We start from the raw sequence: 53208 nt of genomic DNA, 5'->3' as shown, positions 1-53208 counted from the left end.
AATCACGGTTAAGCCGAGGTTGAAGCCCGTGGGAGAAACCCCGATGTTCGATCAGCTCGAGATCCTTTCAATGGCGCGTGGCCTTGCCGCGCATTCCGCCGCCCGCCAGCAAGTGGTGGCGCAAAACCTCGCCCAGTCCGATACGGCTGGCTACAAAGCCCGCGATATCGCCAGTTTCGGCGAAGTCTATCAAACCGGCCCCGGCCTCGACCTGCGCCAGACGCGGGCAGGCCACCTCTCCAGCGATGTGCCCCCCGAGGCGCTGCGCCCTTTCGTGGAGCGCGGCATAGATGGCGATCCGAACGGCAACACCGTTTCCATCGAAAGCCAGATGGTGAAATCCGCCGAAATCCAGACGCGCCACGAGATGGCCCTGTCGATCTACCGCACCACGCTGGGCCTCATGCGCGCCACGCTGGGCCGCGGGTAAGGGGGCGTCATGAGCGATCTGTTCCAAAGCTTCTCGGTTTCCGCCTCGGGGATGGCTGCGCAAAGCTCGCGCCTGCGCCATGTGTCGGAAAACATCGCCAACGCCGATACCCCCGGCTACCACCGCAAGCTCACCCCGTTCCGCGAGGTGATGCAGGGCGGCCGGATGACCGGCGCGGTCGAGGCGGCACCCGTGCAGCTTGATGACACCGAGCTGCCCGAGGTCTTCGACCCCTCCCACCCCATGGCCGACGAAGCCGGCTTCTACCTCGGCTCCAACGTCGATCTGGTGATCGAAATCGCCGACGCGCGCGAGGCCCAGCGCAGCTACGAAGCCAACCTCAAGATGTTCGACCAGGCCCGGCAGATGACCAGGAGCCTGTTGGAAATACTGCGGAAATAGCAGGTTTAAGGAGATCCAGAATGGATATCAAACTGTCCCAGGTGGCCCGGCTCTACGAAGGGGCCAGGCCGGCCACCGCCCCGAACGAGGGCACCCAGACGGGCGGCGAAGGCTTCGCCCGCGTGGCCGAGGACTTTGCCTCCATGCTCTCGAACGCGGAGCAGGTGGCGATGGACGCGATGGTCGGCAAAGCCGATCCTCACGCCCTCGTGCAGGCATTGGCCGAAACCGAGCTGGCGGTCGAAACCGCCGTCACGGTGCGCGACAAGGTCGTGGAGGCCTACCAGGAAATCCTGCGGATGCCTGTGTAAGCGATGGAGGCGGCGGGCTTTTACGACACGCTCCGCGAGGGGCTCTGGGTGGGCGTCATCATCGCCCTGCCCATCCTCACCGTGGCGCTTGTCGCGGGCGTGGCCATCGGCCTCGTCCAGGCACTGACGTCGGTTCAGGAAATGACCCTCACCTTCGTGCCCAAGCTCGCCGCCATCCTCGCCGTCTTCTGGCTGACAATGGGCTTCATGACAGAGAGCCTCGTCAGCTTCTTCCAATCCACCCTCGTCCCGCTGATCGCCGGAGGATGAACCCATGAGTACCGGATACGTGACCCTCGCCCGCCAGACCGGGCTGATGAACGAGATGCGCGCGGTGGCCAACAACCTCGCCAACCTCTCCACCACCGGCTTCCGCCGCGAGGGGGTGATCTTCTCCGAATGGGTTCGCGCCGCCGATGGCCCGTCGGGCTCGGTCTCGATGGGCACCGCCCGGGTGCGCAACACCGACCTTTCCCAAGGCGTCCTCAGCCAGACCGGCGGCACCTTCGATTTCGCCATCGAGGGCGAGGGCTTCTTTCAGGTCGAAACGCCCGAGGGCCCGCGCCTCACCCGCGCCGGCAGCTACACCCCCGGCCCCGCCGGCGAGCTGGTGAACGGTGATGGCCACTTCCTGCTCGATGCCGGCGGCGCGCCGGTGTTCGCCCCGCCCGGCGTGCAGAGCATCAGCCTCTCGCCCGACGGCACGCTCTCCGCTGATGGCACCCCGCTGACCCAGATCGGCGTGGTGGTGCCCGAGGACTACACCGCCATGACCCGGCAGGGCGGCACCCTCTTCGATCCCGGCGGCGCGGTGCTTCCGGCAGAGAACGCCCGCGTGCTGCAAGGCTTCGTCGAAGAGAGCAACGTCGACCCGATCCTCGAGATCGCCCGGATGATCGAGGTCCAGCGCACCTATGAGCTGGGCCAGAAATTTCTGGAGAAGGAGTCCGAGCGCAAGGACTCCGTCATCCAGACCCTGACACGATAAGGAGGCAAGCCCATGCAGGCCCTGAAAATCGCCGCCACCGGCATGAGCGCGCAGCAGATGCGCGTCGATGTCATCTCCAACAACCTCGCGAACATGAGCACCACGGGCTACAACGCCCGCCGCGCCGACTTCGCCGATCTGCACTACCGCCAGCTTGCACGGCCCGGCGCGATCAACGCCAACGATGGCACCGTCCTGCCCACCGGCGTGCAGATCGGCCTCGGCGTCCGGCCCTCCGCCGTCTCGATGAACGTGCAGCAGGGCTCGCTCGGCGCCACCGGGGGCGACCTTGACGTGGCGATCGAGGGTAACGGCTATTTCGAGGTCACCCTTCCTTCCGGCATCTCCGCCTACACCCGGGACGGCGCGCTGAAGCGCTCGGCGGATGGGCTGATTGTCACGGCTGACGGTTACGGCGTGGTGCCCGATATCACCATCCCGGAGGATGCGCGCGCAATTTCCATCAACGCCGATGGCGAGGTCTATGCCTATTTCAACGATCAGGTCGCACCGCAGCTTCTCGGCCAATTCACCCTCGCCGATTTCTCCAACGTGAAGGGGCTGGAGGCGATGGGCTCCAACCTCTTCCTTGAAACCGAGGCCTCCGGCCCGCCGCTGGTCGCCACCCCTGGCGAGCAGGGGCTGGGCACGCTGCGGCAGGGCTATCTCGAAGATAGCTCGGTGGATGCGGTGAAGGAGATCACCGACCTGATCACCGCCCAGCGTGGCTATGAGCTGAACGCCAAGGTCATCACCGCCGCCGATCAGATGCTCGGCGCCACCACCCAGATCCGCTGATGATGTTCCGCCTCGCCGCCCTTCTCTGCCTCCTCGCCGCGCCACTTCGGGCCGATATGCTCGTGGCCGCCCGGATGATCCCGGCCGGCACCGTGCTGGAGCCGCGCGATGTGCTGCTGCGCGAGGGCAGCGCCGCCGGGGCTGTGGAGGCTGTGAGTGCGGCGGCGGGGCTGGAAGCACGTGTCGTGCTCTACCCCGGGCGCCCGATCCGCGCCGCCGATCTCGGCCCGCCCGCGCTGATCGAGCGCAACCAGATCGTCACCCTCGTCTACCGCCGCTCCGGCCTCCTGATCGCCACCGAGGCGCGGGCGCTGGGGCGCGGCGGCGTCGGCGACATGCTGAAAGTCATGAACCTCGCATCCCGCAGCACCGTCACCGGACAGGTCGACGAGGCGGGGCGCGTCATCGTGGGCCCGAGCGCCCGTTTGCTGAAAGACCTGGAGGACTTCTGATGACCCGCACCGCCCTCATCCTCGCCGCCGCCCTGCTGGCGCTTACCGGCTGCTCCCGGCTCCAGAACGTGGGCAAGGCGCCCGCCTTCGAGCCCACCGAAGAGACCTACGAATATCGCGCCATGGCCACCGTGTCCCTGCCCGACGTGCTCGATAGGAAGCGCGGCGCCGAGCAGGCCTCGCTCTGGAGCCGCAACCGAAAGTCGCTGCTGGGCGACCGGCGGGCCGTGCGGCGCGGCGATATCCTCACCGTGGTGATCGAGATCGACGACAGCGCCAGCATCTCCAACGCCACAGGTCGAAGCCGCAACGGCTCCGAGAGCATGGGCGTGCCCTCGCTCTTCGGCATCCCACAGCGGATCGACGAGCGCCTGCCCGAAGGCGCCAGCACCGCCGATGCCGTCTCCACCAATTCGTCCTCCACCTTCAACGGCAACGGCTCCGTCAGCCGCAACGAACAGCTCGAGTTGCGGATTGCGGCGACCATCGTGGAGGAAATGTCCAACGGCATCCTGCGCATTCAGGGCAGCCAGGAGGTGCGGGTGAACTTCGAGCTGCGCGAACTTCTGGTCACTGGCTACGTCCGCCCCGAGGATATCACCCGCCAGAACGAGATCACCTATGACAAGATCGCCGGAGCGCGCATCTCTTACGGCGGGCGCGGCCAGATCACCGATGTGCAGCAGCCCCGCTACGGCCAGCAGGTGGCCGACATCGTCCTGCCCTTCTGACCGGACCCGCCAGCGGAGACCCTCGCCATGAAGTCCATCCTCCTCATCCTGATCCTTGCCGCCCTCGGCATCGGCGCGGGCGCGGGCGCGGGCATGATGCTCCGCCCGCCACCGCCCGAAGTGGTGATGAACCCCTGCGGCGAAGAGGGCGGCGAGATGGTGGAAAGCCACCCCGAGGCCGCGCCCGAGGCCGAAGACACCACAGGCGACGAGGCCGATCCGACGCGGGAATACGTGAAGCTGAACAACCAGTTCATCGTCCCCATCGTCGAGGAGGGGCGGGTGGTGTCGATGGTGGTCCTCAGCCTCAGCCTCGAGGTCGACATCGGCCAGCGTGAAACCGTCTATGCCCGCGAGCCCAAGTTGCGCGACAGCTTCCTGCAAGTGCTATTCGACCACGCCAACTCGGGCGGATTTTCGGGCAACTTCACCACCGGCACCAAGATGCGGCACCTCTCGGAGGCGCTCGAAGAGGTGGGGCGCAAGGTGCTGGGCGCGACGCTGACGGATGTGCTGATCATCGACATCGTCCGGCAGGACAGCTGAGGCCAAAAGCTGTGCCACAGGCGCAATGCGACTGCGGAAAGGACCGAGCACGCGCGCCGGAAAATCTCGTCGCAGGCGCGGCCACCGGCACCCGGCGCGGGCGCGTCAGCGCTTCTCGCCAACCTCGCGGGTTTCGCTCAGGGTCATCCCGGCAGAGAGCGCTTCGGGGTCCACCACCAGCTCCAGCACGGCGAGCCTCCCGCTGGCCTGGGCACGCACGAAGGCCCCGGCAAAGTCTTCCGTCCGCTCCACCCGTTCGCCGAAGCCGCCATAGGCGCGGGCCAGCGCGGTGAAATCGGGGTTGGCGAGATCGGTGCCCGAGACCCGGCCGGGGAATGTCTTTTCCTGGTGCATCCGGATGGTGCCATAGCGCCCGTTGTTCACCACCAGAACGATCGGCGCGGCACCGTGCTGCGCCGCCGTTGACAGCTCGTTGCAGGTCATCTGAAAGCAGCCGTCCCCGGCCATAGCCACCACCACCCGCTCGGGGTGGCGCAGCTTGGCGGCGATGGCTGCGGGCAGGCCGTAGCCCATGGAGCCGCTGGTGGGCGCAAGCTGGGTGCCGTACCGCTTGAACCGGTAGTAGCGGTGCAGCCAGGCCGCGTAATTGCCCGCACCATTGGTGAGGATTGCATCCTCGGGCAGATTGTCCGACAGCCAGCGGATCACCTGCTCAAGCTTCAAAGCGCCCGGTGTTTCCTTTGGACGGGTCCACTTCTCATAGGCAGCGCGGTAGTCGGCGGTCCACTGGCGCTTGTCGTTGCGGGGGCGCACCGAGCGGGCCAGCTTGGCCAGCACCACCGGCGCCTCGGCGACGAAGGGCAGCTGCACCGGGTAGACCTTGCCGATTTCGTCCGGGTCTGGGTGCACGTGGATGATCCGCTTGCCCGGCGCGGCCACATCGAGCAGCCTGTAGCCACCCATCGTCACATCGCCCAGCCGGGTGCCCAACGCCACGATCAGGTCGGCCTGGCGCACCGCGTCCCCCAACGCGGGGTTCATCCCCACGCCGAGATCACCGATGTAATTGGGGTGCCGGTTGTCCATGTAGTCCTGACGCCGGAAGGGCACCGCCACCGGCAGGTCCAGCGCCTCGGCGAAACGGGCGAGGTTGGTGGAGGCCTCCGCGCTCCAGCCCGGCCCGCCTGCGATCACAAGCGGGCGGTGAGAGCGCTCGATCTGATGGGTCACCAGCTCGGCGAAGTTTGAGCCTTCGGGCGAGGTGAAAAAGGCGTCATCCGCGCGGTCGGCCACATCCACCTTGTCATGCAGCATGTCTTCGGGGAGCGAGAGCACCACCGGCCCGGGCCGCCCGGCGCAGGCCAGGCGGAAGGCACGGTCGATGTATTCCGGCAGGCGCGCGGCGTCATCCACCTCCGCCGTCCACTTGGCGACGGGGGCCAGGAAGGCCCGCATGTCCACCTCCTGAAAGGCGTCGCGGTCGCGCTGCTCGCGCGGCACCTGGCCGACGAAGACCACCATCGGCGTGCTATCATGCTTGGCCACATGCAGGCCCGCCGAGGCATTGGCCGCCCCCGGCCCGCGCGTGACGAAGAGCACGCCGGGCTCGCCTGTCATCTTGCCCTCCGCCTCCGCCATCATCGCCGCACCGCCCTCCTGGCGGCAGACGATGTTGGTGATGCCAGAGTCCACCAGCCCGTCGAGCACCGGCAAAAAGCTCTCGCCCGGCACCGAAAACACCCGCTCCACGCCGCGAATGCGCAGCTGGTCAACAAGCACCTGCCCGCCATGGCGCAGGTCAGCGGAACGAGGTTTCGCGGCAGGTCTAGGTGTTTTCAGCGGCACGACGGTCTTCATTACGGGGCCCCGGAGATTCGCCCCAGCCTGTGCCATTCGCTCCGCACGGGCAAGCCTTGCGCGCGGCAAAGAGGCAATTCTCGATCAGTGCCGCACCCCGGCACGGCCTTCGGCAACCTCCGGGCGATATCCTCCGCCGTGATACTCCACCATCGCCGCCAGGTCGTCGACTGGCGTGCCGGTGCGCAGGAAGGCGCAGGCATTGGGGGCGAGTGCAAAGATGGACCCATCGGAGAAGAAGGTGGTATCGGTCACGAAGATCACCTTGGTGTCCGGATGGCGATAGGAGGCAAAATCGGCCACCGCCAGCGCGCTGCCTTCCCGCAGTATCAGGTTGAGCACGATCACCTGAACCTCGCCGTGGCGCAGCGCATCGACGGCTTCGGCCTGGCCGCGTGCCACCGTCACCTGGCAGCCTTGCCGCTCCAGATGCCGAGCCCAGACTGTTCCGAGCTCCTCGTCGCTCTCCACGATGAGAACTTTCACACCACGCCTCGCCGTCCGGATGAAACCGGTCTCAACTCCCCCGCGACTCCTTATGAGCCAAAGGAGCCTTTTGTGCATTAACACATTGGCCACAACGGTTAACGCGCTTTGTGTCACCGGAAGCCGAAGTGGGCGAAAATCCCCGATTTCACAGCGATTTGCTCGAAAACTCAGCGAATTGTAATGATTAACCGTTTAACCTTTTAGTCGCGCTTCCTGGGATGAGGAGGTCGAAGAAGCGAGCCTGGGAACAGCCGCCCAATTACCCGCACCAACGCTTGCCTGCTCATGGGGAATGAAGGTGAGTTCCTTCTTGGCCCCTTTAACGACGTCACGCCTTGCAACGTCCGCTAACTCGCCACCTGAGGCGGGCTCGACGCGCGCGGAAGGCTGCTGAAGAGCGCTTGGAACCGGAACGTCTGAAAGAGGCGATACCTCCGTTGACCATGTGAACGACACTTGCGGTGATGATGGACGGCATCGAGGCGTTTAAGTTGCATCCTTCAGGTTCACCCGCGCCGAGAGCTCTTCGCGGGTTTCCACCCGCTCCGAGTAGCGATCCACGAGGTGATCTTTGATGTCGCGGGTCAGCAGTGTGAAGCGGGCCAGTTCCTCCATCACGTCGACCATCCTGTTATAGAACGGCGAGGGCTTCATGCGCCCGTCCTCGAATTCGTTCCACGCCCGCGCCACCGAGCTTTGATTGGGGATGGTCAGCAGCCGCATCCAGCGGCCCAGAATCCGCATCTGGTTCACCGAGTTGAAGCTCTGGCTGCCGCCCGACACCTGCATCAGCGCCAGCGTCTTGCCCTGCGTCGGGCGCACGCCGCCGATGGGTGAGAGCGGGATCCAGTCGATCTGCGTTTTCATGATGCCAGTCATCGCGCCGTGCCGCTCTGGCGACGACCACACCATGCCTTCGCACCACATCACCAGGTCGCGCAGCTCGGCCACCTTGGGATGGTCGGCGGGCGCGTCGTCGGGCAGCGGCAGGCCGGAGGGGTCATAGATGCGGGCCTCGCAGCCCAGTTTCTCCAGCACCCGCGCCGCCTCTTCCACCATCAGGCGCGAATAGGCCACCTCCCTCAACGAGCCGTAGAGCAGCAGAATACGCGCCGGATGGGTGCTCTGCCGCGTCGGGAACAGTTGCTCAGGATCGGGCGCGCGAAAGCTGGCCTCGTCAATCTGGGGCGTATCGGTCATGGGGCCTCTTCGGCGGTGTTAAAAGCTCGGTGCTGCCCTACCTAGGGCGCACGGCTCAGTCCACCACCACGCCCGCGCCGCGCATCCCTTCCATCGCCGCCTTCAGCGACCCGTCAAGGTCGATCGCGCGGCACAGGTCGGTGCGCACGGTCACGGTGAAGCCCAGCTTGGCGGCGTCCACGGCGGAGAAGTTCACGCAGTAGTCCGTCGCCAGCCCCACCAGGGTGAGCTTCTCGATGCCGCGCGTGCGCAGGTAACCCTCCAGCCCGGTGGGCGTTTCGTGGTCGTTCTCGAAGAAGGCCGAATAGCTGTCGATCCGCGGGTTGTAACCCTTACGTACGATCAGGTCGGCGCGCGTGGTGTCGAGATCGGCATGAAACTCGGCCCCCGCGCTGCCCTGAATGCAGTGATCCGGCCACAGCACCTGCGGGCCGTAGGGCATGTCGATCATGGAGAAAGGCTCGGCCTCCGGGTGGCCCGACGCGAAGGACGAATGCCCCTCCGGGTGCCAATCCTGCGTCAGCACCACGGCAGGGAAATCACTCATCAGGTCGTTGATCCCGCGCACGATCTGGTCGCCGCCTTCGACCGCCAGCGCTCCTCCGGGGCAGAAGTCATTCTGCACGTCGATGACGATCAGGGCGCTGTCGGGCATGGGCGATCTCCTTGTTTTTCGGGGAGAAGGTAACACTCGCAGTCAGAGGGTCAATCTTGCCCGGCGGCGCAGGTGCAGGTATGCCGCACCCCATGTTCACCGTCGCAGCGCTCTACAAGTTCGCTCCCTTCCCCGACCCTGCCGCCTTGCGGGAGCCGTTGAAGGCACTGTGCGAGGCCGAGGGGCTTTGCGGCTCGCTGCTGCTGGCCCCCGAGGGAATCAACGGCACCGTCGCAGGGCCGCGCGCGGGCATCGACCGGCTGATCGCCCACATCAAGGGCCTGCCCGGCTGCGCCGATCTGGAGTGGAAGGAAAGCGAGGCCGCCGAAAGGCCCTTCCGCCGCATGAAGGTGCGCCTCAAGCGCGAGATCGTCACCCTCGGCGTCGAAGGGGTGGACCCGAGGGCTTCGGTCGGCACCTACGTGCCCCCCGCCGAATGGAACGCGCTGATCGAGGCCCCCGACGTGGCGGTGATCGACACCCGGAATGATTACGAGGTCGCCATCGGCACATTCGAGGGCGCGGTGAACCCGGGAACGGCGAGCTTCGGCGAGTTTCCGGCCTGGTGGGAGGCCAACAAGGACCGGTTTCACAACAAGCGGGTGGCGATGTTCTGCACCGGGGGCATTCGCTGCGAGAAGTCGACCAACTACCTGAAATCGCAGGGCGTTGAGGAAGTGTATCACCTACAGGGCGGTATTCTGAAGTATCTGGAGGAGGTGCCGGAATCGACAAGCCGCTGGGAGGGCGAGTGCTATGTGTTCGACCAGCGCGTGTCGGTTGGCCATGGGCTGAAGCCTGGCGACTACCAGCTTTGCCACGCCTGCGGGCGGCCGGTGTCTGCCGCAGATCGCGCCGCGCCGGACTATGAGGAAGGCGTGCAATGCCCCGCCTGCGTGGGCGAGTATTCCGAGGAAGACCGCGCCCGCTTCCGCGAACGCCAGCGCCAGCTTGCACTGGCCCGCGCACGGGCTAGCTCAGCCGAATGAACGGGTTGGATCTTCAAACCCGCGCCGCGCTGCCCGACGCCCTCCGCGTCCTGCTGGCCGACTACCCGCGCGAAACATGGGAGGCGCACCCGCATTTTGCCGGGCTGGTGGAGTTCTGGCTTGACCGGCACCTGATGTTCCGCCGCCTGCTGGACCTGCTGAACCAGGAAACCGAGAGCCTGCTCGATGGTGGCGACCCAGCCCGCTTCGGCTCGACCTTGCCACGCTACGGCGGGATGCTGCTTCAGCAGCTCCATGGGCACCACCAGATCGAGGATGCACATTACTTCCCAATCCTTGAGGCCAAGGCCCCCGAGATCGCCCGCGGCTTTCAGCTGATGGAGGCCGACCACCAGCAGCTCGACCCGGCCCTTTCGGGCTTTGCCGATGCCGCCAACCTCACGCTCGGCAAATTGGCGGAGGGCGGGAATGCAAAGGATGCCGCCGCCCCCTTCGCCGCGTCGCTCGAAAGCCTCGGCGGCCTGCTCGACCGGCACCTGACCGACGAGGAAGAGCTTGTGGTGCCCGTGGTCCTCAAACTCGGCCCGGATACCATCGGCTGAGGGCCGCTCTTCAGGGGCTTCGCCCGCTCATGGCAGCCGCGAAGACGCCTCGAAGGGCCGATGAGCTGCCCGGCCTAACCGGCAAAGCGCTCCCGCGCCGCAATCGCACCCGCGCGCAGGATCGAAGCATCCAGCGTCACCGCGACAAACACCGCGCCGGCCTCCTCGGCTTCCTTCTGGAAGGTCGGGTCCAGCGTCAGGATGCCCGGTGCCTTGCCCGCGGCCTTGATCCGGCGAATGCCATCAAGGATGGCCGCCTTCACCTCCGGATGGGTCGGCTGGCCCGGGTAGCCCATCGACGCGGCAAAATCCGCCGGTCCGATGAAGATGCCGTCCACGCCATCCACCGCCGCAATCTCCTCGGCCTGCGCCATCGCTTCCACGGTCTCGATCTGCACCAGCAGGCAAATCTCCTGCTCGGCAGTCTGGATGTAATCCTTCACCGCGCCATAGCGGCTGGCCCGCGTTGTGCCGCCCACGCCGCGCACGCCGCGTGGCGGGTAGCGCACGTGCCGCACCGCCAGTTCGGCCTCCTCGACGCTCTGGACATAGGGAATGAGCAGCGTCTGCGCGCCCTGATCCAGCAGGCGCTTGATTTCGATCATGTCGTTCCAGCCGGGCCGCGCGATCGTGGTCACCGGGTAGCCCCCGGCGGCTTGCATCAGCGGCATCAGCCCCGGAATGGTCACGGGAGTGTGCTCGCTGTCGAGCAGGATCCAGTCATATCCGGTGCCCGCCAGCAGCTCCACCACGCCCGGATCGGGGATCGTGTTCCAGATCCCCACCTGCAACCGCCCCTCGGCAATCGCGGCCTTGAAGGCATTCTTCGGCATGTCCATGGCGCTCTCCCTCTCTCGCTCGGGCGCGACTATCTGCCATTAGCCGGAAGAAGCCAAGCCGATGGACTTGCGAGACAAAATTGCCGACCTGGCGCCACATTCCCGCCCGGTCCGGCTGCTAGGTAGGTGGCCTGTTGATGAGGTTCTGCGATGTCTGACGAAAGCTTCTGGTCCTACCACCTGCCCTATCGCCTGTCGCGCCTGCGGCGCCGTATCGTGGCGTTCTCGGCCCTGCCGCTGCTTGGGGCTGCGCTCTCCATCGCGCTTCACCCGGGCGATGCGCCGCTCGCCGACCCGGCCACGCTGATCGCCGTCATGGCGCTCTGGACGGGCTTCATGGTCTGGCACCATGCGACCTTTCCCGGCGGATGGACCGAGGCGCTGCCCATGGCAGTCATGTTCACAGGCCTGCTCGCCACCACCGGCGAGATGACCCTTCACGCCACCGCCCCTGCGCTCACCGACCAGCAGGTACAATGGCAGATCATCCGCCTGTTCCTGACCTTCGTCATGGGCACCTTCCTGCTCGTCTGGCTCCTGCCCACCGCCCTCATGTCGCTGCCCACGCGCACCTACCGGACGCGCGGAAGCACCTGGGTTCCGGTCGCGCCCGAGGTGCTGGAGGAGGCGATGATCATGCAGCCCGGCGAAACCAAGGGTCACCACCGCTGTGGCCAGCCCGACGATGAAGGCTTTTTCCCCGTCTGGTTCACCGCCAACATCCCCGATCAGGAAACCTTCGAGCCCTGCGCGCGCGAGATGGGCTACAAGATGCGGGTCTTGGAGGCCGAGGATGGCGAGATCACCTGCCATGCCATCGTGCCCGAAAGCGGCGCAAGCTCCATGGCGCGGCAGCGCTTCATCCCCGAGGCAGGCGGCACCCGCTACGAGATCGACGAGGTGCACGACAACTTCAACCCCTTCACCCGGCTGATGTTCTGGCTGGATGACGCCCATGCCGATTACGTCACATCCTTTGTCGACGAGATCGAAGGCCGATTACCCCGCGCCATCAAGCAGCAGGTGCAGGACATCATGATCTCCCGTCTCGCAGGCTGGATGGTGAAGAACGACCTCGCCGGGCCTCAGCCGTAGGATCAAGATGCATTGAGTTCGTCAGACTGGCGTGATTCATTGGTCCGAAAAAAGAGTGACCTCTTGGGAACGTCCCAGCAAGTTCTCAAAGTCGAAACCATGGATCATGATGTCATGAAAGATCAAACAGGGTATTCCGCGCCGACTTCGCATCATGTGAGGGTGCGGCTGACTTTTGCTATTTCTATCTTTCTCGCTGCATTCTGCAGTTCGAGAGCTTGGTCCGAAGAAAAAACGGAGAGTCTTTCAGATCAGTATGATATTGTCCTGCATTGCGGAAGTGAGCCGGATGTAGAAGGTGCATTTGCCTCATATCCCAGACCAAGCAACCTAAGTGGATTTGCCACGCACTTCGAGGGCTTCAACCCGGTATGGCTCGACCGATATCCTGAGCTTTTCAGAGAAGACGATGTCTTGCAAAGCTCTTTTGAAGATGGTCGCGAAGTGCTCTCAAACTTGGGTTCTGGATGCTGGATCGACTTAAACGAGTCTTCTGCACTTACTTTCAGTTCACACCTTCTTCGAGATGGCTTTGATTATGGAGGTTATTCAAATTCCGTTCGGCACTTAATACGGCAGAGGTCCTGCGACCTGGAGTCTGGTAGTCATCAACCCTTCAACGGTCAAATTGTTATTGATGCAGAACTGGTTTCTTACGAAGAAGCGGGCCGACTATCTGAGTACCATCCCTTTAGGTATAACCCATTGAATCTGTCAGATTGCGAGAATTTAGCTGTCGCATCTGACTTTCAGTCGGCAATATACCTTTCGGCTGAAATAGGTAAGGTGGAAGCTGTTCTGATCGGCAAGAAATACATAATTCGCTTTCGAGATTAGTCAGCTGATGAAGCGTTCGGCATGTTTCAACGCGGCATGGAATACTGCGCCTAAAGTAGGCGACGATACTGACTCGACTGTCGCAAACCGCGACTTCAAGAAGGCCGTTAACAGAACAATCAATTAGTCTTCGGCACCCTGGCCCTGGACGGGTCGATCGAACGACTTGCTTCAATTTGGAGATTTTTCGGACCAACGGGGCGCAGAGCGGCAAACCCGCGCTCCAGCGCGATCAGCCGCTCCTTGCGCCAGAGCCCGCCGCCGTAGCCCGTGAGGCTGCCATCGGCGCCGATCACCCGGTGGCAGGGGATCACCAGCGCAATCTGGTTGGCGCCGTTGGCCCGCGCCACCGCGCGCACCGCCTGCGGCTTGCCTATGGCCTGCGCCACCTCGCTGTAACTGCGCGTCTCGCCCGCCGGTATCTCCTGCAACGCTGCCCAGACGGCCCGTGTAAACTCCGAGCCGTGCAGCGCCAGCGGCGTGCCGAAGTCGGCGCTTTCGCCGCGAAAGAACCGGCCCAGCTCAGCTGCGACCTGCTCAGTCGGCGCAGGCCGCCCAAAGCCCAGCGCACCCTTCGCACCAGCGTGCAACCGCTGCAACTCGCGCGGCAGAGCCTTGCGGCCCACGAATTCCAGCAGGTGCAGGGCGCGCGCATCGCTCACCGCCACCATCGGGCCCAGCGGCGTGTCGATCCAGTCGGCCATGAGCAGCGGCTTGCGATCAAACGCGCCGGGCACCATGCCCAGCATCCGCCCAAAGGCGGCGCGGAAGGCCGAGGCGCTCTCGAATCCCGCATCCACCTGCGCCTCGATCACCTTGCCCCCCTCACCAAGCACATCCAGCCCCGCGAGCAGCCGCCGCTGCCGAGCCATCTCAAGGAAGGTCGTTCCGAAGGCCCGCTTGAAGGCGCGGCGCACCGTGGACGGGTCATACCCCTCCGCCGTCACATCCGCCTCGCTCCAGCGCCGCGCAGGGTCGGCGGCGAGCGCCTCCAGCAGCGCCGCGACTGTGGGGTCATCGGTCAGAGCATCGAGCGGCCTGCACCTCTTGCACGCCCGAAAGCCTGCCTCGATACAAGCCTGCGCCGTTTCCCTGAATTCGCAATTCTCCCGCAGCGGCTTTCGCGCCGGGCAGGTCAACCGGCAGAAAATGCCGGTCGAGCGCACACACACCAGCGCCCGCCCCTCATAGCTCGCATCCCGCGCCATCAGCGCGGCATAGAGCGTGTCATCATCTGGCAATCTGAACAGCATGGCCCAAGCCTAGCGCCATGGCGCAAACCGCGCAGCCGGAAATCGGGCGCCTATTTTCCCACCTGCGGCAAAGCGGCACCTCGGCTCGACGCGCACAACCCTTAGGCTAACTCAGGGAGGCAACGACACAGAGACGATGATTCCGATGTTCGAAACCTTCGACGCCACTTTCCTCGCCCGCCTCCAATTCGCCTTCACGGTCTCGTTCCACTTTCTCTTCCCGGCCTTCACCATCGGCCTGGCCTCCTACCTCGCCGTGCTCAACGCGCTCTGGCTGGCCACAAAGCAGGAACGCTTCCTCAACCTCTTCCGTTACTGGGTGAAGATCTTCGCGTTGGCCTTCGCCATGGGCGTGGTTTCGGGCATCGTCATGTCGTACCAGTTCGGCACCAACTGGTCAGTCTTCTCCGACAAGGCCGGCCCGGTGATCGGCGCGCCCATGGCCTATGAGGTGCTCTCGGCCTTCTTTCTCGAAGCTGGGTTCCTCGGCATCATGCTCTTCGGGCGGGATCGCGTGGGGCCCGGCCTGCACATGGCCGCCACCGCGATGGTCGCCGTGGGCACCTTCATCTCGGCCTTCTGGATTCTCTCGGTGAACTCCTGGATGCACACACCGGCAGGCTTCAGCATCGACCCGGAGACAGGCCAGTTTCTCCCCGAGGACTTCTGGCAAATCATCTTCAACCCCTCCTTCCCCTACCGGTTGATGCACACCGTCACCGCGGCCTACCTCACCACCGCCTTCATCGTTGGCGGAGTCGCCGCCTGGCATCTGCTGCGCCACCGCAGGCGCGGCGAGCTGGCCAGCGCCGAGAGCCGCACGATGTTCTCCATGGCAATGTGGATGGCGGCCATTGTGGCGCCCATCCAGATTTTCCTTGGCGACGCCCACGGGCTGAACACGCTGGAGCACCAGCCGGTGAAAGTGATGGCGATGGAAGGCCATTACGAGAGCCACCCCGACGGCGCGCCGCTCTACCTCTTCGGCTGGCCCAACGACGAAACGCAAACGCTCGACTATGCGGTGGGTATTCCCAAGCTGTCGTCGCTGATCCTCAAGCATGATCTGAACGCCCCGCTCGACGGGCTCGATACCGTGCCGGACGAGGACCAGCCCCCGGTGTTCATAGTGTTCTGGGCCTTCCGCATCATGGTGATGATCGGCTTCGCCATGCTGGGCCTTGGCCTCTGGTCGCTCGCCGCCCGTGCCAAGGGCCGCCTCTATGACTGGCCCATGCTCCACCGCGCCGCCGTGCTGATGGGGCCTTCCGGCCTCGTCGCGGTGCTCGCGGGCTGGGTGACGACGGAGGTGGGCCGCCAGCCCTTCACCGTCTATGGCCTCCTGCGCACCGCCGACAGTGCCGCGCCGCTCGACGCGCCGGCCGTGGGCGCCTCACTGATGGCCTTCATCGTCGTCTACTTCGCCGTCTTCGGGGCCGGCACATGGTATATCCTGCGGCTGATGGGCCATGAGCCGAGCCCGGCTGAGCCGCGCCTGAAAGATGTCACCACCGGCCCAACCCGCGCCGCTGGCCGCTCGCCGGTGCCCGACGCCCCCAAGGAGGACTGAGCCATGCCCCTCGCTGAAGGCATCTCCTTCGACCTCACCGTGATCTGGGCTTTCCTGATCGCCTTTTCCGTTCTCGTCTACGTCGTCCTCGACGGCTTCGACCTTGGCCTCGGCATGCTCTTCGCGCTCGAGCGCAAGCGGGAGGACCGCGACGTGATGATGAACTCCGTCGCCCCGGTCTGGGATGGTAACGAAACCTGGCTCGTTCTGGGTGGCGGCGGCCTCTTCGCGGCCTTCCCGCTTGCCTATGCCCTGATCCTTCCGGCGGTCTACGTGCCCGTGATCGCCATGCTCTTGGCCCTGATCTTCCGCGGCGTCGCCTTCGAATTCCGCTGGCGTACCGAACGCTGGAAGCCGCTCTGGGACGTAGCCTTCATCGGCGGCTCCGCCCTGGCGGCGCTGTCGCAAGGCATCATCCTCGGCGCGCTGCTTCAGGGAATCGAGATCGACAAGGCGGCCCGCGCCTACTCTGGCGGCTGGTGGGATTGGCTCACCCCCTTTACCTTCGCCGTCGGCCTCGGCGTCATGGCGGGTTACATGCTCCTCGGTGCCTGCTGGCTGGTGCTCAAGACCACCGGCGAGCTGCAAAACCGAATGCGCCGCTGGGCCATGCTCTTCGCGCCGCTCACCGTGGCATTCATCGCCGTGGTCTCGCTCTGGACGCCGTTCTTGCAGGAAGGCTACTACAGCCGCTGGTTCACCGGATGGGGCTGGGGCCTGGCGGGCGTTGTGGGCGTACTCACCGCCGCCGCCTTCTTTGGCCTGCTTACCCGCCTGCGCATGGCCTCTGCCGAGCTCTCGCCCTTCCTGCTCGCGCTCGCCCTCTTCATCCTCTGCTTCGGCGGCCTCGGCGTGTCGATGTTCCCCTACATCGTGCCCACCGAAGTCACGATCTGGGAGGCCGCCGCACCCGAGAAATCCCAACTCTTCATGCTGGTCGGCGCAGGCATCCTGATCCCGATCATCCTCGCATACACGGCCTTCGCCTATTGGGTGTTCCGTGGCAAGATCGACGCAGACACGGGCTATCACTGATGCGCCGGGCCCTCTGGTTCCTCGCGCTCTACGGTGGGTCGGTTTTGGCTTTGGGGCTGGTGGCCCTTGCCATCCGGGCGGCTCTCGGGCTCTGATCGGGGCCATGAAAACCCCGCCCGGCACCCGAGCCGACTATTCCGTGCTCAGCACGCATGACACCCGCTGGAAGGATATGGACCCCTACGGCCACCTGAACAATGTGGCCTATTACGAGCTCTTCGACACCGCGGTGAACGCCTGGCTGGTGAACGAACGCCTGCTCGACATCCTCCACGGCGACCAGATCGGCGTGATGGTCGAGTCAGGTTGCCGCTTCCTCTCCGAAATCCGTTTCCCCGCGCCAGTCACGGCCGGAATCCGCGTGGCAAGGATCGGCACCAGCTCCGTCCGCTACGAGGTTGGCCTCTTCGCCGGAGAAAGCGACGTGGCCGCCGCCGAGGGCTTCTTCACCCACGTCTACGTCGATGCCGAAACCCGCCGTCCCAAGCCTCTGAGCGACAGGCTGCGCAGAGGCCTCGCGCAACTGCTGTAGGGTGGGCAATTTGCCCACCACCCTTACCGGTCGTGCATGCCTTTGCCGCCGAAGATCGCATCCCGCGCCTTCTCGATCCGCCGCTCCCGCGTCTCCGCCCGCTTCGCCCCGCCAAAATGCAGCGCCCAGCCCCGCCGCCGCCCCGGCGTCAGCGCCTCCCAGGCCTCCCGCAGCGCATCATCAGCCGCCAGCGCCTCTTCCAACTCCTCCGGCAGATCGAAGTCATCCGGCGGCAAGTCCACCTCCCGCCCGTCCTCCACAAGCCGCACGGCCTGCGCCACGAACGCCTCGATCGCCTCCCGCGCCGCCTCGACCTCCTCCACAGACCGAAACTCCATCACCCTCGCCGCCCGTGAGTTCGGCCCCGGCGGCACTAGCAGCCCCTCCGGATCGTCCAGCAGAACCCCTCGGAAAAACGACAACCGGACCCGCCCGCCATAGCCACCCGGCATGCACACATTCGTCCCCTTCCAGGTGTAACAGGCCTGCCGCCACTTGAATGTCTCCTCCAGCGGCCCGGCGAGCAGCACCGCCCGCACCGCCTCCATCTCGGCCTTCCAGTCCCCGAGCTTGCCATAAAACACCCCGGCCCGCCGATCTTCGCTGCCCATGCCAACCTCCCTCCGGTCCTCGGCACGACCAAACCGCAACGCCCCTCAAATGTCAGCAACCGGATTGCAACTCCCGCGCCCCCGGCCCAATCCTGACGCCATGACCGCGCTCACCATCACCAACACCCAGGCCCGCGCCCTCTGGCTTTCCACCCACGGCCTCGCCACACCGCCCACGGGCACGCTCGACGCGCCGAAGATCATTCACGACCTCGGCTTCGTCCAACTCGACTCGATACAGGTCGTCAGCCGGGCCCATCACCACATCATGTGGTCGCGCAACGCCAATTACCGCGAGCCGGTGATGGACAAGCTCCTGGGCAAGCAGCGCGCCGTCTTCGAGCACTTTACCCATGACGCCTCGGTCCTGCCGATGGAGTTCCTCCCCATGTGGCAACGCCAGTTCCGCCGCATGCGCGAGAAGATCTCGCGCTCCGCATGGTGGGGCCGGATGGACCCAGAGTTGCTCGCCTCCGTAAAGGCCCGCGTCGCCGATGAAGGCCCGCTCTGCACCCGCGACTTCGAGCACGTCCATGAAGGCCCAAAGGAGATGTGGCATCGCCCACCGCACAAGAAGGCCCTTGATTTCTTGTGGTTTTCCGGCGAGCTCGCCACCTGCCACCGAGACGGCTTCACCAAGCACTACGACCTCGCCGAGCGCATCTTCCCGGCCCGCCTCCGCGAACAAAACCTCCCCGACGCGGCCCAAATCGACTGGCTCAGCCACGCCGCCCTGCACCGTCTCGGCTTCGGCACGCCGGGAGAAATTCGCAAGTTCTGGGACGCCACCACCGTGGCCGAAACCGCACAATGGGCCGATCAAGCGGCCGACCTGATCCCCGTCGAGGTCCAAACCGCCGACGGCGGCACGCTCAAGGCGCTGGCCTGCCCCGACATCGAGGCCCGCATCGCGGCCCTGCAGGCCCCCACCTCTCGCCTGCGCATCCTCAACCCCTTCGACCCGGCCATCCGCGACCGCATCCGCCTCAAACGCCTCTTCGGCTTCGACTACACGGTAGAAATGTTCGTCCCCGCCGAGAAACGGCAGTGGGGCTACTACGTCTTCCCCCTGCTCGAAGGGTCACGCTTCGTGGGCCGGCTCGAAGCTAAGGCCGACCGCAAGGCAGGCACCCTCACCGTCCTCAACCGCTGGACAGAGAAGGGCGTGCGCCCTTCAAAGGCGCGCGACGAGAAACTGGCAGCCGAACTTGCCCGCCTCTGCCGCCTTGCAGGGCTCGACACCGTGAGATGGGCTCTCAGCCCTGATGCACCATGAAAGCCACCGTCGCCCTCTCGGCGAAATCGCCGTAATGCGCGGCCTCCTTGAGATCGGCCTGCACCTGCGCCCTTGCGCCCTGCGGCAGCTCCGCAAGCAGTGCCGCCGTCACCGGTCCCTCGAACCGCTCCGCCCGCATTGCAACCTCATGCTCGCTGATCCACGCCTTGACCGCTGCCCGCCGTTTTCCATAGGCAACGTTTTCGAGCCCGGTGGCCACGCCGTGGACAGGCAACAAGAGCGGATTGCCCAGATGGTTCGCTTCAGCACAAGCCGCGAGCCCGACCGCCAAGGCACCCAATATGCCCCGGCGCAATGTAGCCGGAGTCCAACCGGACTCCGCCATGGCGCCAACCGTCATGCGGTCCTCAGAAATCCAGGTTCTCCACGCTCAGCGCGTTCTGCTGGATGAACTCGCGGCGGGGTTCCACCACGTCGCCCATCAGCTTGGTGAAGAGATCGTCGGCCTCGGCGAGGTCTTCCACCTTCACCTGCAACAGCGTGCGCGCCTCCGGGTCCAGCGTGGTTTCCCACAGCTGATCGGGGTTCATCTCGCCCAGCCCCTTGTAGCGCTGCAGCGTCAGCCCGCGCTCGCCCTCTTCGAGGATTGCCTCCAGCAGGTCGAGCGGGCCGTGGATGGCTGTCTCCCGGTCGCGCCGCGCGAGTGTGCCGGTCTGCTTGTAGATGTCGCCGCTCTCGCGAGACACCTGCGCCAGCCGCCGGGCCTCGCCCGAACGCAGCACCGCGCCGTCGAGCGTGCGGATCTCTTCGACACCACGCAGAACGCGGGCCAGCCGGATGCCATGATCCTGCGTGATCCGCCCCTGCCAGCCGCGCTCGTATTCCACCGCCACCTGGTCCAGCCGGGCGGCAATGGCGTCGGCCACAGCCTGAAGGTCGCTGTCCGCCGCGCCCGGCTCGAAGGCCCCGGCCAGCGCGGCCTGTTCGAGGATGCGCGTGGGGTAATGCGTCGGAAAGGCCTGAAGAATACGGCGGAAGCTCCGCGCCGCCTCGGCCACGCGCGCCAGATCCTGCCCGGCAATCTCCTCGCCCGAGGGCAGCCGCAGCACCGCGCCCTCGACGCCCTGCGCGATCAGGTAATCTTCCAGCGCCGGCACATCCTTGAGGTAAACCTCTGACCTCCCACGCGAAACCTTGTAGAGAGGCGGCTGCGCGATATAGAGATAGCCGCCCTCAATGATCTCCGGCATCTGCCGGTAGAAGAAGGTCAGCAGCAGGGTGCGGATGTGCGCACCGTCCACATCGGCATCGGTCATGATGATGATCTTGTGGTAGCGCAGCTTCTCGATGTTGAACTCGTCGCGCCCGATCCCGGTGCCAAGCGCGGTGATGAGCGTGCCCACCGTCTCGGAAGACAGCATGCGGTCAAACCGCGCCCGCTCGACGTTGAGGATCTTGCCCCGCAGCGGCAGCACCGCCTGATTGCCCCGCGCCCGGCCCTGCTTGGCCGAGCCACCGGCGGAGTCACCCTCGACGATGAAGAGCTCCGACTTGCTCGGATCCTTCTCCTGGCAATCCGCCAGCTTGCCCGGCAGGCTCGCCACGTCCATCGCCGTCTTGCGGCGGGTCAACTCGCGCGCCTTGCGGGCAGCCTCACGCGCCAGCGCGGCTTCCACGATCTTGCCAACGATCTGGCGCGCCTCGTTCGGGTGTTCCTCGAACCACTCTTGCAGCTTCTCGTTCACCAGCCCTTCCACCGCGGGCCGCACCTCGGACGACACAAGCTTGTCCTTGGTCTGGCTCGAGAACTTCGGGTCGGGCACCTTGACCGAGAGCACGCAGGTCAGCCCCTCGCGGGCGTCGTCGCCGGTAAAGCTCACCTTCTCCTTCTTGGCGATGCCGGAGGAGGAGGCATAAAGGTTGATCGTGCGCGTCAGCGCGCCCCGGAAGCCCGCCATATGGGTGCCGCCGTCGCGCTGTGGGATGTTGTTGGTGAAGGGCAGCACCGTCTCGTGGTAGCTGTCGTTCCACCACATCGCCACTTCCACGCCGATGCCGTCCTTCTCGCCGGTCATGAAGATCGGCTCTTCCATCACCGAGGCCTTGTGGCGGTCGAGATACTTGACGAACTCGCGCACGCCGCCCTCGTAGTAGAGCTCGCTTTCCAGCGCCTCTGCGGGCCGCTCGTCGCGCAGCACGATGCGCACGCCCGAGTTGAGGAAGGCCAGCTCGCGCAGCCGGGTTTCCAGCGTCTTGAAGCTGTAGTCGAGATTCGAGAAAGTGTCGGTCGAGGCCAGAAAGCGCACCTCGGTGCCTTTGCGGCCCTCGGCATCGCCCACCACCTTCAGGTGCTCCGCCGTCTCGCCGCGCTCAAACCGCGCCGTGTGCTCCTTGCCGTTGCGCCAGATGCGCAGCTCCAGCCAGTCGGAGAGCGCATTCACCACCGAAACGCCCACGCCGTGAAGGCCGCCCGACACTTTGTAGCTGTTCTGGTCGAACTTTCCGCCCGCGTGGAGCTGGGTCATGATGACTTCAGCCGCGCTGACACCCTCTTCGGCGTGCATATCCACCGGAATCCCGCGCCCGTTGTCGCTGACCGAAACCGAGTTGTCGGCATGCAGCGTCACCGTCACCCGGTCGGCATGGCCCGCCAGCGCCTCATCGATCCCGTTGTCGACGACCTCATAGACCATGTGGTGCAGGCCCGAGCCATCGTCGGTGTCGCCGATATACATGCCGGGGCGTTTTCGCACCGCCTCCAAGCCCTTGAGAACCTTGATGGAATCCGCGCCGTATTCTTCGGGTGCCTGTTCGTTTTCGGCCATGCCGCCTGTCCGTTGTTGTTGTGCCGGATTTATAGTCGTTCGGGGCCGGGATGTCACGCGGATGACATGATTTTAGGCGCCTTTTCAGGGGCTTTCTGCCGCGCCCGTATCTGTCTGATTTTCCTCGCCGATTTGGGCAATCCGGTCACGGGTCACGGCAAGATATTCAGCCTGCTCCGCAGTCAGCCAGTTCTTCGCCTCCATCTGCTCCAGAACATCCAGCGCTAGGGCAAAATTCTGCTCGGGTTCCACGCCCAGATCGGCAAGCTGATAATAGCTGACGAAAAGCCCCCATGTGATGGCATAATCCATCTTTGCCTCTTTCAGCAGGGCCAGGCGCATGTCTCGGGCGGTCTCGTGCTCGGCAATCGCCTCGTCGCGTTCCCCCTGCGCCGCCAGCGCGTTGCCCAGTTGCTCATGGCTGACCGAGAGCAGCCAGCGGCGGCTCAGGGAGTCCGGTGCATTCTCCACCCGTTCGGCCCGCAGATCCACCGCAATACGATGCCACGCCACGGCGTTCTCGACGCTGCCATAGGTCAACTCCAACTCACCCAGCGTTGCCACTGCCTCTGCCCGTTGAGCCTTGGCGCTCGGCAAGTTAGGGTCCAATGGGTCCATCTTGGTGGCAGCAACGGTCAGCCAGTCATAGGCGTTGCGCAGGCTCTCATCCGACTCCGCCGCCTCGCCCAAAGCAAACAGCGTCTGGCCCCTTCGCAACTCGCCGAGCCCCAGCAGCCAGGCCGCTTCGGTAAGTTCCGTGTCACGCAGCAGAAACCACATGCGGGTGAGCACGATGTGGCTGCGGGTGACAAGCAGCGACTTCAGCGCGCTCTCGTCCCCGCCCGCCGCCATCTCGTGTTGCTCGATGGCAAGGTTCAGGTCCAGCTCCAACTGGCGCCAGCGCAGGTTGTCTTCCTGCTGGTCCACCAGAATGCCGATAAGGTCGCGTGCCGCCAGAAGTCGCTTCAGCGCCGTCTCCCGGTCACCCGCCTGCGACAGATGATGCGCGATGCGCTTGTCGAGCCGGACGCTTTCATAGATCCACCCGGTATTGGTCGGATTGGTCTCGCGCAGCACGTCCATCACCTCGCGGGCCTGCTCCAGCCAGTCCAGCGCCTCGGCTTGGCGCCCCTTGAAGGAGAGCGTGAGGCCCAGCTGAAATAGCCCCTCGTAGCGCGCATACTGCACGTCCGAATCCGAGGCCGCCCCGGCAAGAACCTCCAGCGCCTCACCCGCCGCCGCCTCGGCGGGCTCCACCGCGAAGACACGGTTGTGCGCCATCGCCTGCCCGGCCAGCGTCTGGCCCAGGGCCAGGCGCAGAGCGGCGCGTTGCGGGTCGGCCTCGAACTTCTCGCGCAGATATTTCTCGGCCCGTTCCAAATATTTCAGCCCCGACTCCGGCTCTCCGGCCTCGACGAGAGCCTTGCCCGCCTTCATCGCCGCGCGCCCCACCGCCAGGTCGTCGCGCCCGCCCGCGCCGCGCGGCAGCCTGCCGTAGATCTCGAGCCCCTTCCAGTAGGTGTCGAAGGCGCGCATCGGCTCGCCCAGAGCCACCTGCGCATCTCCCTGCCGCTCGTAGGACTCCGCCAGCCGGTGCTGCACCTCCACATCCGCGCCATTGGCCTCTGCATGGGGCTGCATCCGCTCCGTGGCCGACTCGAAATCGGCCAGCGCATCCCCATAGAGGCCGAGCAGCATCGAGATGTCGCCTGTCAGCATGACGACCTCCCAGAAATCGAGATCATACTGCCGCTCCGCCTCGGGGCCCTCGCCCTTGCGCAGCGCCCGCCCGGCCAGCTCGGCGGCCTCGCGCACCGCCCCCGTGTCGCCCAGCACCTTCTGCGCCTTGGCGATCCCGACGAAGGCGAGGTAGAGGCGACGGCGGGCGGGCACGTCCTCGGGGTTGGCCGAAAACTCCGCGCCCGCGAGGTTTCGCATCCCCTGATAGGCGCCCAAGGCGGCGGCATGATCGCCCAGCAGGGTAAACAGCTCGCCCGCCTCGGCAAACAGCTCGATCCGAGCAATCCGCGCCTCTTCCGGCGGGTCCAGCGCCACCAGTTCCTCATGGATCGCCCCGGCCTGCGCCAACACCTGCATCGCCAGCGCATAATCCAGCCGGGTGCGCGCCACACCGGCCTTCAGCCGCAACGTCTCGGCCTCCGACATCCGCCGCGCCACGAGGTTTTCCATCAGCGCATCGCCCGAGGCCCGGTCGAGCGCGATGGCTTCGTCGAGCGCCCCCAATGCGCCGGTGAAGTCGCCCAACTCCAGCCGCGCCTCCGCCGCCTGTCGCGCCTCGGCCACCGCGCCATCCTGCGCCGAAAGCTGCCGCAACTGCGCCCGGGTCGCCACGAAGGCCGCCGCCGCCTCGGCCAGCTTGGTGCCGCGCTCGCTCGGGGAGGCATCGGAGAGATCGTTGGCCAGAAGCGCTCCGAAGATCGGCGCCAGCGGCACCTCCGCCTCGCTGGCCACCCGCTCCACCTCGGCGCGCACCTCTGGCGTGAGATCGGCCATCGCCAGCAGCAAACGCTCCCGCTCTGGCAGAGCGTCACTCTGCCCGGCGGCAAAGAACAACCGCGGCAGCGCGCTCTCCACGTAAGGAAGCTGCGCCCCCCGCGTCCGGTCGTAAACCTCCTGCTGCACCAGCGTCAGCACCGAGCGCACCTCCAGCCCCGGCGTCTCCAGATGCCGGGCGAGCGCCGCGGCGAAGGGAGAGTTCTCGCCCTCCCCGTCCAGCGCCACCGCCCCCGGCGCGGTGGAAAAGCCGATGAGCGTGCCCTCGGCCCGTGGCACGGCCGCAAAGCCCGGCGCCTCGCCCGCCTTCAGCGCCACCGCCGCGCGGCCCTCTTCGGCGCCCTCGAAGGGGTCCACCCGGCAGGCATCCACAAGCACCACCGCCACCGGCGCGATCCTCGCCACCCGCGCGCGGATGTCGCCCAGGCTCAGGCTCGTTTCCATCAGCGTCTCAAGGCTCTCGCCGTCGCCATCCACCGGCAGCAAGCGGTTGTCGCCTCCCACCTCGAAGCCATGCCCGGCGAAGTAGACCACCGCCACATCGGCGCCCTCGCCGTCATACTCGAGGTCTTCCAGCGCCCGCTCCATCCGCCGCCTGTCGCGGTCGCGCTCGTAGAACACTTCGAAGCCCAGCTTCTCCAGCGCCTCGCCCACCGTGTCGGCATCGTTCGCGGCATTCCTGAGCGGGCGCATCGTCTCGTAGCGATCATTTCCGATCACCAGCGCCACCCGCTTTTCAGCGAGGGCCGGCAGGGCGACAAGGCAGAGAAAGACAACGTAGATCAAGCGCATCACCGGCAGGATACCCGGCGATCCCACAAGCGCCAGTGACGATTTCGCTCAGGAGAAGGGGATGATGAGCCCGACGAGGATCAGCAGGCTCCCGGCCACGATGTTCGTCCGCTTGAGCGCGCGCGGCGAGGCTAGAAGCCGCCGCGCCCGGTCGATCATCAGGGCAAAGAAGAGATTGCCGAACAGTGGCACCACCGCGGAGATCGCCGTGATGGTGGCAATGTCGGCCCAGGTCACCTGGGTCAGGTCGAAGAAGCCGGGCAACACACCCATGTAGAAGAGGATCGCCTTGGGATTGGCGAGGATCACCGCCACCCCGGCGGCAAATCCGGCCCACATGCCCGGGCGGGTGAGGCGGCTGTCGGTCGCGATGCTCTTGCCCGCGTTCCGCAGGATCAACGCGCCCATCACGAGGAAGATCCCCGCCGCCACCCACTTCAGCACGGTCATGAAACCGGCGAACACCGTCGTCACCCAGGTGATCCCGTAGATCGCGAGGAAGGGCCAGAGCACATCGCCCACCACCACGCCGAAAGCCAGCGGCCAGGCGGCGTGGAACCCGCCCGAGAGCGCCCGCGCGGTGAGTGCCATCCACACCGGGCCGGGGGTGAGGAAGAGGATCATCAGCGCGAATGCATAAAGGCCGATATCGGCTGGGGTAATCGTCATATAGCGTCCAGCATCTCGCGCAGCTTCGCCACGGTGTTAAGGTTGCGCGCCGTGGCCGACACGCCCAGATGGCTCTCCGCCCGCGCCCCGAACTTCGAGCGCCCCATCCCGTCCGGCGCGTGGAAATACATCACCTTGCCAATGATCTCATAGCGCTCTGCCCCACTGAGCAGCGCGTCCAGCTTCTGCCGGTTCGGATGCGGCTCATCGGCGCAAAAGAAGTAGTGCAGCAGCTTCGGCGTCTCGCGGGCTTCTTTGAACGGATCGTTCGCCAGTCCTTCTGCAAAGGCCTCCGCCCCGATCAGCATGCAGGTGGGCCGAAAGCCGAACTGCTCTTCAATCGCATCCGCGATGTCATCGCTTCGGGGCGCGCCCCGCATCACCACATTGCCCGACTGGATGTAGGTGGCCACATCCTCCGCCCCGAGCCCCTCCAGCAACGCCCGAAGCTCCGCCATCGGCAGCTTGCCATGACCACCCACGTTGATGCCCCGCAATAGCAGAACCGATTTCATGCCCCCACCTCACGCACCGTCGACACGCCCGCCGCCTCGGTCACCTCGAAATGCTGCGCCTTGCTGCCCAGTTCCTCGAACAGCTCCGCGCCGGTGCCGGTCATGAAGGCCTGCGCGCCGAGCCGCTCGATCTCGGCATAAAGCGCCGCGCGGCGGTCGGCGTCCAGATGGGCGGCCACCTCGTCGAGCAAAAGCAGTGGCGGCGCGCCGAAATCCTCCGCCAGAGCGCGGGCATTGGCGAGGATCAGCGACAGCAGAAGAGCCTTCTGCTCGCCAGTCGAGCACAGCCGCGCAGGCGTGTCCTTGGCGATATAGGTCGCCTCCAGGTCGGCACGGTGCGGCCCGGTCAGCGTTCGTGTCGCCGCCAGGTCGCGCGCGCGCCCCTCCGAGAGCGCGGCCACCAGCGCCGCCGCATCCCCGGGATCGTCGCAGGCAGGCTCTGGATGGGTCAGCACCAGCGCCGCCGCCGGGAAGGCACCGTCCGCCTCACCCTGCGCATCGGCCAGCCGCATCAGCGCCTCTTCCCGGTGGCGATGAATCCGCGCGCCCTCCTCGCCCATCCGCGCCTCCAGCGCCGCGTACCAATGGGCATCGCGCACCATGTCCTTCAGCAGCCGGTTGCGCTCGCGCATCGCCTTTTCATAGGCCAGCACCGCCTCGCCATGGGCTGGCTCAAAGCTCAGCACGATCCGGTCCAGAAATCGCCGCCGCCCCTCCGCCCCCTCGATCCAGAGCCTGTCCATCGCGGGCACCAGCCAGACAACCCGCGCCAGCCGCCCCAGCGCCACCTGCGCGGCAGCTTTCCCGTCGATCTTCACCGCCCGGCCCGAAGCCCCCGCCTCGGCCCATGTTTCCAGCTCATGGGAATGCCCCAGCGAGGCCAGCTCGGCTTTCACCTTCCAGCCCAGCCGCTCCGGCGCCCGCGCCATCTCTTCCGCCGCAGCCCGCCGCAGCCCGCGACCGGGTGACAGCAGCGAAACCGCCTCCAGCACGTTGGTCTTGCCCGCCCCGTTCGGCCCCCAAAGGGCAACCGGGCGGCCATCCAAAGCCAACTCCGCCCGGCGATGCGAGCGGAAATGTGAGAGCGTCAGGGAGGTGAGGGCAAGGCGGGGCATGGCTGTTGCGCAGGCTAAAGCCCGCGCTCCGTCAAACCCGCATCGGCATCACGACATAAAGCGCCGAGGTGTCGGAGCCTTCGCGCATCAGCGTCGGATCACCGGCGGAGTTGAACATGAACACCGCATTCTCGCGGTCCACCTGGCTGGCAATCTCGGTGAGATACTTGGCGTTGAAGCCGATCTCCAGATGCTCGTCGCCATAGGCCACCGCCAGCTCCGCGGTGCCCGCGCCGCTGTCGGGGGAGTTGACAGATAGCACCAGCCGGTCCTCGTCGAGCGAGAGCTTCACCGCGCGGGAGCGCTCGGAAGACACGGTGGAGACCAGATCGACCGCCTTGGCGAACTCCGCGGCATCCACCTCCAGTTTCTTGGTGTTCCCGGTCGGGATGACACGCGTGTAATCGGGGAAGGTGCCGTCGATCACCTTGCTCGTCAGGGTGATCTCCGGCGTTGCAAAGCGCACCTTGGTCTCGCTGACCGACACGGCGATCTTGGCCTCGTCGTCATCCAGCAGCTTGCGCAGTTCACCCACCGTCTTGCGCGGCACGATCACCCCCGGCATCGTTTCCGCGCCCTCGGGCAGCGGGGCATCGACACGGGCCAGCCGGTGGCCATCGGTGGCCACGCAGCGCAGCGCCTGCCCATCCTCGCCGGTGGCCACGTGCATGTACACGCCGTTCAGGTAATACCTTGTTTCCTCGGTGGAAATCGCAAACTTGCTCTTGTCAAAAAGCCGCCGCAGCGTGGGTGCATCGGCGCTGAAATTCGCGCCGTATTCGCTCGACGCCATCACCGGAAAATCTTCCTTCGGCAGCGTTGCAAGCTGGAAGTTGGAGCGCCCGGCCTCCACCGTCAGCCGCCCAGCGGCCACGTCATCCGAAAGCTGAACCTGCGCCCCATCCGGCAGCTTGCGGACGATCTCGTGCAACGTCACCGCGCTTACCGTCGTCGCGCCCGCCTTCTCGACCATCGCCGGTGCCTTGTCGACAACCTCGATATCGAGGTCGGTCGCGCGAAACTGCACGCCGTCCCCCTCGGCCTCGATCAGCACATTGGCCAAAATCGGGATCGTGTTGCGCCGCTCCACAACCGATTGCGCCTGCGCGATGGCCTTCAGCAGAACGGCCCGCTCGATCGAGAATTTCATTGCTCTGTCCCCCATGGTGCCGGGAGGCGCAGACTATGCAAATCCCCCCCGCAGGCAAGTTGTTTCTCGCAGTTTCGTGAGTTTTGCAGGGGCGTCAAGGGCACCCCTGGCAGCAGGTCAAGCGGGCGCTTGTCCCGCCGTCCGGACTAGGCTTCCAACATCCGCTTCAACAGCTCGATATCGTCGGCCAGGCCACTGTCTGTGTGCATCATCTCTTCGATCTTGCGCACCGCGTAGAGCACCGTCGTGTGATCGCGGTTGCCGAAGCGGCGGCCGATTTCGGGCAGCGACCGCGAGGTGAGGCCCTTGGCAAGGAACATGGCAACCTGCCGCGGGCGGGCGATGCTCCGGTGCCGCTTGGGGCCCGTCATGTCGGAGATGCGCACGTTGTAATGCTCGCAGACCCGGCGCTGGATCTCTTCCACCGTCAGCTTGCGCTCCGAGGCGCGGAGCAGGTCGGCGAGGCACTCCTGCACCATCTCCAGCGAAACTTCCCGGCCCACGAGGTTGCCAAAGGCGAAGAGCCGGGTCAGCGCGCCTTCCAGCGTGCGGACGTTGCCGGTGATCCGGTGCGCGAGAAACTCCAGCACATGCGGCGCGATCTCGAGGTTGCCGTAGTGGCCCTTGTAGAATTCCGCCTTCTGCTGAAGGATGCCCAGCCGCAGCTCGTAATCCGTCGGGTGCAGGTCCACCACGAGGCCCGATGCGAGACGGCTGGCGATCCTGTCTTCGATCTTCTTGATGTCATGCGGCGCACGGTCGGCGCTGATGACGATCTGCTTGCCCTGGTCGGACAGCGCATTGAACGTGTGGAAGAACTCTTCCTGCGTGCTGTTCTTGCCGGCGAAGAACTGCACGTCATCCACCATCAGCACATCCACCGAGCGGAAGGCCTGCTTGAATTCGTGCATCCCGTCTTCGCGCAGCGCGCGGACAAAGCGATACATGAACTGGTCGGACGACAGGTAAACCACCTTCTTCTCCGGGCAGTTCTCTTGGAGCGCCCAGGCGATGGCGTGCATAAGGTGGGTCTTGCCGAGGCCGGAGCCGCCATAAAGGAAGAGCGGGTTGAAGGTGAGCGGCCCACCTTCGGACACACGGCGCGCGGCCGTATAGGCGAGCTGGTTGGGCTTGCCCACCACGAAGCTGTCGAAGGTGAAGCGCTCGTCCAGTGCCGCACCGGGCAGGTCATCGTCCTGGCCGCTGCCGGACTGGCCCGCGCCGCCACGGCCTGCCCCCCGGCTTGCGCTGCCATGCCCTGTGCCGGTGCCGCTGTCTGCGGCCTGCACGGCAGGCGCCGCCTGAGCCGTGGCCGCCGCTCGCGCCGCGGCACTCGGCACGCGAAATTCCAGCCGACGCACCTCGAGCCCGTCGCGGCTCATCTGCTTAACGATCGTATCCGAGAAGTTCCGGCTCACCCAGTTGCCGAAGAAGTTGGTCGGCACCTCAAAATGCGCAACGCCATTTTCCAGGCTGTTCAGCTTGAGCGGCTCGATCCAGGTCTTGAAGTTGTTCTGTCCAACCGTGGTCCTGAGCGATTCACTGACCTGTCCCCAACGCGTCTGCGGCATTCCCAAATCCTGTCCCATTTTTCTTTGTCATTACGCAAAAACCGCCCCTGCCTAATGTGGCGGCGCACCGAAATGCGGCCCACGCACCATTGGGATCGTAATGACAAAACCTTCCGTCGCCCTGCACAGCACTGCGCAGGCGCGGCTCCATGGAGCAATCAAAAGGCAGACCGGACGGGCGCAAGCTATGCCCATCGGCCAAAGACATCATTTCGGACATGATGTGTCAGCAGCAGAGACCCTGAGCTGGCGGTCTCCCAACCGCCTTCGCAAGCTCTCTCGACAACTCTCGTTTCCGGCGTGCGGCTTCGGTGCAGCGCTTCCCCTTGAAGCTCCGAAACCTGGCTGGAAACGACCATGTCCCCCCTAGGCGACGTGAATCGCAGGATTGGTGATAGCAAGCGCCCGCGCGACACGGCAACTGACCTTTTGACTTGACTCACGCTTTAATTCGCACGAATCCTGCCACCCCCCTGAACGCCCTAGTTTTTATGGCCATAGCGCCACATAGGAACGAAAAGGGGCGCCAACCCGAAGGTGGCGCCCCTGGCTCATTATGTGATCACGACTCAGGCGCCGATGGCCTTCACGCGGGCGCTCAGGCGCGACATTTTGCGCGCTGCGGTATTCTTGTGATAGACGCCCTTGGTCACGCCGCGCATCAGCTCGGGCTGGGCGGCGCGCAGGGCGGCGGTTGCAGCGTCCTTGTCACCCGAGGCAATGGCCTCTTCCACCTTGCGCAGGTGCGTGCGGATGCGCGAACGGCGCGCCTTGTTTACGGCAAAGCGGGCTTCGTTCTGGCGGGCGCGTTTCTTGGACTGGGGCGAATTGGCCATGGTGTGTGTCTCTCTCGTCGGGCCGCCCTCTTGCGAGAACGGCGTTGAAAACTGGTTCGCGCGGGAAGACCCGACCCCGGGTTCGCAACCGGGCGATTCTGGCCAGAGCGGGCCTCACACGCATGTATCGGCGGGCGTTTACACGGTTACGCGCCACTTGCCAAGCCCGTAGGCTGCGCATTCATGGCAAACCCCGAAAAAGGGCTCACTTGTCGCGGAACTGCGGCTCGCGCTTCTCGAGAAAGGCCTTCATGCCCTCCTTCTGGTCCTCGGTCGCAAACAGCCCGTGGAACAGGCGGCGCTCAAACAGCAGCCCCTCGCGCAATGGCAGCTCATAGGCCCGGTTCACGGCCTCTTTCGCCGCCTTCACCGACACCATGGATTTCTCGGCGATCTTCTGGGCCGCCGCATTGGCCTCATCCATCAGCTTTTTGGCGGGCACCACGCGGCTGACGAGGCCGGATCGCTCCGCCTCTTCGGCGTCCATGAATCGCCCGGTCAGGTGCATGTCCATCGCCTTGGCCTTGCCTACGAGATGCGTCAGCCGCTGGGTGCCGCCGATCCCGGCGATGACGCCGAGGTTGATCTCGGGCTGGCCGAACTTGGCGGTGTCGGCGGCAATGATGAAATCGCACATCATCGCCAGCTCGCAGCCCCCGCCCAGCGCGTAGCCAGAGACGGCGGCGATGATCGGCTTGCGGCAGGCAAGGATTCGGTCGATCTGGCTGCCGAACATGTCGCCCATGAACACATCGACATAATCCTTCTCCGCCATCTCCGAAATATCGGCCCCTGCGGCAAAGGCCTTTTCCGAGCCGGTCAGGATGATGCAGCGCACACCCTTGTTGCCATCGGCCTCGCCAATGGCCTCGGCCAGCTCGCCGATGAGCTGGCTGTTGAGGGCATTGAGGGCGTCGGGGCGGTTGAGTCGGATGGTGCAAACATGGTCGGCGGTGTCGACGACGATGGTTTCATAGGCCATGGGATGGCGATCCTTTCGGTCATGCCAAGCCCCCCTTTGTTAGCAGGGTCAAACCGCTCTGCAAGTTATCTTTGACATGTCCCGCAATAGAAGGTGGAGCGGCCAGACTGCACGATACGGCGGATCACGCCCTCGCAACCTGGGGTGGAGCAGGGCGCGCTCTCCCTGTCGTAAGCCGCAAAGCGATGTTGAAAATAGCCAAGTTCACCAGAGGCTTGCCGGTGGTCACGCAGGCTGGAGCCACCTGCCTCAATCGCCTCGCCCAGCACCGTCCGGATCGCCGGAACAAGGCTGGCCACCCGCGCCGCGCCGATCTTCCCGGCCTTGCGCAGCGGTGAAATCCCGGTCCGGTGCAGCACCTCGCAAACATAGATGTTGCCCAGCCCAGCCACGATCTTCTGATCGAGAAGCGCGGCCTTTACCGGGGTGTTCTTGCCCCGGAAGGCCGCAACGAGATGTTCCTCGTTGAAGCTGTTGCCCAGCGGCTCGGGCCCGAGGCCCGCCAGCAGCCGATGCGTCTCGGCCTCAACCGTGGGCACAAGGTCCATCACCCCGAAACGGCGGGCGTCGTTGAAGGTCACCCGCGCGCCGTTCGCCATCTCCAGCACCACGTGGTCGTGCTTCTCCGGCGCCGGATGAGCATGATGAAACAGGCCCAGCCCCTCGCCGCTCACCCGCATCCGGCCACTCATGCCCAGATGCACCAGCAGGGTCTCGCCGCTCTCCAGATCCGCCAGAATATACTTGCTCCGCCGCCTCAGGCGCAGCACCCGCGCGCCCGTCAGCCGCTCGGCCATGCGTGGCGGAAACGGCCAGCGCAGCCCCTCGCGGTTCACCCGGGCTTCGGCAATCACGGTGTTTTCCATGGCAGGCAAAAGGCCTCGGCGCACGGTCTCCACCTCGGGCAGTTCGGGCATGTCGGCTCCCTCGAAGATCAGGCGCCAAACCTAGTGGCCCCGCTCTGCCCCGCAAGCCCTCATGCGAAAGCGCCGCGCCCGTCGATCGCGCCATGGGCCTGCGTCAGGAAGTCTGTCATGCCAGTCATGTATTTCTGCACCCGCATCTTTTTGCCTTGCGCCGAAGTGAGCCGATAGACGCCATTCCCCTCATCGCTGATGTCCACCAGGTCGCGCCATGCAATCTCGCGTCGAAACTGGATCAGGCTCTGTGAGATGATCACATCGCGATCATAACGCATCTCGAAGCTGAACACGTGGGCAAGCCCGAGCAGGGCAAAGCCCGCCACCACAGGCCGCAAGACCATCATCGCGGCAGGGTCCAGATCCATGTCCACGAGGAAAATCGCGGCAACACCGGCCACGGCCAGCAGCACGGTCGAAAGCCGCATCCCCCACGTGGGCCGCATCACCTTGGTGCCGAGGGACTCCTCCGCCGCCCGCGCCATCCCGCGCGAGGCAAGCGGTGCAATGTCCTTCTGGCCCATCAGCCTCGCGCCCATCGTCGGCTGAACCCGTCGGCCAGCCGCGTCCTTCGGCGCGGTCGCGTCCTCCAGCTTGCGCAGACCGCTACGGATCAGCACGCCGGGAATGATGTAGAAGACGAGGATATACCCAAGGACCACCGTGGCGATTGCGAGCCCGACAAGCGCCAGCACGATGATCGGGTTTTCGAGCGCCCACAAAAGCACCCCCAGCCAAAATTCGTCCCGTTCGCCCATGCCTCGCCCTCCTGCGCGCATCTGGCGCGTTTGTAATGGTCGGAAATTGCCTATATCCGGTTTGCGAACAAAGTTGGGCAAGCCCATGGCAGACGACGGAAAAACCACGCATTTCGGCTTCACCGAGGTGCCCGAGGCCGAGAAGGCGGGAAAGGTGCACGGCGTCTTTTCCTCCGTGGCCTCCAAATACGACATCATGAACGACCTGATGAGCGGCGGCATCCACCGGCTCTGGAAGGACGCGATGATGGATTGGCTCGCACCTCGCGCAGGCACCCGGCTGCTCGACGTGGCCGGCGGCACCGGCGACGTGGCCTTCCGCTACCTGCGCCGCGCGGGCGAAGGCGCCACCGCCACCGTCTGCGACATGACCGAGGCCATGCTGGTCGAGGGCCGCAAACGCGCCGAGGCCGCCGACATGGCCGAACGGCTCGATTGGGTGGTGGGCGACGCGATGGCGCTGCCGTTCGAGAGCAACAGCTTCGACACCTACACGATCAGCTTCGGCATCCGGAATGTTACCCGCATCGCCGACGCCCTGTCGGAGGCTTTCCGCGTGCTCCGCCCAGGCGGGCGGCTCATGGTGCTGGAGTTCTCACAGCTGCCCAACCCGATGATGCAAAAGGCCTATGACACCTATTCCTTCAACGTGATCCCGACCATGGGCAAGGTGGTGACGGGCGACCGTGACAGCTACCAGTATCTCGTGGAGAGCATCCGCAAGTTCCCGCCGCAGGAGGAGTTCGCCTCGATGATCCGCACCGCCGGCTTCGAGCAGGTGAAGTACCGCAATCTGACGATGGGCGTGGCGGCGCTGCACTCCGGCTGGAAGCTCTGAGGGGGCATGCGCGGACCTCACAACATCTGGCGGCTGATCCGCACCGGGGCGACCTTCGAGCGCACTGGCGCGATGGGCGTGGCGCTGGAGGCCATGGATGCGCCCCGCCCCCTCCGCGTGGCCGCCCGCGTGCTGGGCTGGCCGTTCAAATGGCTCGGCCACAAGGGCGACCCGGGCCAGCCGCCGGTGACCCGGGCGCTCACCGCTCTTGGGCCCGCCTACATCAAGTTCGGCCAGATCCTCTCCACCCGGCCTGACGTGGTCGGCCCCGAGCTGGCACAGCAGCTCATGGTCCTGCAAGACAAGCTGCCGCCCTTCGCCCGCGCCGAGGCGATGCGGGTGGTCGAGGCCGAGCTGGGCCAGCCCGTTGAGGCAATCTTCTCCGAGTTCTCCGAGCCCGTCGCCGCCGCCTCCATTGCCCAGGTCCACCGGGCCGTGCGGCTGGACGATGGCCGCCCGGTGGCGGTGAAGGTGCTGCGCCCGGGGATCGAACGCGCCTTCGCGCGGGATATCGACGCCTTCTACTTCGCCGCCGCCATGATCGAAGCGCTCTCGCCCGCCTCCCGGCGGCTCCGGCCCCGCGACGTGATCGAGCACTTCGAGGGCGTGGTTGCAGGCGAGCTCGACATGCGGCTGGAAACCTCCGCCGCCTCCGAATTCGCGGAGAATACCGAGGGGGACGAGGGCTTCATCGTGCCCCGCCCGTTCTGGCCCCTCAGCGCGCGTCACGTGATGACGCTGGAATGGGCCGAGGGCATCTCCTTCAACGACCTGGCCGCGCTGGATGCCGCGGGGCACGACCGGGTGGCACTCGGCGAGCGGGTCCTGTCGCTGTTTCTCCGCCATGCCCTGCGCGACGGGCTGTTCCATGCCGATATGCACCAGGGCAACCTCAAGGTCGCGCCCGGCGGCGAGATCATCGCGCTGGATTTTGGCATCATGGGCCGGATCGACGAGTATACCCGCCGGGTCTATGCCGAAATCCTGATGGGCTTCATCCGCAAGGATTACAAACGCGTGGCAGAGGTGCATTTCGAGGCCGGATATGTGCCTGCCGACCGCGATGTGGACGAGTTCGCCCGCGCCCTGCGGGCCGTCGGCGAGCCGATCTTCGGCATGGACGCGACCCATATCTCGATGGCCCGGCTGCTTTCCTACCTCTTTGAGGTGACCGAGCGCTTCGGAATGGAAACGCGCACCGAGCTGATTTTGCTGCAACGGACGATGGTGGTGGTGGAAGGCGTGGCCCGCTCACTCCATCCCAACATCAACATCTGGCAGGCGGCGCGGCCCGTGGTCGAGGATTACGTCAAGCGCAACGTGGGGCCCGCCGCGCTGCTGCACGACCTGAAGGAAACCGCCCGCGTCGCGATCCGCTTCGGCCCGCGCCTTCCGGCGCTGCTGGAGCGCGCCCTGATCGCCCAGGCCACGCCGCCGCCGCCGCGCCTCTCTGGCGGCACCCTCTGGCGCCGCCTTGCCTGGGTCGCGCTCGGCGCGGCCCTTGCCCTGGTTGGCGTCGCCCTGACGCAGGGTGTCTGACCGCCGGTCGCCGGGCTTGCGCCCGACCGGCTTAAGGTGGCCGCGCTGCGCGCGGCGGCTCCTCGTGGCATCGCTGCGCTCGGCAATTTTCCGATGCCTCGCTTCGCTCGATGCCGATGCGGCAAGGCGCCAAGCTGCCCCCGGCGCCACCGCCTGCCGCGTTATCGCATGGTCGCGCTTGAGAGCTGCTGACGGCTCATGCTGGCGCTTGCGCCTGCACTCTCTTCATAGACTACGGGAAACCGCAGTGCCGTCACCGCAGACGCCGGAACCGTGACACCGCTGTTCAGCAGCAGCATCGTTTCACCATCCTCGAGACGGGCTTCCTCCACCCGGGCGTAGACTTCGGCCTGCCGCGTGTCGATCAGCTCGTCGCCCTCGTAGCTTTCAACGCTGAAGCTGTAAGTGCCATCGGCAAAGACATTGCCGCCGTCATCAACCCCCTGCCACACGTGGAAGGGGGCGCTGGAGTCGATCATCAGGCGCTGGCGTTCGATGCCGAATTCGTCGGTGACAACCAGCACGCCCGCATCCGCGCCGCTTGCAAGATCAAGGGTCATTTCAATGGGCTGCCCGGTGAAGCGGGCCGGCGCAGCAACACGCGTTTCCATGCCGACGAAGTTTGCCAGCTCCGACATCCCCGTCATGCCCATCTGGGCGTTCAGCTCTTCGAGCAGCACGTTGGTGCGCACCTGTTGTTCGACGTTGGAAAAGGTGGCCAACTGCACGGCGAAATCAGCACTGTCGAGCGGGTTCAGTGGATCCTGGTTCTGAAGCTGCGTCGTCATCATCTTCAGGAAGGTCTCGAAATCAGAGTTGATGTAACCCTGGCTTGACTGGCTGCTGCCCAGGGTCGGCGTTGTCGCGGTGGCGGAAGTGGTTTCCATCTCGTGGTCCTTTCAAAGGCGAAGGTCGAGGCCGACGGAACGGACGGTCAGGCGGGCCTGCCCGACCGGGTCGGCAGCGTTCGTCATCGCCGACCCATCGTCATCAGACCAACTCACCCTCTGGCTGTTGCCCTGCTCGCCGGTTGCCTGATCCCGGAACGCGTTCTGCCCGCCAGTGAAGCTGAATTGCGCGCCCTCGTGGCCAAGGCGCCGCATTTCCTGTGCCAGCACATCGATGTGGCGGCGCATCATTTCCAGCGTTTCCGGTCGCTCAGCCGAAACGACCACCTGCAGCCCTGTCTCCCCGGCGCTGAACGAAAGCCTCAGCCGCCCCAGTTCCTCGGGTTGCAGGCTCAGTTCGATCGGGCCATCGGGCAACGGGCGCGAAATTTCTGCGATCTGGCTGGCGACCTGTTGCGCCATCGCGGGGCTGCCTTGAGGCTGCGGCAACGGCGCGAGTCCGTGCTGGCCAGCGGTTGGCGCAAGGCTCCGCAGCTCCGAAAACTGGGGCGAAACCTCGGCTGCCGTCGCATTGGGCGAAAGCGCCGAGAGCGTCTCGGCTACGCCGGCGGGTGGTGCCGCAACAGCCGGTGCAGGCGGTGGAGTCGTGGAGGCGGGGCTGGCGCTCATTGTGCCGGGCAGGGTCCGCAGGAATGGGGCACTGCTTGACTCCGCCTCCGTCGGCCCGGCGCTTGTTTCAGCGGCTGCAACCATGGGTGAGGCCACGCCCGGGCGGCCCGTCAGGGTTTGCAGTTTTTCCCGCAGAGTGCCGTTCAATTCCGGGCGCGGCGCGCGGGGCACATCGGCAAAGGGAATCAACCGCCTGCCCTCGGCACCCAGCGGCGTGAGCGCAATTGGGTCAGGCCGGGCGACAGGGGTGGCTTCAACATTGGGTGCAACTGAGGGACCAGGTGGCACAGCGGTCACATCAATAGCGCCCGCGTTCTTGGGCGGCCCCGAAGCCGGCGGGGCGGACTTCTCCGAGGCCGGGCGCACGCCTGTGCTCTCCTCGGTCGGCCCGGCGACCACCGGTTCCTGCGCGGACACCTCGGCAGCGCGCTCCATTGGTTCGCGAAGCATCGGCGCCACCTGACCGTCCGACCGCGTCTGTTGCGCCTCCTGTCCGTCCGCCGCGGGCCCGGCGTCCGGCACCACCGGGCTCAGACCATTGGCCGGGACAGACTCAGGCGTCGCGCGCACGCGCTCCGTGAGCGGCACAGACGGAACTTCCGCTTCCGAGGCCGCTTCAGGCGTGGCTGCGGCATCCTCTGGGATGGCCCAGGCGTCCGCTTCACGGCGCTCACCGGCCTCTGCCATGGGGCCAACCTCTTCGCGCGGGGCGCCCTCGGGCACGATCGGCGGCATGAGGCCCTGTTCCGATGTCTCTTCCGACTGCGTTTGCGCCGGATCCTCTGCAACGGGCGCGTCCTTTGCGCCCACGAGGCCTGCGGTTTCTGCCTGCGTGGCCTCCGCGTTCAGCGCGGCGAAGACCGCGGCCCACTCCGGCCCGGCGGTCTCGCCCTTTGCGGCCGCCTCACCACCGCCGCGATTCTCTGTGCCCCTGGCTGGCCCGCCGGCGGCGAACACCGCAAATACAGCCGTTTCCGACATCATCGCGTTCTGCATCTCAACCTGATCCTTCTGACAAGTTGTCTGCAGAATGCCCGCAGTTGGTTACCGATCCTTTACCGCTTTCTGCCCTAATGCCTCAAAATCGTCGCAATTCGAGAGGCCGCAGATGCCGCCGATTCCCCTTATCTCGTCCCCCACGTCCGCCCCACTCGCGCCGGATCGCGAGCAACACCTGCGCAACCTTTCCGTCGAGCTTGAGGCGAGCTTCCTGGCCGAGATGCTGGGTCATTCCGGGCTTGGCGACACGCGCGAAAGTTTCGGCGGCGGCGCGGGCGAGGAGGGGTTTGCCTCGTTTCTGAGGCAGGAGCAGGCGAAAGCGATGGCGCAGAGCGGCGGCATCGGGCTTGCGGAGCACATCTTTGAAAGTCTGAAGGCGCGAAACCATGGATAAGAACATCGAACTTTATGAACGTGCGCAGAGCCTTATACAGGATGAACGCGCGGCATTGAAATCCGGCGATTTCAACCGGCTCGAGGCGCTCTACGAAGAAAAGCACGAGCTGCTGAAGCAGATCGAGGCGCAGGCCGATACGCTCACGCGGTCCCAGCTTGAGGCGCTGTCTGCCAGCTCGCGCGGAAACGAGCGGCTGCTTGATGCCGCCCAGCGCGGTCTGCGCGCCGTGGCCCGCAGGCTGAGCGAAACCCGCCGGGCAGCGGAGCACCTCGACACCTACACGGACGAGGGCAAGCGCAAGGATCTGGGCCCCGTGCGCACCAGCTTCGAACGCCGCGCCTGATTCTCTCGCGCCTCTTTTCTGCCATAGTTTCAAACGCTTCCGATGCGCCGCGTGCGCCGGTGGCGGTAACACTTTGTTCACCACACATTCAGATTGGCCGCGAAAAACTCGCCTAAAATGCGTAGTTCTGAGGCGGGAGCAAATTAGGACTCCCTTAAACTCGCTCGGTCAGGTTCGCATCCGCACCTTCGTGGGTGGCGCGGCCCGAAACATCGGTCCGCATGACGGAGAAACCGGAAGCCTGTCGTCCCAACGGGCGACATTCCGAAATGGCGCAAAAGCGTCTCATCCGAAAAGGACCAAAAGAACCATGTCCAGTATTCTGACCAACACCAGCTCGATGGTTGCCCTGCAAACTCTGCGCGGCATCAACATGAACCTCGAGCAAACCCAGGCTGAGATCTCCACCGGCAAGTCCGTGGGCTCCGCTCGCGACAACTCGGCCATCTGGGCGATCTCGAAGGTGATGGAATCCGACGTGCGCGGCTTCAAGGCCATCTCCGAGAGCCTGTCTCTCGGCGAAAGCACCGTCGCCGTCGCCCGCAACGGTGCCGAAACCGTCACCGATCTGCTCGTTCAGATGAAGGAGAAGATCGTCGGCGCTCAGGAAGAAAACGTCGACCGCGAGAAGCTGCAGGCCGACATTACCGCCCTCAGCGACCAGATCAGCTCGGTTGTGGGCGCTGCCCAGTTCAACGGTCTGAACCTTCTCAAGGGCACCGATGACGTCAACGTGCTCTCCTCGCTCGACCGCGCCAACGACGGCACGGTCGAGGCTTCCGACATCACCGTCGCCCGCCAGGATCTCAGCTATGATGCCGGCGTCATGGGCACCGGTGCCTCGCTCGTCGGCGGCTCCGCCCTGACGGCGGCTGACGCGGCGGCCACCGGCGGCAATGTCACCGTGCAGGCTGGCGCCGGCCAGAACGCCGATGACAGCTCGACCCGCGACTTCTCGAACACCGGGAACGAGATGGAAATCACCATGAGCACCGCTCAGTCCATCGGTGATGTCTTCAACCTGCAGATCAACGGAACCACGGTCTCCTACACCGCTGATTCGACCACGTTGAACGATGTGTCCGCGGGTCTGACCGCGGCGATCAACGCGGCCGGCATCGAGGATATCTCGGCGGACGTGACCGGTGCGGTAATCACCATCACCTCGACCTCCGCCTTCGACGACATCGAGATCAACGGCGATACCACCTCTTCGACCACGCAGTTCTCTGCCGATGTGGAAGGGGCCGCCGCAACCGCAGCCGCCAGCAGCTTCTCCGGGGCCAACCTCCAGGCGCGCGCCTCCGAGGTGACCTTCTCGGCGACCTCCGGCGTCAGCGAGGGCGACGGCTACCGCGTCTCGATCGGCGGCACCAACTACGACTATGTCGCCGGCAAGGGTGAAACCTTCGAAGACGTGGCCAAGGGCCTGAAGATCGCGATCGACGGCTCCGGCCTCGCCGACATCTCCACCAACGTCTACCAGGATGAAACCACCGGTTCCTGGGTTCTCCAGGTAGACAACGACGGCTCCGCCCTGGCGCTCCAGGTCAACGGCCTGGCCGATGGTGAAGCCACCGGTGGCCTGGCGGGTGTCGACGACATCGACGTGACCACCGATGAGGGTGTCGAGGCGGCTCTGGCCAACATCGAGACCTACATCGACGGCGCAATCGAGGCGGCGGCGAACTTCGGTTCGGTCGAAGGCCGGATCGAGACGCAGTCCGAGTTCATCTCGAACCTCACCGACAGCCTCACCGCCGGTATCGGCAGCCTCGTGGACGCCGACATGGAGGCCGCCTCGGCCCGGCTCCAGGCGCTGCAGGTGCAGCAGCAGCTGGGTGTCCAGTCGCTCTCCATCGCCAACCAGGCGCCGCAGTCGATCCTGTCGCTGTTCCGGTAATCCACTGACGGGCGGGGCGCCGAATGGTGAGGGCCAAAACGGCCCTCGGCGCCCCGCCCACGCTCTCCACACCTCATTTCCCTCGCGTGGAAGGACAGAGCCTTGAACTCCGTGCAACTGGCGCAAAGCGCCTACTCCTCTGGCCAGCAGGCCCCGCTGCGCACCCATCGCGGCACCGAATATGCAGCCTTCAGCCGGGTCACTTCCCGCCTGAAATCCCCCCGAAATTTCAACGCGCTCGTCGCCGCGATTCACGAGAACCGGCAACTCTGGACGGCGCTCGCCGCCGATGTGGCAGACGCCGAAAACGGCCTCTCCCCCGATCTGCGCGCCCGCATCTTCTACCTCGCCCGCTTCACCTCCGGGCATTCCTCCAAGGTGCTGCGCCGCAAGGCCAATGTGGTGCCGCTGATCGAAATCAACATGGCTGTCATGCGCGGCCTCGGGGCCAGCCCGGCTGCCGCCGCCCCGCGCTCCACAGGCAAGGCGCCGGCCACCGCAGCGACCGGAGCGGGAAAATGAGCGGTCTCGTCCTCAAGCTGAGCCCCAAGGAGCGGGTGCTCATCAATGGCGCGGTCATCGAGAACGGCGACCGCCGCTCGCGGCTCTCCATCGTCACCCCGGGCGCCAATATCCTGCGCCTGCGCGATGCCATCCACCCGGAGGAGGCCAAGACGCCGGTGAAGCGTGTGGCCTACATTGCCCAGCTCGTCCTTTCTGGCGATACCGCCCCGGCCGACGCCGACATTCAGCTGATGCGCGGGATCGAACAGTTGAGCCAGGTCTTCACCGATCATGACAGCCGCACACAGCTCGACGCCGCCACCACGGCGGTGCGCGACGGGCAGCATTACCAGGCGCTGAAGGCCCTGCGCACGCTCATCCCGCGCGAGGATCGGCTGATTGCGGCCCAGGCACAGGGCGCCATGGCCCTGCCGCCCGATGTGAAGCCATCCTGATGTTCACTCCCATCGTGCCCCTTGGCGGCCTGCTCGGCTGGCAGTTTCTTCAGCGCACGCAGGAGAGCCAACAACAGACTCTCGCCAGTTCGACCACCGTCCAGCGTGACATGGCCGAATTCGAAGAGCGCATCGCCAGCGTCAAGACGCCCGAAGATCTGGTGAGTGATTTCCGCCTCCTGCGGATTGCCTTGGGGGCCTTCGGGCTGGCCGACGACATAGGCAACAAGTACTTCATCCAGAAGGTGCTTGAAGAGGGCACGGCGGAGGGCTCGCTGGCCAGCCGCCTTTCTGACACACGCTACCGCGACCTTGCAGAGGCCTTCGGCTTCGGCACCTACGATACCCCCAACAACGCTTTCGGCGCGATCGAAGCGCAGATCCGCGCGGGCACCGATACGCTGCCTGCACGGGAGCGCGAGGCCGCCGGTGACCGGGCCCTGACCCTTGTTGACCGGCTGAAGCAGCTTTCAGACCTGACCGGGCAGGAGGATGTCGCCCCCGAGCAGGCCGCGCTCCGCGCCGAGGTGGAAGATCTCTGGCCGCAGGTCATGGGTCAGCCGCGCATGCGCGAGGCCATGCGCGCTACCTTCGACATCGGCGAAGGCTATGACGCGCTCAATCACGCCACGCAGGTCGAGGTGCTCCGTCAAAAGGTCGTCGGCCTCTTCGAAGATCGGCCCGCCGAGCAGCTCACCGGCTTCATCGACCGGATCAAGCAGGGTTACACAACGCGCCAGTTCGAGCAGGCGGTGGGCGAGCAGGCACAAGAGCTGCGCATCGCCCTCAACCTCGAGCGCGAGCTGCCGGACCTCGCCGCCGACCCGGACGATGCCAACGATACCATGTGGTTCAAGATCATGGGCAGTTCGCCGCTGCGCGCCGTGTTCGATGCCGCCTTCGGCCTGCCCACTGCCTTTTCCGCGCTGGATATCGACAGGCAGCTCGACGTTTACAAGGAGCGCGCACAATCGCTCTTCGGCTCCAGCGAGGTGTCGCAGTTCACCGATCCAGCCAAGCGCGAAGATCTGATCCGCACCTACCTCGTGCGCACAGAAATCAGCGGTCAGGCCAGCACCGGCGGGGGCAGCAGCGCCGCCCTCACAATCCTCAGCAATGTCAGCAGCAACAACCTTTTCAGCCTGCTCACCTGAGCCGGGGATGCCCGTTCAGCGCCGCAACGCATCGATCCGCTGAACGTAGGCCGCGCGCAGGCAGGGCACGCTTGCGCCGCATCCGTTGCGCTGCACCAGCCAGGCCTTCTGCGCCGCGTCCAGCTCGCGCTTGCGCGACGCGCTCAACCGCCCGCGCAGGGCATAGAAGATCGAGGCCATCTGCCGGTCCATGTCGGCCAGCTCGACGCTTCCGCAAATCGCAAATTCCGTGGGCGTTCCTGCGTAGCCACAGTTGAAACTCGGGTCAGGCTTGCGCGTGATCTCGCGCGGGGCCGGATCAGGCTGGGGCTTCGGGGCCGGGTCAGGCTCCACCGCCACCTTCGGCTCGGGCTCGCGCACGCGCGGCTCGGGCTCCGCCGCAGGCGGCGGGGGCGTGGCCAGCTCAGGCAGCGCGGCATAGCCCTCAAGCTCCGGCCCGAAGGTCGAGAAGGTCTCGATCCCGCTGTCGCGCAGCTCATCGGGCGGAAACCAGTAGATCCGGTCACTCGGGGTTTCCAGCATCCGCACCATGAACAGGCTCGGCACGTCGTATTCCTTGAGGTAGTCGAAGATCTGCGCCGCCACCGATTGCGCATCCGCCTCCGCCGCCGGCCCTGTCACCGCGCCGCCCGAGGTAAACTGGTGCACCCCCAGCCGCCCGTAGGCCCGCCGCGCCTCGCCCGCCACGAACAGGAAGGAACAGGCCGAGGCGCAATCGGCCTCGGGCGGAATCACCGTGGAAAGCCCCCGGTCGAAGATGATCGCCGAAAGCTCCAGCCCCTGGTGCACATCGCCCCCCGATGAGATCAAGAAGAGCGTATCCACCTCGCCATGCTCGCGCAGCGCCTTGCGCAGATCGAAGGTTGCACCCCGCGCGATTCGTCCATTGAGCACCAGCACATTCGGCAGCTCCGGCGCGTGGCGAAAGGCGCCATAGGTCTTCACCTCCTGCGCCGCGCCAGGGGCGGCCAGTGCAACAAGCGCCGCCGTCAGCAGTCCGAAAGCCGAAAACAGGCGCATGCCAACCTCCTCCCGTCAGCTCTGCGGCGCGGGCCGCAGCTGATAAACGCCTTCCGGCAAGTCCAGCGCTGCCGCCAGATCGCGCAGCTGGCTCATCGACAGCGTGATCTTCTGCACCTCGTCCTGCCGCGCATCCAGTTGCTCGATGGTCACGCAATCATCGAAGGCCTGGATGGTGACATCCTCCTGCAGGTGGCTGCCGGGCTCATCGACGAGGGTGATCACCGTCGCGTCAAAATCGTGTTCGATGGTAAACATGGGGCCAGCCTAGCCCGCCGCCCGCGCCCTGTCAGCCGCGAAACGCGTATCACGCCAGCGTCAACGTCTGGGGGCTACATCACCGCGCTACGGCCTGCTAACCTGCTGTCGCAACGAGCAGTCACGCCACAGGCCACCGCCCCATGATCAAACATTTTTTCGCCCTCGCAGCCCTTGCCTCTCTCACCGCCTGCGTCGAAGTGCCGAGCGCGCCGGAAGAGCCCGGCAGCCAGCCCACGGCCTCCGCTCCTCCCGCTGTCGGCGCAACCCGCGCGGCCCGCAACTTCGTGAATGTCGTCAACCGGGTAGAGCCCGTGGCCGAGCGTGAGTGCCGCGCCCGCCTGCCCCGGGCCAACTGCGACTTCCTCATCATCGTCGATGACCGCCGCGGCGAGCCCGCCAACGCCTACCAGACGGAAGATCGCTCGGGCCGCCCCGTCATCGCCTTCACCCTGGCGCTCATCGCCGATGCGCGCAACGAGGATGAGCTCGCCTTCATCCTCGGCCACGAGGCCGCGCACCACATCAAGGAGCATATCCCCCGCACCCGTGAAAGCGCCACCTTCGGCGCGCTGGTGCTGGGCACGCTGGTGGGCGTGGGCGGCGGTGGCGATGCCGCCGTGGAGGCCGCAACGCGGGTGGGCGCCGGCATCGGCGCGCGGCGCTTCTCCAAGGAGTTCGAGCTTGAGGCGGATGCACTGGGCACCGTCATCGCCAAGAAGGCGGGCTTCAACCCGGTCCGCGGGGCGCAGTATTTCACCCGCATTCCCGATCCGGGCGATGTCTTCCTCGGCTCCCACCCGCCCAACAACGCCCGCATCGAAACCGTGCGCCGCACCGCCGCCAACATGTAACCTCCCGGCGGCACCGCCCGACCGTATTGCGCTCTGCCACCCGGCAGGCTTCAAATGCCGCCCCCACCCGGCTATCTGAAAGCAGGGGTATAGCGGCGGGCGAAGGGTGCAGGGCATGTTCAAACAGCAGATGAGGCGGATCTGGCTCCGCACGAAGTGGTCCTGGGAAGGCTTCAGCCACGTCTGGAGCACCGAACACTCGCTCAAGCAGTGGATCATCACCTATATCGCCTCCTCGCTGATGGCCCTGATCCTTCCGATCACCACGGGCGAGAAGGCGCTGCTGCTGATGGGCGGAATCCTCGTGTTCGCCTTCGAGTGCCTGAACACCGCCATCGAGCGCACCGTCGATTACATCTCGATGGAGCGCCACCCGCTGGCCAAGCAGGCGAAGGATACCGCCTCTGCCGCCGTGGCGCTCGCCGCCATCGCCGTGGGCCTCGCCTGGCTGGTCATCCTCCTCGGGCTTGCGTTCTGAGGCGCGGCGCGGGCACTCTCGCGGGTATTGATCTTCATGCCTTCAGGATAGAGCCCATGTTCACACGCCCCGCCGCCCTCGCTGCCGCCAGCCTGCTCCTCACCGCCCTGCCTGCTCTGGCCGAAGGCCTCTCGGGCCGCAATGCCGTCGCGGGCATGAACCCCGATGGCAGCCGCTACGAGGGCACCGTCGAGATGGTGGAAAACGCCAACACCATCAGCATGACCTGGCAGGTTGCGGGCAGCAACTACGCCGGGGCAGGCACGGTGGAGGGCAAGCTCATCACCGTCCGCTGGGGCGATCCGACGCCGGTTTATTACGTCATCACCCCCTCAGGCGAGTTGCACGGCACATGGGCGGGGGGCACGGCGCTGGAAAAGCTCACACCCCTGCCCTGAAACACACGCCGCTTTGACCTGAGTCAAAGCAGGCGGCGTCAACCGCTGTAACACTTGTTCCGCGAACCGGAACAAGGACACGCCGTCATGAAGCCCCTCGGAGACGAACGCACCCATTACCTCCTCGCCATGGGCATGGCCAAGGCCACCCGCACGGACCTCGCACAGGCCATGGAGGAAGGCGCGCTCGATAATGCGGCATGGTCGGGCATGGTCACCCGCTGCCGCAGTTGCGGTTGGGCCGAGAACTGCGGCGAATGGCTCGACACCGCCATCGAAGAGGGCGCCACCTGCCCGCCCACCTGCGTCAACCAGCGCCGCTTCCTTGAGCTGCGCGAGAAGTCCGAGAAAGCCCGAAGAGACTCCGATATGGCAGTCGAAAGGGCCGGTCGCGCCATCGCCCGCGTGGAGGCGCTGCGCCAGAGCCGCTGAACGTGCCAAAAGAACATGCCGGCAGGGAGAGAGGGACGGGTATGGGCCCCGTTCCGCCGGCATCACAAGGGGTCGGTGACTGGGGAGCCACCGACCCCTTTATGTTTCACACAACGCCTGCAAACCTGGGAACACCCGCGTAGGGTGCGCATTCATGGCGCACCAACCCGCTGCCCCCAAAGGTCATATTCGCTGGCCTCGTCCACCTCGACTGTCACGATATCCCCGGGTGAGAGCCCATCGGTGTTCTCGTCGATGAAAAGGTTGCCGTCGATCTCGGGCGCATCCGCCTTGGTCCGGCAGGTGGCCACACCGTCGTCGTCTATCTCGTCCACGATCACCTCGCGAACCGTGCCCACCTTGGCCGCCAGCTTCGCCTCGCTGATGCCTTGCGCCTTCTCCATGAACCGCGCCCAGCGTTCTTGCTTCACCTCGGCAGGCACATGATCCGGCAGCGCATTGGAGCGCGCCCCTGCCACGTTCTCGTATTGAAAGCACCCCACCCGGTCAAGCTGCGCCTCGTCCAGCCAGTCGAGCAGGTGCTCGAACTCTTCCTCGGTCTCACCCGGATAGCCCACAATGAACGTGCTCCGCAGGGTGATCTCCGGGCAGATGCCGCGCCACTCCGCGATCCGCTCCAGCGTCTTCTCCGCCGCCGCAGGCCGGGCCATCCGCTTCAGCGTGTCAGGGTGCGAATGCTGGAAAGGAATGTCGAGATACGGCAGCACAAGCCCCTCCGCCATCAGCGGAATGACCTCGCGCACATGCGGATAGGGATAAACGTAATGCAGCCGCACCCAGGCCCCAAGCCCGCCGAGGTCGCGCGCCAGATCGGTGATATGCGCCCGGTGGCCACGCTCCTCGGCATGGCGAATGTCCACCCCATAGGCCGAGGTGTCCTGCGAGATAACCAGCAGTTCGCGCACGCCGGCCTCCACCAGCCGCTCCGCCTCGCGCACCACCGCATGGGCGGGCCGCGACACCAGCCGTCCGCGCATGTCGGGGATGATGCAGAACTTGCACTTGTGGTTACAGCCCTCTGAGATCTTCAGATAGCTGTAATGGCGCGGCGTCAGGCTCACGCCGCTCGCAGGCAGCAGGTCCACAAACGGGTCGGGCGCGGGCGGCACGGCGGCATGCACCGCATCCAGCACCTGCTCGTATTGATGCGGCCCGGTGACGGCCAGCACCTTCGGATGCGCCCCGGTGATGTACTCCGGCTCCGCCCCAAGGCAGCCGGTCACGATCACCCGGCCATTGGCCGCCATCGCCTCGCCAATCGCATCGAGGCTCTCCGCCTTGGCCGAGTCGAGAAAGCCGCAGGTGTTCACGATCACCGCATCGGCACCGGAATAATCCGGCGAAACCCCGTAACCCTCGGCCCGCAGCCGCGTCAAAATCCGCTCGCTGTCCACCAGCGCCTTGGGGCAGCCCAGCGACACCATGCCGATGCGCGGCTGCCCCTCACGGGGCGCTTCGCCAAACTTCGGGGCGGGTGCGATGTCGGGGCGCAGGGCGGGCGGATTCTGGGGCATGAAGGCCGCATAGTGCTTTCCCGCAAGCTTGCCTAGCCCCTGCCACGCGGGTTTGACCCGACTCACCCTGCGCGTGCATTGTTTCGGCGGCATTACAGCCCATGACCCTATTTTGACCCAATCCATTGGAGACAGACCATGTCGCTTGCAACCCAGGCCGCCGCCCTTCTGCAAAATCGCGCCAGTGCCCTCCTGCACTTCAACCTGCACGGCCTTGCGGTGAACCCCGTCGCCCTCCGCGCCCTCGCGCGCGATATCGCGGGCGGCAAGATCACGGTGGTCCATGACCGCAAGAGCACCGCCGCCCATTACGACTCAGTGAAGAACGAAATCTCCGTTCCCTTCAAATCGGTGACGCACGCCCAGCAGGGCGCCGCTCTTCTGCACGAGGCCATCCACGCACTCGCCGACAAGAAACGGATCGCCATGATCATCGGAAAGGGCGAGCAGATCGCCTACATCGCCCAGTGTTTGTGGATCTATTACATCTACAAGGCGCAGATCGACGCCAAAACGGGGTATTTCAACCCCTATCGGAGCAAGGTGCTGAGCACGGCCTATGATGTGTCCCGACCCCTGCAAAACACCCGCGCAGGCACCCTGAAACCCGCCCAGCTTGCCCCGCTGGAGGCGGCCTTGAGGGCCACCCCGAGATACAAGACCGCCTACGACAAAATGGATTTCGTCAACGGCCTTTGACGGCCCGGCGCATGGTGATCGAGCAAGCGCAGTGGGCCCCATTCGCCCCCGCAATGCACACGAGAACGTTACGTCAATTCAGCCACCCCCTTGTGGCTGCCCCTGCGCCTGCCCATCTGCCGCTCACCGCGGAGGATTTTGCATCGCGGCTTTTGAAAAAGACGTTTCAGTCAAGTCATAGGAGACACCAATCATGACCCCCGAGCAGATGATCTGCACGGTTCTGCGCACGCCCACCTGCCGCAGCATCAACTTCGTCCTGGGTGGCATCACCGTCGACGGCCCCAACTTCGAGGTTGTGGCCATGTGCATCGAGAGCGGCGACATCACCGTGGATGTCCAGCCCGGCAAGGGCGACGTGGCCCACTACCTCAGCGACAGCGACGTGTTCGAAATCGGCTTCGCCACGCTGCCCTCCGTGCTCCACGCCGGGCTGCTGGTGCACGAGAGCGTCCATGCCATCGCCGATTTTCAGGAGGTGGACATCAAGGTCCGCGTGTCGGAGGCCGCAGGCTATGTCGCGCAGGCGCTGATGTTCTACTACGTCAAGAAATCCGAGGCAGACGCCAACCCCGGCGTAAACCCCTTTGCCGACCCGATCCTGAGCGCGGCCTGGGATGCCTCAAAGCCCCTGCGCAACAAGACCGGCGGCACGCTGACCACGGCGCAACTCTCCGCGCTCGATGCGGCGATCATCGCCAACCCGCATTACACGGGCAAAGAGAACAAGAAGGTGCTCTGCAACGGCCTGTTCTGAGCCTCACCGCAGCAGCTTTCTGAACGTGATCGAGGTGGGCTGCGCAAAGCCCTCATGTGCCGTTCGGCCCACCTCTTCGAAGCCCAGCGCGGCGAAGGCCGCGTGGTTTTCCGCCAACTCCACCCGGCTTTGCAGCTCCAGTGCCTCGAAGCCGCCGTCTCGGGCCATCTCTTCGGCCAGCACCACCATCTGGCGCAACAATCCCCGGCCCCGAAGGGCCTCGGTCACGGCCAGCTTGCCGAGGTAAAGCACCGGCGGCTTGGGCGCCGCAAAGCCGCAGGCCACCACCCGGCTGCCCCAGCGCACCAGCATCAGCACCTCCCGCTCGGCCTTCCGGGCCAGCCCCTCCGGGGTGAGCGCGGCAAGCGAAGACGGCGGGTCAATCCGCCTTTCCATGAAGGCAAAACTCTCAACCAGCAGCCGGTGCACGCCGCGCCAATCGGTAAAATCCGGTTCGGCCACCTCGGCCTGCATCTTCAAATCGCGCCCTCCCATCCCCATATGTCTCTCACGCAGCGGAAATTCAGGCCGCAGCCGCGTTCAAAGTCATAGCAACGGCCCGCAGCGGGCCAAAAGCAATTTGAAAGGGATACAGATGTCTCTCATAGAAGACGTGAGAAGCGCGATCTCGACGGCTGCCATGCAGCATCTCAGCTTCACCGTCGCCGGTCGCAACGTGACCCCTGCCATCTACCAGCCCGTGCGCGACAAGATCGCCGATGGCACGATCACCGCACAGCGGGCCGGCCCGGCGGGCGTGTGCGGCGTTTACCAGTTCGGCCCCAACCGGTTCGATCTCGGCTTCGTTTCGGTCGATGGGGATCCGTGGCGCGCTGCGTTGGTGGTGCATGAGTCCACCCATGCCGCCTTCGACTACATCAACCAGCCCATGCCGGTGAAAGTCTCGGAGGCGCTCGCCTATATCGCGCAGGCGCTCTACTTCTACCATTCCAACCGCGAAGCCATCGAAGAGTCCGATGAGTTGACCTTCTCCGAGCCGCTGAACACCGCCTATGCGGTGTCAGCTCCGGCCCGCAGCGAGGCCCACAGCTTCACCGATGAAGAACTGGCCCCGCTCTACGCGGCGATCGATGCCGACGCGCACTACCACGGACGCGGTGATGACAATGAAGGGATAGACGGGATCGCATGATCCCGTCTCTGCGCGCGGGCCGCCCGTCCTCCCCCGGCGGCCCGCGCCATTGGCTCAGGGCTTGATGCGCCAGCCGGTCTTGAAGATCGCGTAGATCGCCAGCAGGCAGGCCACAAAGAACATCGCCACCGCCGCCAGAGAGATGCCCACCGGCACATCCGAGATGCCGAAGAAGCTCCAGCGGAACCCGCTGACAAGGTAGAGCACCGGGTTGAAGTGGCTCACCGTGGCCCATGCGGGCGGCAGCATCGAGATCGAGTAGAAAGACCCGCCAAGAAACACCAGCGGTGTGACCACGAGCAGCGGGATAAGCTGCAACTGCTCGAAGTTCTTCGCCCAGATCCCGATGATGAAGCCCAGCAGCGCAAAGCTCACTGCCGTCATGACGAGGAAGGCCAGCATCCACACCGGGTGCAGGATGTTCAGCTCCACGAAGAAGCTCGCCGTGATCATGATGATCCCCGCGATGAACAGCGCCTTGGTCGCCGCCGCGCCCACATAGCCGAGGACCACCTCGACAAAGCTCATCGGTGCGCTCAGAAGCTCGAAGATCGTGCCGATGAACTTCGGAAAGTAGATCCCGAAGCTCGCGTTACTGATCGACTGTTGCAGCAGCGTCAGCATCACCAGCCCCGGCACGATGAAGGCGCCGTAGCTCACCCCCTCGACCGACTGGATGCGCCCGCCGATGGCCGAACCGAAAACCACGAAGTAAAGCACCGTCGACAGCACCGGCGACACGATGCTCTGGGTCACGGTCCGGAAGAACCGCGCCATCTCGAACCTGTAGATCGCCGCAATCGCCCGCCAGTTCATTGCGCGGCCTCCTTCTGGTCCTGGTTCTCCTCGACCAGTGAAAGGAACACGTCCTCAAGGCTCGACTGGCGGGTGGAGAGATCGGTAAATTTCAGCCCGGCATTGGCAAGGTCGGCCATGAGCCGCGTCACCCCTGTCGATCCTGCGGTGGTGTCGAAGGTGTAGGTCAGCCGGTCGCCCTCCAGCTCCAGGTCATAGCCCTTCAGGCTCTCGGGCAGGGCATCTGGCGCCTCGGCCAGCTCCAGCACCAGCTCCTTGCGGCCAAGGCTCTTCATCAGCTTGTCCTTCTCCTCGACGAGAAGCAGGCGGCCCTTGTCGATCACCCCGATCCGGTCGGCCATCTCCTCGGCCTCCTCGATGTAGTGGGTGGTGAGGATGATGGTCACGCCCTGGGCGCGCAGCTCGCGGACCAGCGCCCACATGTCCTTGCGCAGGTTCACGTCCACCCCGGCGGTCGGCTCGTCGAGAAACAGCACGTGCGGCTCGTGGCTGAGCGCCTTGGCAATCAGCACCCGCCGCTTCATCCCGCCCGAAAGCTCGGTGTTGCGGTTGTCCTTCTTGTCCCAGAGGCTGAGGCTCTTCAGCACCTTCTCCAGATGCGCCTCGTCCTTCTTCTTGCCGAACAGCCCGCGAGAAAAGCGGACCGTGTTCAGCACCTTCTCGAACGGCTCAATCGCCACTTCCTGCGGCACAAGACCAATCATCTCGCGGGCCGCGCGGAAGCTCGTGGCAATGTCATGCCCGCCCACTGTCACGGTGCCGCCCGTCGGGGTCACCAGCCCGCAAACCGCCGAGATCAGCGTGGTCTTGCCCGCGCCGTTGGGCCCGAGCAGCGCAAGAATCTCGCCCTCCTCGATATCCAGATCGACCCCATGCAACGCGGTGAAGCCGTCGTCATAGGTCTTTTGCAGTCCCTTGATGGAAATAATCGGGGCCATGGTTCGGCCTCCTTTGCGCTCATTATGTCAGGGAGGAAGGTGTAGGGCGGGCCGGTCCGTTGACAACCCCGTGAACGCGCACAGCTGTCAGAGGGCTGTCAGCAGGGCGTGGCTTTCGGGCATATGCGCCAGCGTTTCGTCGATCAGCGCGCACCACTTCGGCCCGCCCTACACCTTCGTCCCTGACATAATG

At 65.4% G+C, this 53208-nt stretch carries 60 protein-coding genes; 33 read left to right on the top strand and 27 right to left on the bottom strand.

Annotated features, from left to right (window positions below; all coding sequences use genetic code 11):
* The first annotated feature begins 43 nt into the window (after nt 1-43).
* Genes DYI42_RS08145 through DYI42_RS08105 form a run of 9 tightly spaced genes read left to right on the top strand, consistent with a single transcriptional unit; the run spans nt 44 to nt 4658 of the window.
* Nucleotides 44-430 (top strand): FlgB family protein, encoded by a 387-nt coding sequence (locus tag DYI42_RS08145; protein ID WP_213545436.1) that lies wholly within the window; start codon nt 44-46, stop codon nt 428-430.
* A gap of 9 nt (nt 431-439) precedes the next feature.
* Complete coding sequence (gene flgC, locus DYI42_RS08140) at nt 440-832, top strand: flagellar basal body rod protein FlgC (RefSeq protein ID WP_213545435.1); 393 nt, start codon at nt 440-442, stop codon at nt 830-832.
* Between the two features lie 20 nt (nt 833-852).
* On the top strand, nt 853-1143 hold the full coding sequence (gene fliE, locus DYI42_RS08135) for a flagellar hook-basal body complex protein FliE (RefSeq protein ID WP_213545434.1): 291 nt from the start codon (nt 853-855) through the stop codon (nt 1141-1143).
* A 3-nt stretch (nt 1144-1146) separates the two neighbouring features.
* Nucleotides 1147-1413, top strand: coding sequence for a flagellar biosynthetic protein FliQ (locus tag DYI42_RS08130; RefSeq protein ID WP_213545433.1), 267 nt, complete (start codon nt 1147-1149; stop codon nt 1411-1413).
* A 4-nt stretch (nt 1414-1417) separates the two neighbouring features.
* Complete coding sequence (locus DYI42_RS08125) at nt 1418-2131, top strand: flagellar hook-basal body complex protein (protein ID WP_213545432.1); 714 nt, start codon at nt 1418-1420, stop codon at nt 2129-2131.
* 12 nt (nt 2132-2143) lie between these two features.
* Entirely contained in the window at nt 2144-2929 is a 786-nt protein-coding gene (gene flgG / locus DYI42_RS08120; protein WP_213545431.1) for a flagellar basal-body rod protein FlgG, read from the top strand.
* Entirely contained in the window at nt 2929-3381 is a 453-nt protein-coding gene (gene flgA, locus DYI42_RS08115) for a flagellar basal body P-ring formation chaperone FlgA (protein ID WP_342344627.1), read from the top strand. The genes flgG and flgA overlap by 1 nt, the downstream gene beginning before the upstream one ends.
* Nucleotides 3381-4112: a flagellar basal body L-ring protein FlgH gene (gene flgH, locus DYI42_RS08110; RefSeq protein ID WP_213545430.1), complete on the top strand. Its 732-nt coding sequence runs from the start codon at nt 3381-3383 to the stop codon at nt 4110-4112. Before flgA ends, flgH begins: the two co-directional genes overlap by 1 nt.
* A 27-nt stretch (nt 4113-4139) precedes the next feature.
* Nucleotides 4140-4658 carry a flagellar basal body-associated FliL family protein gene (locus tag DYI42_RS08105; protein WP_213545429.1) on the top strand — a complete coding sequence of 173 codons (519 nt, stop codon included), beginning with the start codon at nt 4140-4142 and terminating at the stop codon, nt 4656-4658.
* Nucleotides 4659-4763: 105 nt separating this feature from the next.
* Here DYI42_RS08105 and DYI42_RS08100 read toward each other — a convergent pair whose 3' ends face one another.
* From DYI42_RS08100 to pncA, 4 genes are all read right to left on the bottom strand, one after another.
* The gene (locus DYI42_RS08100; protein ID WP_244867722.1) at nt 4764-6476 is read right to left on the bottom strand and encodes a thiamine pyrophosphate-binding protein; all 1713 of its coding nucleotides are present in this window, start codon (nt 6474-6476) and stop codon (nt 4764-4766) included.
* An 84-nt stretch (nt 6477-6560) separates the two neighbouring features.
* On the bottom strand, nt 6561-6962 hold the full coding sequence (locus DYI42_RS08095; protein WP_213545428.1) for a response regulator transcription factor: 402 nt from the start codon (nt 6960-6962) through the stop codon (nt 6561-6563).
* A 489-nt stretch (nt 6963-7451) separates the two neighbouring features.
* On the bottom strand, nt 7452-8165 hold the full coding sequence (arsH, locus tag DYI42_RS08090) for an arsenical resistance protein ArsH (RefSeq protein ID WP_213545427.1): 714 nt from the start codon (nt 8163-8165) through the stop codon (nt 7452-7454).
* Nucleotides 8166-8220: 55 nt separating this feature from the next.
* A complete protein-coding gene (gene pncA / locus DYI42_RS08085) occupies nt 8221-8820 on the bottom strand; it encodes a bifunctional nicotinamidase/pyrazinamidase (RefSeq protein ID WP_213545426.1) in 600 nt (199 codons plus the stop codon).
* Nucleotides 8821-8912: 92 nt separating this feature from the next.
* Here pncA and trhO point away from each other — a divergent pair, with 92 nt between their 5' ends.
* Nucleotides 8913-9809 (top strand): oxygen-dependent tRNA uridine(34) hydroxylase TrhO, encoded by an 897-nt coding sequence (gene trhO / locus DYI42_RS08080; protein WP_213545425.1) that lies wholly within the window; start codon nt 8913-8915, stop codon nt 9807-9809.
* Nucleotides 9806-10372 (top strand): hemerythrin domain-containing protein, encoded by a 567-nt coding sequence (locus DYI42_RS08075; protein ID WP_213545424.1) that lies wholly within the window; start codon nt 9806-9808, stop codon nt 10370-10372. The genes trhO and DYI42_RS08075 overlap by 4 nt, the downstream gene beginning before the upstream one ends.
* A gap of 74 nt (nt 10373-10446) precedes the next feature.
* Here DYI42_RS08075 and DYI42_RS08070 read toward each other — a convergent pair whose 3' ends face one another.
* Nucleotides 10447-11211, bottom strand: coding sequence for an HpcH/HpaI aldolase family protein (locus tag DYI42_RS08070; RefSeq protein WP_140015620.1), 765 nt, complete (start codon nt 11209-11211; stop codon nt 10447-10449).
* Between the two features lie 150 nt (nt 11212-11361).
* Here DYI42_RS08070 and DYI42_RS08065 point away from each other — a divergent pair, with 150 nt between their 5' ends.
* Together DYI42_RS08065 and DYI42_RS08060 are read left to right on the top strand one after the other, a co-directional pair.
* Nucleotides 11362-12306: a hypothetical protein gene (locus DYI42_RS08065; RefSeq protein ID WP_213545423.1), complete on the top strand. Its 945-nt coding sequence runs from the start codon at nt 11362-11364 to the stop codon at nt 12304-12306.
* A 99-nt stretch (nt 12307-12405) separates the two neighbouring features.
* The gene (locus DYI42_RS08060; protein WP_213545422.1) at nt 12406-13143 is read left to right on the top strand and encodes a hypothetical protein; all 738 of its coding nucleotides are present in this window, start codon (nt 12406-12408) and stop codon (nt 13141-13143) included.
* Nucleotides 13144-13262: 119 nt separating this feature from the next.
* On the opposite strand, the gene DYI42_RS08055 is transcribed toward DYI42_RS08060, so the two are convergent.
* On the bottom strand, nt 13263-14396 hold the full coding sequence (locus DYI42_RS08055) for a bifunctional transcriptional activator/DNA repair enzyme AdaA (RefSeq protein ID WP_213545421.1): 1134 nt from the start codon (nt 14394-14396) through the stop codon (nt 13263-13265).
* A 145-nt stretch (nt 14397-14541) separates the two neighbouring features.
* Here DYI42_RS08055 and DYI42_RS08050 point away from each other — a divergent pair, with 145 nt between their 5' ends.
* From DYI42_RS08050 to DYI42_RS08035, 4 genes are read left to right on the top strand one after another with little or no spacing between them, the layout of a single operon-like run.
* Entirely contained in the window at nt 14542-15966 is a 1425-nt protein-coding gene (locus tag DYI42_RS08050) for a cytochrome ubiquinol oxidase subunit I (RefSeq protein WP_213545420.1), read from the top strand.
* A 3-nt stretch (nt 15967-15969) separates the two neighbouring features.
* Nucleotides 15970-17001: a cytochrome d ubiquinol oxidase subunit II gene (cydB, locus tag DYI42_RS08045; protein WP_244867720.1), complete on the top strand. Its 1032-nt coding sequence runs from the start codon at nt 15970-15972 to the stop codon at nt 16999-17001.
* Nucleotides 17001-17096, top strand: coding sequence for a DUF2474 family protein (locus DYI42_RS08040; protein WP_213545419.1), 96 nt, complete (start codon nt 17001-17003; stop codon nt 17094-17096). Before cydB ends, DYI42_RS08040 begins: the two co-directional genes overlap by 1 nt.
* Before the next feature lie 8 nt (nt 17097-17104).
* Nucleotides 17105-17533 carry an acyl-CoA thioesterase gene (locus DYI42_RS08035; RefSeq protein ID WP_213545418.1) on the top strand — a complete coding sequence of 143 codons (429 nt, stop codon included), beginning with the start codon at nt 17105-17107 and terminating at the stop codon, nt 17531-17533.
* Nucleotides 17534-17556: 23 nt separating this feature from the next.
* Here DYI42_RS08035 and DYI42_RS08030 read toward each other — a convergent pair whose 3' ends face one another.
* Nucleotides 17557-18144, bottom strand: a complete 588-nt coding sequence (locus tag DYI42_RS08030; protein ID WP_213545417.1) for a YdeI/OmpD-associated family protein — start codon at nt 18142-18144, stop codon at nt 17557-17559.
* Between the two features lie 100 nt (nt 18145-18244).
* Here DYI42_RS08030 and DYI42_RS08025 point away from each other — a divergent pair, with 100 nt between their 5' ends.
* Nucleotides 18245-19420, top strand: coding sequence for a winged helix-turn-helix domain-containing protein (locus DYI42_RS08025; protein ID WP_213545416.1), 1176 nt, complete (start codon nt 18245-18247; stop codon nt 19418-19420).
* On the opposite strand, the gene DYI42_RS08020 is transcribed toward DYI42_RS08025, so the two are convergent.
* The 12 genes from DYI42_RS08020 to DYI42_RS07965 form a co-directional block, all read right to left on the bottom strand.
* A complete protein-coding gene (locus DYI42_RS08020; protein WP_213545415.1) occupies nt 19401-19781 on the bottom strand; it encodes a hypothetical protein in 381 nt (126 codons plus the stop codon). The genes DYI42_RS08025 and DYI42_RS08020 overlap by 20 nt on opposite strands.
* Nucleotides 19782-19788: 7 nt before the next feature.
* The gene (gene gyrB, locus DYI42_RS08015) at nt 19789-22206 is read right to left on the bottom strand and encodes a DNA topoisomerase (ATP-hydrolyzing) subunit B (protein WP_213545414.1); all 2418 of its coding nucleotides are present in this window, start codon (nt 22204-22206) and stop codon (nt 19789-19791) included.
* Nucleotides 22207-22290: 84 nt separating this feature from the next.
* Nucleotides 22291-25512, bottom strand: coding sequence for a caspase family protein (locus DYI42_RS08010; RefSeq protein ID WP_213545413.1), 3222 nt, complete (start codon nt 25510-25512; stop codon nt 22291-22293).
* Between the two features lie 48 nt (nt 25513-25560).
* Nucleotides 25561-26181 (bottom strand): LysE family translocator, encoded by a 621-nt coding sequence (locus DYI42_RS08005; protein ID WP_213545412.1) that lies wholly within the window; start codon nt 26179-26181, stop codon nt 25561-25563.
* The gene (locus DYI42_RS08000) at nt 26178-26696 is read right to left on the bottom strand and encodes a DUF1697 domain-containing protein (protein WP_213545411.1); all 519 of its coding nucleotides are present in this window, start codon (nt 26694-26696) and stop codon (nt 26178-26180) included. Before DYI42_RS08000 ends, DYI42_RS08005 begins: the two co-directional genes overlap by 4 nt.
* The gene (gene recF, locus DYI42_RS07995; RefSeq protein WP_213545410.1) at nt 26693-27811 is read right to left on the bottom strand and encodes a DNA replication/repair protein RecF; all 1119 of its coding nucleotides are present in this window, start codon (nt 27809-27811) and stop codon (nt 26693-26695) included. The genes DYI42_RS08000 and recF overlap by 4 nt, the downstream gene beginning before the upstream one ends.
* 31 nt (nt 27812-27842) lie before the next feature.
* A complete protein-coding gene (gene dnaN / locus DYI42_RS07990; RefSeq protein ID WP_213545409.1) occupies nt 27843-28961 on the bottom strand; it encodes a DNA polymerase III subunit beta in 1119 nt (372 codons plus the stop codon).
* Nucleotides 28962-29107: 146 nt separating this feature from the next.
* Nucleotides 29108-30532, bottom strand: coding sequence for a chromosomal replication initiator protein DnaA (gene dnaA / locus DYI42_RS07985; RefSeq protein WP_213545408.1), 1425 nt, complete (start codon nt 30530-30532; stop codon nt 29108-29110).
* Nucleotides 30533-31101: 569 nt separating this feature from the next.
* Nucleotides 31102-31368: a 30S ribosomal protein S20 gene (gene rpsT / locus DYI42_RS07980; RefSeq protein ID WP_213545407.1), complete on the bottom strand. Its 267-nt coding sequence runs from the start codon at nt 31366-31368 to the stop codon at nt 31102-31104.
* Between the two features lie 205 nt (nt 31369-31573).
* Nucleotides 31574-32350, bottom strand: a complete 777-nt coding sequence (locus tag DYI42_RS07975) for an enoyl-CoA hydratase (RefSeq protein ID WP_213545406.1) — start codon at nt 32348-32350, stop codon at nt 31574-31576.
* A gap of 65 nt (nt 32351-32415) precedes the next feature.
* On the bottom strand, nt 32416-33267 hold the full coding sequence (mutM, locus tag DYI42_RS07970) for a bifunctional DNA-formamidopyrimidine glycosylase/DNA-(apurinic or apyrimidinic site) lyase (RefSeq protein WP_213545405.1): 852 nt from the start codon (nt 33265-33267) through the stop codon (nt 32416-32418).
* 59 nt (nt 33268-33326) lie between these two features.
* Nucleotides 33327-34028: a hypothetical protein gene (locus DYI42_RS07965; protein WP_213545404.1), complete on the bottom strand. Its 702-nt coding sequence runs from the start codon at nt 34026-34028 to the stop codon at nt 33327-33329.
* 85 nt (nt 34029-34113) lie between these two features.
* Here DYI42_RS07965 and ubiE point away from each other — a divergent pair, with 85 nt between their 5' ends.
* Together ubiE and ubiB are read left to right on the top strand one after the other, a co-directional pair.
* Nucleotides 34114-34866, top strand: a complete 753-nt coding sequence (ubiE, locus tag DYI42_RS07960) for a bifunctional demethylmenaquinone methyltransferase/2-methoxy-6-polyprenyl-1,4-benzoquinol methylase UbiE (RefSeq protein WP_213545403.1) — start codon at nt 34114-34116, stop codon at nt 34864-34866.
* A gap of 6 nt (nt 34867-34872) precedes the next feature.
* A complete protein-coding gene (ubiB, locus tag DYI42_RS07955; protein WP_213545402.1) occupies nt 34873-36405 on the top strand; it encodes a 2-polyprenylphenol 6-hydroxylase in 1533 nt (510 codons plus the stop codon).
* Between the two features lie 161 nt (nt 36406-36566).
* Here ubiB and DYI42_RS07950 read toward each other — a convergent pair whose 3' ends face one another.
* Together DYI42_RS07950 and DYI42_RS07945 are read right to left on the bottom strand one after the other, a co-directional pair.
* A complete protein-coding gene (locus DYI42_RS07950; RefSeq protein WP_213545401.1) occupies nt 36567-37292 on the bottom strand; it encodes a flagellar hook capping FlgD N-terminal domain-containing protein in 726 nt (241 codons plus the stop codon).
* A 12-nt stretch (nt 37293-37304) separates the two neighbouring features.
* A complete protein-coding gene (locus tag DYI42_RS07945) occupies nt 37305-38918 on the bottom strand; it encodes a flagellar hook-length control protein FliK (RefSeq protein ID WP_213545400.1) in 1614 nt (537 codons plus the stop codon).
* Between the two features lie 112 nt (nt 38919-39030).
* Here DYI42_RS07945 and DYI42_RS07940 point away from each other — a divergent pair, with 112 nt between their 5' ends.
* The 6 genes from DYI42_RS07940 (at nt 39031) to DYI42_RS07915 (ending at nt 43677) form a co-directional block, all read left to right on the top strand.
* Nucleotides 39031-39315, top strand: coding sequence for a rod-binding protein (locus DYI42_RS07940; protein ID WP_213545399.1), 285 nt, complete (start codon nt 39031-39033; stop codon nt 39313-39315).
* Nucleotides 39308-39661: a flagellar export chaperone FlgN gene (gene flgN / locus DYI42_RS07935; RefSeq protein ID WP_213545398.1), complete on the top strand. Its 354-nt coding sequence runs from the start codon at nt 39308-39310 to the stop codon at nt 39659-39661. Before DYI42_RS07940 ends, flgN begins: the two co-directional genes overlap by 8 nt.
* Before the next feature lie 310 nt (nt 39662-39971).
* Nucleotides 39972-41564, top strand: a complete 1593-nt coding sequence (locus DYI42_RS07930) for a flagellin N-terminal helical domain-containing protein (RefSeq protein ID WP_213545397.1) — start codon at nt 39972-39974, stop codon at nt 41562-41564.
* Nucleotides 41565-41675: 111 nt separating this feature from the next.
* Nucleotides 41676-42086 carry a flagellar biosynthesis regulator FlaF gene (gene flaF, locus DYI42_RS07925; RefSeq protein WP_342344628.1) on the top strand — a complete coding sequence of 137 codons (411 nt, stop codon included), beginning with the start codon at nt 41676-41678 and terminating at the stop codon, nt 42084-42086.
* Nucleotides 42083-42523: a flagellar biosynthesis repressor FlbT gene (flbT, locus tag DYI42_RS07920; protein ID WP_213545395.1), complete on the top strand. Its 441-nt coding sequence runs from the start codon at nt 42083-42085 to the stop codon at nt 42521-42523. The genes flaF and flbT overlap by 4 nt, the downstream gene beginning before the upstream one ends.
* Nucleotides 42523-43677, top strand: coding sequence for a DUF1217 domain-containing protein (locus DYI42_RS07915; RefSeq protein WP_213545394.1), 1155 nt, complete (start codon nt 42523-42525; stop codon nt 43675-43677). The genes flbT and DYI42_RS07915 overlap by 1 nt, the downstream gene beginning before the upstream one ends.
* A 15-nt stretch (nt 43678-43692) precedes the next feature.
* On the opposite strand, the gene DYI42_RS07910 is transcribed toward DYI42_RS07915, so the two are convergent.
* Together DYI42_RS07910 and DYI42_RS07905 are read right to left on the bottom strand one after the other, a co-directional pair.
* Nucleotides 43693-44697: a lysozyme inhibitor LprI family protein gene (locus tag DYI42_RS07910; protein ID WP_213545393.1), complete on the bottom strand. Its 1005-nt coding sequence runs from the start codon at nt 44695-44697 to the stop codon at nt 43693-43695.
* 15 nt (nt 44698-44712) lie between these two features.
* Nucleotides 44713-44955, bottom strand: coding sequence for a hypothetical protein (locus DYI42_RS07905; RefSeq protein WP_213545392.1), 243 nt, complete (start codon nt 44953-44955; stop codon nt 44713-44715).
* Nucleotides 44956-45098: 143 nt separating this feature from the next.
* Between DYI42_RS07905 and DYI42_RS07900 the strand changes: the two genes are divergently transcribed.
* From DYI42_RS07900 to DYI42_RS07885, 4 genes are all read left to right on the top strand, one after another.
* Nucleotides 45099-45809 carry a M48 family metallopeptidase gene (locus DYI42_RS07900; protein WP_213545391.1) on the top strand — a complete coding sequence of 237 codons (711 nt, stop codon included), beginning with the start codon at nt 45099-45101 and terminating at the stop codon, nt 45807-45809.
* Nucleotides 45810-45924: 115 nt separating this feature from the next.
* A complete protein-coding gene (locus DYI42_RS07895; protein ID WP_244867718.1) occupies nt 45925-46287 on the top strand; it encodes a diacylglycerol kinase in 363 nt (120 codons plus the stop codon).
* 56 nt (nt 46288-46343) lie between these two features.
* Entirely contained in the window at nt 46344-46685 is a 342-nt protein-coding gene (lfb1, locus tag DYI42_RS07890) for an LIC10280 family protein (RefSeq protein ID WP_213545390.1), read from the top strand.
* A gap of 87 nt (nt 46686-46772) precedes the next feature.
* Complete coding sequence (locus DYI42_RS07885; protein WP_213545389.1) at nt 46773-47117, top strand: DUF6455 family protein; 345 nt, start codon at nt 46773-46775, stop codon at nt 47115-47117.
* 152 nt (nt 47118-47269) lie between these two features.
* Here DYI42_RS07885 and rimO read toward each other — a convergent pair whose 3' ends face one another.
* A complete protein-coding gene (rimO, locus tag DYI42_RS07880) occupies nt 47270-48652 on the bottom strand; it encodes a 30S ribosomal protein S12 methylthiotransferase RimO (RefSeq protein WP_213545388.1) in 1383 nt (460 codons plus the stop codon).
* 138 nt (nt 48653-48790) lie between these two features.
* Between rimO and DYI42_RS07875 the strand changes: the two genes are divergently transcribed.
* Both DYI42_RS07875 and DYI42_RS07870 read left to right on the top strand, forming a co-directional pair.
* Complete coding sequence (locus tag DYI42_RS07875; RefSeq protein WP_213545387.1) at nt 48791-49351, top strand: hypothetical protein; 561 nt, start codon at nt 48791-48793, stop codon at nt 49349-49351.
* Nucleotides 49352-49544: 193 nt separating this feature from the next.
* A complete protein-coding gene (locus tag DYI42_RS07870; protein WP_213545386.1) occupies nt 49545-50108 on the top strand; it encodes a hypothetical protein in 564 nt (187 codons plus the stop codon).
* A 3-nt stretch (nt 50109-50111) separates the two neighbouring features.
* Here the strand turns inward: DYI42_RS07870 and DYI42_RS07865 are convergent, their stop codons facing one another.
* Entirely contained in the window at nt 50112-50582 is a 471-nt protein-coding gene (locus DYI42_RS07865; RefSeq protein WP_213545448.1) for a GNAT family N-acetyltransferase, read from the bottom strand.
* 121 nt (nt 50583-50703) lie between these two features.
* On the opposite strand from DYI42_RS07865, the gene DYI42_RS07860 reads away from it, so the two are divergent.
* The gene (locus tag DYI42_RS07860) at nt 50704-51261 is read left to right on the top strand and encodes a hypothetical protein (protein WP_213545385.1); all 558 of its coding nucleotides are present in this window, start codon (nt 50704-50706) and stop codon (nt 51259-51261) included.
* Nucleotides 51262-51315: 54 nt separating this feature from the next.
* Here DYI42_RS07860 and DYI42_RS07855 read toward each other — a convergent pair whose 3' ends face one another.
* Nucleotides 51316-52077: an ABC transporter permease gene (locus tag DYI42_RS07855; protein WP_213545384.1), complete on the bottom strand. Its 762-nt coding sequence runs from the start codon at nt 52075-52077 to the stop codon at nt 51316-51318.
* Nucleotides 52074-53015 (bottom strand): ABC transporter ATP-binding protein, encoded by a 942-nt coding sequence (locus DYI42_RS07850; protein ID WP_213545383.1) that lies wholly within the window; start codon nt 53013-53015, stop codon nt 52074-52076. The genes DYI42_RS07855 and DYI42_RS07850 overlap by 4 nt, the downstream gene beginning before the upstream one ends.
* Between the last annotated feature and the right edge of the window lie 193 nt (nt 53016-53208).

This window comes from Vannielia litorea (genome assembly GCF_018424695.1).
GTDB classification, from domain to species: Bacteria; Pseudomonadota; Alphaproteobacteria; order Rhodobacterales; family Rhodobacteraceae; genus Vannielia; species Vannielia litorea_A.
Note: the sequence above shows the minus strand (reverse complement) of the source record. Positions and strands in the feature narration are given on the sequence as shown.

Excerpts from the sequence above, each read along its gene's own strand:
- DYI42_RS08145 (WP_213545436.1), top strand. The coding sequence starts at position 44 with ATGTTCGATCAGCTCGAGATCCTTTCAATGGCGCGTGGCCTTGCCGCG.
- flgC (WP_213545435.1), top strand. The coding sequence starts at position 440 with ATGAGCGATCTGTTCCAAAGCTTCTCGGTTTCCGCCTCGGGGATGGCT.
- fliE (WP_213545434.1), top strand. The coding sequence starts at position 853 with ATGGATATCAAACTGTCCCAGGTGGCCCGGCTCTACGAAGGGGCCAGG.
- DYI42_RS08130 (WP_213545433.1), top strand. The coding sequence starts at position 1,147 with ATGGAGGCGGCGGGCTTTTACGACACGCTCCGCGAGGGGCTCTGGGTG.
- DYI42_RS08125 (WP_213545432.1), top strand. The coding sequence starts at position 1,418 with ATGAGTACCGGATACGTGACCCTCGCCCGCCAGACCGGGCTGATGAAC.
- flgG (WP_213545431.1), top strand. The coding sequence starts at position 2,144 with ATGCAGGCCCTGAAAATCGCCGCCACCGGCATGAGCGCGCAGCAGATG.
- flgA (WP_342344627.1), top strand. The coding sequence starts at position 2,929 with ATGATGTTCCGCCTCGCCGCCCTTCTCTGCCTCCTCGCCGCGCCACTT.
- flgH (WP_213545430.1), top strand. The coding sequence starts at position 3,381 with ATGACCCGCACCGCCCTCATCCTCGCCGCCGCCCTGCTGGCGCTTACC.
- DYI42_RS08105 (WP_213545429.1), top strand. The coding sequence starts at position 4,140 with ATGAAGTCCATCCTCCTCATCCTGATCCTTGCCGCCCTCGGCATCGGC.
- DYI42_RS08100 (WP_244867722.1), bottom strand. The coding sequence starts at position 6,476 with ATGAAGACCGTCGTGCCGCTGAAAACACCTAGACCTGCCGCGAAACCT.
- arsH (WP_213545427.1), bottom strand. The coding sequence starts at position 8,165 with ATGACCGATACGCCCCAGATTGACGAGGCCAGCTTTCGCGCGCCCGAT.
- pncA (WP_213545426.1), bottom strand. The coding sequence starts at position 8,820 with ATGCCCGACAGCGCCCTGATCGTCATCGACGTGCAGAATGACTTCTGC.
- trhO (WP_213545425.1), top strand. The coding sequence starts at position 8,913 with ATGTTCACCGTCGCAGCGCTCTACAAGTTCGCTCCCTTCCCCGACCCT.
- DYI42_RS08075 (WP_213545424.1), top strand. The coding sequence starts at position 9,806 with ATGAACGGGTTGGATCTTCAAACCCGCGCCGCGCTGCCCGACGCCCTC.
- DYI42_RS08070 (WP_140015620.1), bottom strand. The coding sequence starts at position 11,211 with ATGGACATGCCGAAGAATGCCTTCAAGGCCGCGATTGCCGAGGGGCGG.
- DYI42_RS08065 (WP_213545423.1), top strand. The coding sequence starts at position 11,362 with ATGTCTGACGAAAGCTTCTGGTCCTACCACCTGCCCTATCGCCTGTCG.
- DYI42_RS08060 (WP_213545422.1), top strand. The coding sequence starts at position 12,406 with ATGGATCATGATGTCATGAAAGATCAAACAGGGTATTCCGCGCCGACT.
- DYI42_RS08055 (WP_213545421.1), bottom strand. The coding sequence starts at position 14,396 with ATGCTGTTCAGATTGCCAGATGATGACACGCTCTATGCCGCGCTGATG.
- DYI42_RS08050 (WP_213545420.1), top strand. The coding sequence starts at position 14,542 with ATGTTCGAAACCTTCGACGCCACTTTCCTCGCCCGCCTCCAATTCGCC.
- cydB (WP_244867720.1), top strand. The coding sequence starts at position 15,970 with ATGCCCCTCGCTGAAGGCATCTCCTTCGACCTCACCGTGATCTGGGCT.
- DYI42_RS08040 (WP_213545419.1), top strand. The coding sequence starts at position 17,001 with ATGCGCCGGGCCCTCTGGTTCCTCGCGCTCTACGGTGGGTCGGTTTTG.
- DYI42_RS08035 (WP_213545418.1), top strand. The coding sequence starts at position 17,105 with ATGAAAACCCCGCCCGGCACCCGAGCCGACTATTCCGTGCTCAGCACG.
- DYI42_RS08030 (WP_213545417.1), bottom strand. The coding sequence starts at position 18,144 with ATGGGCAGCGAAGATCGGCGGGCCGGGGTGTTTTATGGCAAGCTCGGG.
- DYI42_RS08025 (WP_213545416.1), top strand. The coding sequence starts at position 18,245 with ATGACCGCGCTCACCATCACCAACACCCAGGCCCGCGCCCTCTGGCTT.
- DYI42_RS08020 (WP_213545415.1), bottom strand. The coding sequence starts at position 19,781 with ATGACGGTTGGCGCCATGGCGGAGTCCGGTTGGACTCCGGCTACATTG.
- gyrB (WP_213545414.1), bottom strand. The coding sequence starts at position 22,206 with ATGGCCGAAAACGAACAGGCACCCGAAGAATACGGCGCGGATTCCATC.
- DYI42_RS08010 (WP_213545413.1), bottom strand. The coding sequence starts at position 25,512 with ATGCGCTTGATCTACGTTGTCTTTCTCTGCCTTGTCGCCCTGCCGGCC.
- DYI42_RS08005 (WP_213545412.1), bottom strand. The coding sequence starts at position 26,181 with ATGACGATTACCCCAGCCGATATCGGCCTTTATGCATTCGCGCTGATG.
- DYI42_RS08000 (WP_213545411.1), bottom strand. The coding sequence starts at position 26,696 with ATGAAATCGGTTCTGCTATTGCGGGGCATCAACGTGGGTGGTCATGGC.
- recF (WP_213545410.1), bottom strand. The coding sequence starts at position 27,811 with ATGCCCCGCCTTGCCCTCACCTCCCTGACGCTCTCACATTTCCGCTCG.
- dnaN (WP_213545409.1), bottom strand. The coding sequence starts at position 28,961 with ATGAAATTCTCGATCGAGCGGGCCGTTCTGCTGAAGGCCATCGCGCAG.
- dnaA (WP_213545408.1), bottom strand. The coding sequence starts at position 30,532 with ATGCCGCAGACGCGTTGGGGACAGGTCAGTGAATCGCTCAGGACCACG.
- rpsT (WP_213545407.1), bottom strand. The coding sequence starts at position 31,368 with ATGGCCAATTCGCCCCAGTCCAAGAAACGCGCCCGCCAGAACGAAGCC.
- DYI42_RS07975 (WP_213545406.1), bottom strand. The coding sequence starts at position 32,350 with ATGGCCTATGAAACCATCGTCGTCGACACCGCCGACCATGTTTGCACC.
- mutM (WP_213545405.1), bottom strand. The coding sequence starts at position 33,267 with ATGCCCGAACTGCCCGAGGTGGAGACCGTGCGCCGAGGCCTTTTGCCT.
- DYI42_RS07965 (WP_213545404.1), bottom strand. The coding sequence starts at position 34,028 with ATGGGCGAACGGGACGAATTTTGGCTGGGGGTGCTTTTGTGGGCGCTC.
- ubiE (WP_213545403.1), top strand. The coding sequence starts at position 34,114 with ATGGCAGACGACGGAAAAACCACGCATTTCGGCTTCACCGAGGTGCCC.
- ubiB (WP_213545402.1), top strand. The coding sequence starts at position 34,873 with ATGCGCGGACCTCACAACATCTGGCGGCTGATCCGCACCGGGGCGACC.
- DYI42_RS07950 (WP_213545401.1), bottom strand. The coding sequence starts at position 37,292 with ATGGAAACCACTTCCGCCACCGCGACAACGCCGACCCTGGGCAGCAGC.
- DYI42_RS07945 (WP_213545400.1), bottom strand. The coding sequence starts at position 38,918 with ATGCAGAACGCGATGATGTCGGAAACGGCTGTATTTGCGGTGTTCGCC.
- DYI42_RS07940 (WP_213545399.1), top strand. The coding sequence starts at position 39,031 with ATGCCGCCGATTCCCCTTATCTCGTCCCCCACGTCCGCCCCACTCGCG.
- flgN (WP_213545398.1), top strand. The coding sequence starts at position 39,308 with ATGGATAAGAACATCGAACTTTATGAACGTGCGCAGAGCCTTATACAG.
- DYI42_RS07930 (WP_213545397.1), top strand. The coding sequence starts at position 39,972 with ATGTCCAGTATTCTGACCAACACCAGCTCGATGGTTGCCCTGCAAACT.
- flbT (WP_213545395.1), top strand. The coding sequence starts at position 42,083 with ATGAGCGGTCTCGTCCTCAAGCTGAGCCCCAAGGAGCGGGTGCTCATC.
- DYI42_RS07915 (WP_213545394.1), top strand. The coding sequence starts at position 42,523 with ATGTTCACTCCCATCGTGCCCCTTGGCGGCCTGCTCGGCTGGCAGTTT.
- DYI42_RS07910 (WP_213545393.1), bottom strand. The coding sequence starts at position 44,697 with ATGCGCCTGTTTTCGGCTTTCGGACTGCTGACGGCGGCGCTTGTTGCA.
- DYI42_RS07905 (WP_213545392.1), bottom strand. The coding sequence starts at position 44,955 with ATGTTTACCATCGAACACGATTTTGACGCGACGGTGATCACCCTCGTC.
- DYI42_RS07900 (WP_213545391.1), top strand. The coding sequence starts at position 45,099 with ATGATCAAACATTTTTTCGCCCTCGCAGCCCTTGCCTCTCTCACCGCC.
- DYI42_RS07895 (WP_244867718.1), top strand. The coding sequence starts at position 45,925 with ATGTTCAAACAGCAGATGAGGCGGATCTGGCTCCGCACGAAGTGGTCC.
- lfb1 (WP_213545390.1), top strand. The coding sequence starts at position 46,344 with ATGTTCACACGCCCCGCCGCCCTCGCTGCCGCCAGCCTGCTCCTCACC.
- DYI42_RS07885 (WP_213545389.1), top strand. The coding sequence starts at position 46,773 with ATGAAGCCCCTCGGAGACGAACGCACCCATTACCTCCTCGCCATGGGC.
- rimO (WP_213545388.1), bottom strand. The coding sequence starts at position 48,652 with ATGCCCCAGAATCCGCCCGCCCTGCGCCCCGACATCGCACCCGCCCCG.
- DYI42_RS07875 (WP_213545387.1), top strand. The coding sequence starts at position 48,791 with ATGTCGCTTGCAACCCAGGCCGCCGCCCTTCTGCAAAATCGCGCCAGT.
- DYI42_RS07870 (WP_213545386.1), top strand. The coding sequence starts at position 49,545 with ATGACCCCCGAGCAGATGATCTGCACGGTTCTGCGCACGCCCACCTGC.
- DYI42_RS07865 (WP_213545448.1), bottom strand. The coding sequence starts at position 50,582 with ATGCAGGCCGAGGTGGCCGAACCGGATTTTACCGATTGGCGCGGCGTG.
- DYI42_RS07860 (WP_213545385.1), top strand. The coding sequence starts at position 50,704 with ATGTCTCTCATAGAAGACGTGAGAAGCGCGATCTCGACGGCTGCCATG.
- DYI42_RS07855 (WP_213545384.1), bottom strand. The coding sequence starts at position 52,077 with ATGAACTGGCGGGCGATTGCGGCGATCTACAGGTTCGAGATGGCGCGG.
- DYI42_RS07850 (WP_213545383.1), bottom strand. The coding sequence starts at position 53,015 with ATGGCCCCGATTATTTCCATCAAGGGACTGCAAAAGACCTATGACGAC.